This is a genomic window from Streptomyces sp. bgisy159 (genome assembly GCF_965341775.1).
In the GTDB taxonomy this organism is placed as follows: domain Bacteria; phylum Actinomycetota; class Actinomycetes; order Streptomycetales; family Streptomycetaceae; genus Streptomyces.
Genome location: NZ_CBDQZH010000056.1, coordinates 1 through 40,477, shown reverse-complemented (window position 1 = coordinate 40,477; position 40,477 = coordinate 1). Strand labels below are relative to the sequence as shown.

Below are 40,477 nucleotides of genomic sequence, written 5' to 3'. Positions count from 1 at the left end.
ATAGGTCAATTGCTTCCCAGACAATCATGTGGGGTCTGTTCGGTGCGGCAAGTTCACGGCAAAAGGTATAGAGGTCCGTGTCGCTGTCGGCGGTGGTCGAGGCCCAGAGCAGATCCTCAAGGGACATAGCGGCAAGCCCCGGTCGCTGGGGCGCAACAAGATGGCCTGCAGAGGCGACGAGGAGAAGCGGAACGATCTCCGTCCCCGCGGGAAGGGTCAAGGACCCGCCGGGCAGCGGGACACGAACCTCTTCGTCCGGATGGGCGCGGGCATGCCTGCTGATCCGCAGCGCTGCTGGTTCCTCCCGCAACTGAGCGTCTTGCAGATGAGGGCGCGCGAAGAGCTGTACCAGCAACGCCCTGGCAGGGCCGAACATCACCACCCACTGCACAACGTCGCGAGGGGAGACAGCCGGGCCGCTGCTTGTATCAGGAGGGCCGAGAATCTTGTCCGAGAACCGCCACAGAGCTCGGCGTGCACGTTCAGCTGCGAGCTGGGCAAAGCGCAGGCTGACGTTCGCTTCTGACGAGGCGGCGTGGCGAGCGAGATCAACGACGCCCTGTCCCAGGCTCTCGGGCAGAAAGCCCAACGGTAGCCAGAACCTCGCTGCGTCATCGTCGGATTGCTGATGGGAAACGGCCAAGTACCTGCCGAAAGTACTCTGCGGGGAACGGGGATCGTAAATCGGCTCCGCCTGTTGTGCGGTAGCCCAGTTGAGCGCGGCCCGCAGTGTTTCGGAGGGGGCGACCATCGCCTCCACCGGCATGCTCAGAAGGACCTCTGCCGCCGCCAGTTCCTGGTCGGTCAACTTTGCGGGACCCTCTGTCGGCACGTCCCCATCGGGCCACGATGAGGCCAATGCCCGAATGGCAAGATCGGCGTACCGCAATCCCACCTCGACGTATTCGGAGATCCCGAACCCCAGCTCGGGCACCAGTACCGAATCCGTCGCCTGAGCCACCGTCTTCCAGCGCGTGATGTCGGCCAGTGGCCTCTCCACCTGACCGGGAGCCAGCCGCAGCACCTCATCACCGAGCCGCGTGAGCACGACCTGACGGGGATCGGACGGAACGAAATCCTCCAGTCCAGCCAGCCAGGGCGCTTCCCGGCGGCATGCGTCCAGTAGCCCGCCCACGGTCACAGCCTTGGCGGAAGACCACCCGGTTGGCGGCGCAGTCAGCAACTGCTGAAGGAGGTACCCGACCGACGCCCATCTGTGCCGCGTTCCGGGACTGGCGCCCGCCGCAGTGAGCAGAGCCTGCATGCTGGCCATGTCCATACCTGCGAGTCGTCGGCCCAACCCTTGAGGAGGTGTCCGTCCCGTCTTCTTCCGGCCCTTGCCCATATTGACCCCCGTTCTCCCGAGTACGCCAGCATAGAAAGCTCGTGTCCGAAAACCCACTTCAAAATTGTCACTTGCAGGCTCATTGGACACCGAGTCCACATGCACAGCGGCACGGACCACCAGCTCGCCTAGCTGTTCTGTGAAGTCATAGCCGGACTACGCACACCCAGCGTCAGCGCCGCCGCCTCGTCCAGCATCCGGACCAACTCGGACTGGACAGCCGACTGCGTCCGGGAAAACGCTCATTGTGTTGCTAGAGGGACCAGTCGTAAGGAATAGGAGTCGAGCCGTTCGGCAGCGTGCTGAGGGACAGGGACAAGGCGGCGCTCAGGATCTCGCCGGAGGTCACCTCTTGCGCACTCGAAGCCGGCGGGGTGATCCCGAGCGCCCGATAGAGCCGGACCCGGTGGAGGGCGAAGATGTCCCCGACATGTCGGCAGTAGGCGTCCACGCCCGCGCGCAGCGCCCGGTGCGCCGCCCCGACCAACAGGACGCACACCGTGATCCAGAACAGGCGCGGCCACCAGCCGGGCAGGAGCACCGCCCAGAGTGTGGTGGCCGCCGAGCACATCAGTGCCTGCACCCGGGCGAAGACACGGGTCGCCGCTGCCGTCAGGTCATCGCGGTCGGGGGCCTCCAGTGCTTTGACGAACGGGTCCCAGCAGACGCTCAGTTCGAGACCATACTTGCGGCGCGTCTCGGCGGACACCGAGATCAGCGCGTTGCCCAGTGTCGTGGGCAACAACCGTTCCGGGTCGCGCGGCCGCGGATAGCGCGCGGATGCCGCCCGACTACGCGCGGCATGCCAGCCAGTCTGCACCTGCCAGGCGCCGAGGGCATCCCCGCTCAGCCCCGCCGGCGGCTCCGAACGTCGTGCGAATGCGGCGCGCCGGGCACGGTGCCGCGCGATGCGGCGCCGGGTGTACGCGAGCGCAGGCCGGGACGTGCCCCAGCGGCCCGCCAAGACTTCGAGCACGAAGGGAGCCGACGCCGAGGCCGCCCAGGCGGACACCACCACGAGTGCGAGTGCGGCCGCGGACAGCACGAGGGGACCCACCGGTTGCTGCGCGGCGATGCCGCAATACACGCGTGTCCATGACTCGGTGGTGCGGCATGGATGGGCGCCGTCATCGCGGCGCCACAGCACGATCAACGTGCCCGCAAGCCAGAACAGCAGCAACGGACCGCCCATCGCAGCGCTCCAGCGCTTCGCGATCGGCTCCAGGAATCCCTTGACGAGTCCGCCCACAGCAACCACCTACGCCGAGTTGACGAAGGCGCTATCGGGATGCGCAGGACAGCAATCGGCGGCGTAGGGCGAGTCATCATCGCCGATCGCCTCCTCGGCACAGTCGGTCACCGGGCAGGTCCATACGATCTCAGCCGATCCAGGCCCCGGCAGACTCGGGAAGATCGGCAGTCTGAACCCGGAGCCATCGGACGAGCCGCCGCCATCCGTGGGGTTGTCGGGGAGCTCAGCGATCGCCGACGAGGCTCCGTCAGCGGGTGGCGCCGTCGGATGCCCCCGGCCCTGATGGACGAATGCGGCCCAGAAGAAGGGGTCCTCCGCCGAAGTCCTGGCCTTGGGGCTCTGTCCTCGGGTCCGGGCGCGGGCCTCGCGCAGCAGCCGCAGCTGGGCGGTGCGCAGCGCTTCGGCAGGCGGCATTCCGTCGAGGTTGAGCAGAGTGTGGAAGTCCCGCATCAACGCGGCGGTCGTGGCATCTTCCACGTGCCACAGCGACCCCACCACGGCGGCTGCCCCCGCCGCGACGAATGCCGTCGACAGGCTCAGAGCGCCGTCGTAGTGCGCTCCCGGCACCGCCGTCGCGCAGGCGGACAGGACCACCAGGGCCTGCGTGCTCCGTGCGGCGCTGTTGCCGTGGGCCAGACCAAGAAGGCGACCGGCCCGCAGCCGCTGCCCGCCGGCCAGCATCAAGTACGAGTCCGTCGCGGGGACGCCATTGCGCGCGTGGCAGGCGAAGTGAGCCACTGGGTGGCCGCGTTCGGCCTCATGACCCTGTAGCGCGGTGAGGACAGCGGCGGGCGTGGCGGGCGCCGCGCTCTCGCCGGAGCCGCCGAGCCGCTGCCCCTTGGCATAGAACCAGCGGTAGACGTCTTCGCCCTCCTGGCGGGCATGGGGCAGATCGCCCGTGGGGTCAAAGACCACGAGCCCACTCCCCGCGAGCGGTGCCAAGGAACGGGTGGCGAACCGGGTCAACATCCCCAGCGAGGACGCGTAGCTGACGGACATGGCCTCGATTGCGAAGCGGTGCATCGAGCTGCCGTCATTCCGGCGCACCCGGTGCCGTGCCGCGTGCCAGGGCACCAGGCCCAGTGTCCCGGACGGGATCAGGACGATCCGTGGCGTTGTCTGGGACCCCGAGGCCGAGAAATGCTCGAAGAGCTGCTTGACCGCTGCTCGCCAAGCCCAGTCGCAGACCTTGCGCAGCGCCCCGCGCCACGCATCACCCGGCGCCGTGTTCGCGACTCCTCGAAGTTGCTGGTCGTGCGCGGCGGTGAAGTTGACCAGGTCCGGTGCATCGGAGCGCAGTTGCGAAAGCCGCAGCGCATGGAGTCGTCCGGTCGAGTGCAGTACGAGGGCCCATCCATGGCGACGGCCGGCCAAGAGGTACACCACGGCGTCCACGCCCAGCGTCCGGCACAGATGTGCGGGCCAGCCGTGCGCGAGCAACTCCGTGGTGCTCGACAGGGCGTCAAGCAAGGAGGCCCGCAGGGCGTCCCCCGACCGCGTCGATGCCGGGCCGGTCATGAGCTGTGGCAGCCGGGTGCCGGTCGGCCCGGTGATCTCCAGCCGTCGCGCCCTCCGCATGCGCCGGTGCTCCTCCAGCGTCGAACCGGTGACGGTGGCTGCGCCGGACGCCACCTCCTCGGCCAGGGTCCGGCCCGATTCGACCAGTTCGAGAGCGGCCTCGGCGTCCCCGGCCTCCAGACAGGCCCTGGCTAGCACGTCTGCTTCGCCCACGACCCGGCGAACCTGTTCGGCAGATCGGTCACCAAGGTGGCGGATGAGGGTGTCGACGATGCGCTCACGCAGCGCCCCCCGCATGGTGACTGGCTCCTCACGCAGGGCGTCGCGCCAGTCGCCGCTTCTGGGAAGCCGAGAGCGTCCCGACTCGACGGCCCACTCGTCAAGTGCCGCGCGCACACGCATCCAGACCGGCCGTTCCCCGCGCAGCCGGCCGGGGCCCTCGCCCAGCCTCTCCTCACGTGCGATGACCAAACTCGCCGCCGCGTTCGCCCGAGTGAGAAGATCGTAGATACGCGAGCAGTCCCCCTCGTGGTTCCGGACGACGTCCAGCGCGTCCACCAGGGCCACGACCGCATCCTCCAGAGGATCGCCCTCGTAGCCGGGCACGGCCCCGACGCCGGCGACCGGCAGCTCAAGCAGATTCAGCAGAGCGCACCCGAACTCGGCCCGCAGTGAGGCTAGACGCACCTCGGACTGATCACCCCACTGCAGGCAGTGATCCAGGAGACGCGCAGCAGCCATTGCATCCATCGGAGCGCGCAGCACCTCGGCGCGGGACAGCAGGGCCAGACCGAGCCCGGCCGCCGCCGTCACGTGCGCTCCCTCGGGGCCAGCCGTCCTGCGCACCTCTTCCGCTCCCATGCGCACGGCGTCGTCCAGCGCATGCAAGTCGCTGCTGTGCTGGTACAGGAGATGGCAGACGGTGGCTAGTGCCGAGCGGTCCTCGGCGCGCTCCAGGAGACTACGAGCGGTCCGCAAGTCGTCTGCCTCGCCCGCCAGTTCATATCTCCGCAAGAGAGTCTCACCAAGGGCACCGAGCCATGCAGCACGCTCTGGAGAGTCCGCGGGCGCATTTGCCACCACCCCCGCGAGGGTGGCGACGAGGTCTTCCAAGGCGTCACGGTCAGCGCTGTACTCGACGCGCAGACGATGCCCTGAGACGAGCACGCGGGTCCACTCAAGCCGAGCAGCGGAGTCGCGCTCCTGGAGCTCGTCGGTCTCCAGTGCGCGGGTGAGGTGTTGCACGGCGCGGTCCAGCTCGTCCGGCTCGCGGGACCGTTCGTACTCAGCAAGATGGGTGTAGCCCACGCTTGCCCATGTCTCGCGCAGCACCGTCGCATCGTGTACGAGCATCTGCGCCGTGGCGATGCGGCGGTGTTGGACCAACGCCCTTTCCAGGTAAGCGGCCTGCCGCGACAGCGCGTACTGCTGCCGTTGGATCGCCCCGGTCAGACGCAGCCATGAAACCGACGTGACATGGGTCCATCGCTGCGCGGCGACCCACAACGCGTCGGCCGAGGCTTCGAGGTCGGCGGGGTCCCCGTCGGCCTCGTGGCGCAACCAGAGCGCGGCGCCCAACACGCTATGCCACAAAGCGGGGTATCGGGCCCCCGCCCACTCTGAGACCGCAGCTCCCTGTGCCGTCCTGGCTCGGTGCAGGGCCTCGTTGAGATCATCCGCGTGCCCAGTAGCGTCGTAACGCATGAGCTGTGCCAACGCCAGATCGCCGAGCAGAACATACCCCTGCCGGACGGAATCGTCTTCGACCGACGCCGCAGCCGCCTGGAGAACGCCGATGGCCTGGTTCAATGCGTCAATATTGCGGGTGTCGGCGTACCGCATGAGGTGGGTCCGGCCCAACCGTAGGGGCACCCTCCAAGCCTCCTCCTCACTGTCGGCCCAAACCTCCGTAGGGTCGAGGGTGTCGCGCATCGCCAAGATGCTGGCCAGCAGCTCATACGCCGAGACCTCCCCCGTGTAACCGTTTGTAGCCCCCGAGGCTGCAGGCAGTGGCATGGGGGCCAGAGTCCGGCTCTCGCCGGTACGGGCGTCGACAAGGTCGAGCAGCTCACCAAGGCGGTCCGGGTCGGGTTCACGGGGGGCCGGTGACGCGACGGTCTCGTATCGGGTGATCCCCACGGGCTGTGCTGTGAAATGGCTGAGCCGTTCGTGCAGCTCCGGCGTTGCGGAGCCTAAGGCATCGGCGGCGCTGAGAGCTGCGACAGCGTCGATCAAGGCGCCGTCGTCCGCTCCCTCCTCATAGGCGTCGAGGGCTCGCTCGCCGATCAGGCGAGCCCGCAGCCCGGCAGGCAGGACTTGCTCAGTGGTGGGGAGCCAACGACCGGCGAGCCGTTCGACGACGGCTATGTACTGCTCCCGCTGCACCTCGGGCACCGCTGCCCCTCCCCGTAATATCAGGCAACCCAAGCACGATACCGGGATCAGAGTTACTGCAGTGTGCACGGGCCGGTCGACCAGCGTCGTCAGCAGTCGCTGGATCCCGTGGCAGGTGAGCGGGATCAGCTCGTCCAGGGTGGCAGGGGTCGGCGCCGAGAAGCACCGTTGATGTGACTGAGCTGTCATCGGCCTGGCTGGACCCCGGCCCGGCAGCCACCGGCTGCTGATCCGCCGCAACCGGACTCGTGTCAGGACAGCCGCTATGAGCGGGGTCGTGGCTGTAGCTGTCCGACCAGGTGGAAGACTCCGGAGCCGCATTCCCCCGCAGGCGGCTATGGGCGCCACGGGGCGGGGCACCAACGCGCCGCCCGCTGCGGGCACTCGAGGCGTTCGCAGATGCCGCAGCAGGATCGGGGAGCAGACCTGGCCGCTGAGGCACGCCGAGGTTTCCCAAGCATCTACCCGGGGGCCTCAGTGATCCGGACCAGGGACGGACCAACTCGGCTTCGCATCGGGCGATTCCATCCATTGCCGCAGGTCAGAGGCGGGTGAGGTCGTGTACCACCAGCAGACCAAGAATCTGCTGGTGAGCTACTCGCCGAAGAAGCTGGGCTTCTTCTAGGCGCGAACGAAGAGGCGCCTGCCCTGGTTCTCGGTCTCGGTGAGGCCGGCGTCGGCCTCACCGAGCGTGTCGTGAACGAGATCGCCTCCTGGCGCGCTACGGCGGCGACGGCGTCCCGGAACCGGGCTTCCCGGTGGGCGTCGGGGACAGGCGTGACCGGCTCCGACGGCGGACGATCCGCGCCTCGTCGTCGACGAGTCCCACCGCCGACTCGTCGTCCACCGGCACGCCGGGGCCGAGCCGGTGCTCCCCGCGATACCTCCGTGGCAGCCCCTGCGCCTGACGCCTTTTCAGCAGCCGATCGGCGGAATCGGCGCCGATGCACGACGAGGCGCCCTGGCGGCTGCCGGACGCGACCGGCCGCCTCGGCGACGTGCCGTCATCCGAGGGCGGTACGGAAGCGTTCGCGCAGGTCGCCGAGGCGGTCCATGGGTTCGTTGGCGAAGACCAGCCGCAGGTATCCGTCACCGCTGGGGCCCCACCCCGTCATCGGCGTCGCGGCGACGCGCCCGCGGTGGAACAGGCGTTCGGACGCTTCCCCGGGAGTCAGCCCCAGTGCGACGGTGTCGAGAAGAAGGGACCAGCCGCCGTGCGGGGGTATGAGCGGATAGCCGTCGAGCTGACGCAGCACGATGTCGCGGCGCCGCTCCCAGACGCGCGTGGCCGCGGCGACGTCCTCGTCGGCGTCGGGGCGTCGAGCGCCGCGGCGACGGCCTGTTGGGCGATCCCCACCTGGCACACGACATTGGTCATCCCCACCAGGGCGATGTCGGAGAGGATCCGGGCGGGGCCAACCGTCCAGCCCACCCGCCAGCCGATGAGACGCAGCTCCTTCGACGCCGAGCCGACCGTGAGGGTCCGCTCCGCGAGGCCGGGGTGCGCGGCCGGATGCGCCGGGCGGTTGTCGTCGAACAGGATGCGCTCCATCGCCGCGTTGTGGATCAGCCAGCAGTCATGCCGCTCCAAGGCCGGGGCGAGAGCGTTCCAGTGACTCGGGCCGAGCAGGGCGCCGGTCGGCATGGCCGGCGACATGGCCAGCACAGCAGCGGTGCCCTGCCCCACCGCTGCGGCGAGTTCGTCGGGATCGACCTGCCAGCCCGCGGGCGAGGGAGTGCACCGCACGTGCCGGGGAACGCCCCCGACCAGCCGGATCCGGTTGACCAGCCCGGCGTACACCGGATCGCAGACGACGACCTCCTGGCCGGGCTCCACCGTGGCCAGGAGCACGTTGAGCAGCGCGTTGAGCCCTCCGGCGGCGCTCACGCACTCGGTGGCCGGATCGTAGTGGACGCCGGACAGCCGGGTGACATGGGCGGCGGCGGCCTCCCGCAGTCCGCGATGCCCCTGGAACGGCAGGTAACTGTTGGCCGTGTCGTCCTCCACGGCGGACCGGGTCATCTCGAGCGCGATCCGGGGCGGACGCAGGTCGGTGTCCAGATTCTCCAGACGCAGCATGTCGGGGTCCATGGCGGCATCCGCCGCGTCACCGATCACGTTCACGCCGATGCCGGGAATGTGCCGCAGACGTGAAACCCTCATGGTCCCCTCCTTGCCGGTGGTCGACGCGCGGACAGCCCGGCGTCGAGGTGTACCGCAGTACCGCACGTACCGCATGCCCGGTGCGCCTTCCGGCGACCCGAGACACCGCGGGCGGGTCTCGGGTCGCCGGTACGCCGACAGGCCGGTCAGGCGTGCGTCCCGGTGGTGGACGCCTGGGTGATGGCGTCCACCAGGCGCTCCCCGGTGTAGGCGTGGCCTCCCATCCCCCAGCCTCCGTCCGGGGCGTTGACGACGTTGATCCGGATGTCGCCGCGGTCGTGACCGGGTGACATGAGCTCGTACGCGATGTCGGTGGCCCTCTCGATGAAGGCCGCACGGGCCGCCACGGACGGCAGGCCGATGTCGGGCAGCTTGAGTTCGACCAGTACGAGGGATCGGTTGGTTCCGCCCGCGTACACGTGCTGGGGGTCGAGCAGGTGCAGCACGCCGGCGACCATGGGAGTGAAGAAGGTGTTGCCGGTCAGTCCGCTCACGTCGATGAGAGCGTCACTGAGTCGCGGAATGATCTCCCGCTCGCCGGCCGGGGTGAGGGCGCCGGCGGCGGCGATGACGGCGATGGGCATGGGTGTGCTCCTCAAGTCGGTTGACAGATCGGGTTGGTGACAGACGACTAGTACGGACGTACTAGCGAGGGCAACTCTGGAGTAGGATGGGCGTACTAGTCAAGCGGGAGACGAACGGAGGGCCGGAACACGATGGCCAAGGAGACCCGGGGCCGGATGGTGGATGCCGCGGTCGACGCGTTGCGGGAACGCGGCTTGCAGGGAATGTCGTTCACCGATGTGCTCGCGCGCAGCGGGGCGGCCCGTGGCGCCATCTACCATCACTTCCCCGGCGGCAAGAACCAGCTGGTCGCAGAGGCGACCACCCGGCACGGACACGAGGTGCGCGCCCGGCTCGCGGAGCTTCGCGCGGCCGACCCGAGGGCTGTCGCAACGGCCTTCGTGGCGTTCGCGCGGCCGGTCGCCCAGGCCGCCGCCCGAGGTGCGGGATGCGCCGTGGCCGCCGTGACCGTCCCCGCGGACGAGGAGAACGGCGAGCTGTGCCAGGCCGCCGCCGCGACCTTCACCTCGTGGACCGAACAGCTCACCCGGAATCTGCGGGAGGCGGGAATCCCGGCCACCGAGGCCGAGGAGAAGGCCACCTTGCTGGTCGCCCTCCTCGAGGGCGCACAGGTGCTGTGCCGGGCGAGCGGAGGCACCGAGCCCTTCGAACGAGCCGCCAGGGCGGCGATGACGCTCTTCCCGGAGTCCTGACCCGCGCTCGACACACAGGGGCCGCCGCCGGACTCGTCCCGCAGGTCGCACCCGGCACTCTCGGACTCCACGGCCGGCGACCCGGCCAGCCTGCTACCTTAATCACGGATTTGACAAGCAAATCCGTGATTAAGAGGCGGGGGAGTTCTGATCTCATGCATCTCGAACGACTGAGCAACGAGACGCACGTGTCGCTACGCATCTCGTCGGCACCGACGCCCGAGTTCGCCGCGTCACTCCAGCTCGCCATGATCACCGCGGGCGAGTTCAACGACGCCGCGCTGGCGCACCCGATCGTCTTCGCCGAGAAGGACGGAGAGCCGGCCCCCTGCGTCGTTCTGGGCTTGGAGGAGGGCCGCAACCAGAACATCGGCCCGGACGGGCTCTGGCGCCCCCACACCTACATCCCGGGGGTGATCCGGGCCTATCCGTTCGTGCCGGTGGACCTGGGGAACGAGGAGGTCGGCATCTGCATCGACACCGAGTTCACGGGGTGGAGCACGACGGAGGGCAAGCGCCTCTTCTTCGACGACGGCTCCCGCACGCCCTTCCTGGACGAGTCCGTCACCATGGTGCTCCAGGGGGTACGGGACACCCTGCGGACCAGGGAGTTCACCAGCGAGCTGCTCCGCCTCGGCCTGCTACGGCGGGAGCTGATGACGGCGAGCCACCGCGACGGCAGGTCCGTCAGCTTCACCGACTTCATGGCAGTGGACGACGAGGAACTGCACCGCCTCCCCGGCAGCGACCTCATCCGGCTCCGCGACAGCGGCTACCTGAGATGGATCCACGCCCACCTCATCTCCCTGAACCACATGAAGCGGCTCATCGGCGAACTCGTCGACGGCTGACGGATTCGGGCCGCGACTCGCCGGGGAGGCGCCGGGACGGTCAGCCGCCCCGGCGGGCGGAGCGCGCCCTGTTGCCGCAGCCGATCGAACACCACGCCTGGTCCCGTCTGCGCGCGAGGAAGAACATCCCGCAACTGGGGGCGGGGCAGCGGCGCAGCCTGGTCTGCTCCGGCCCTGCGGCCAGCGCGAGCGCCCGCCGGGCCACCGCACCGGCGGCCGGGCCGCCGGCCTCGCGCTCCGCCAGGCGGCCGGAATCGTCGACGTGGAAGGTCACCGGTGCGCGCGCGGCCAGGGCGTTGAGGCGCTCGCGCACCGTGGCGGGCAGAGGGGCCTGACGTGCCGCGGCGTCCAGCACCATACGCACCGGATCGCGCAGTTCCGTCAGCTCGTCCAGCGGGAGGTCCGCCGACGCCCGGTCCGCGGCCTTGGCCCGCCAGGCGGTCACGAGCTCCGGATCGCGCAGGAGGTCGACGTCCTCGCCCGCGGGTCCGGCTCCGACGAGGACGGTGTTGGCCAGATCCAGCACGGGATGCTCACCGATCCACGGCATGTCGCGCAGGCTTCTGAGGGTCATCACCCCAACTTACCGGACCCACGGATTCGACTCACTGAATGCGTGATAGCGTCGATCACGGATCTCCACCAGTGAATCCGTGACATGACGATCGAGAGGAACACCCCGTTGGATGCGACCATCGAGTACGTCCGCTTCGAGACCACCGACCCGGCGAAGCTGACCGCGCAGCGCGACCGGCTGATCTCCCTCCTGCGCGAGCGATACGGAAACGACTTCCTCGGCGCACACCTCGCCCACTGCGAGGACGGCTCGCTCCTCGACCTCATCCTGTGGGCCTCGCCCGAGGCCGCCGCGCGCGCGGCGCGCGAGATGCCCGCAGAGCCCGGCGTCGCCGGTTTCTTCAGCTTGATCGGCGAGGTCCACGAGATGCGGCACGCCCGGGTTCTGCACAGCACCCAGCCGTAGCCGAACCGGTACCGGCGGCACGCCCGACCACACCCTGGGCGCGCCGCCGGTACCGGCCCCGATGAGAAGGGACAGCCGTGCCCACGGCCGACGAACTGATCAACCCTCGCACCACGGACCTGCTGGCCTCGGTCATGGCGGCAGCGGGCGCCGCACCGGCCACCGCCCTCCACGGAGTCGGCGCCCTGCTGGAGGACCTGACATTCAGCCGGCGCGTCACCGCGGTCAAGGAAGCGGTCCTCACCGACCTTCCGGACGACTACCCGGCCTTCGCCCACGTCGTGCGAGCCGCCCTGCGCCGGCCCGACTTCACCGGCTGGATGACTTTCCCCGTCAACGCGGCAGTTGCCGAACGCGCCCTGGACAGCGCCGTGTTCGAGCCCGCTTTGGACCTGCTCGCCGAACTCACTCCGCTGCTGACCGCGGAGATGGCCGTACGCCCCTTCCTCCGCCACGACCTCCCCCGGGCGCTGCGGCCGGTCATGGGGTGGACCCGCCACCCGGACGAGCACGTGCGCCGGCTGGCGAGTGAGGGCACGCGGCCCCGGCTGCCGTGGGCGCCGCGGCTGACCGGCCTGGTCACCGACCCGACCCCGGCCCTGCCCATCCTGGACGCCCTGTACCGCGACCCGAGCGCGTACGTCAGGCGTTCGGTGGCCAACCACCTCAACGACATCAGCAAGGACCACCCGAGTACGGCCGTCGCCACGGCCGCCCGCTGGCTCGCCGCCCCGGCGTCCACCACTCCCGCCGTTGCCCGGCACGGCATGCGCACCCTCGTCAAGAACGGCCACGCCGACGCCCTGGCGCTCCTCGGCCACGACCCCGACGTCACCGTTCGGGTCGTCGGACCCGAGATCCGCACACCCGAGGTGCGCATCGGGGAGCATCTCGTGTTCGGCTACGAGGTCATCAACACCGGTACCCGCACCACCGCCCTCGTCATCGACTACGTCGTCCACCACCGCAAGGCGAACGGCACTCTCAGCCCGAAGGTCTTCAAGCTGACCTCCCGCAGCCTCGCCCCCGGCGAACGCTGGTCGGCCGTCCGCCGTCACTCCTTCCGGGAACTCAGCACGCGTCGCTACCACCCCGGCCTCCACAGCGTGCAACTCCAGATCAACGGGCGGCCTCACGAGGCGGCCGAGTTCACCCTCGGCGCCGGACGGGACGCGGCCCCGGCGCGGTGAACTTCATGGAGGTGCCGCGGCGGCCCCGTTCCGCGCCTCCGCCCTTGCACGTGGTCCCGTTCCCCACACTCGGGGCACGGCGGGCAAGCGCACCGGCCCGGCGAGCCTGGGGAGTCATCGGCGTGCTCGGCCCGGCCGCGATCGCCGTGCTCCCGGTACTCCTCTTCGACGACACCATGGCCGCCCGCGGGGCCTGCAAGGCGGCGGGTCCCGGACCGGCCACCGCCGAGCCCGCGGCCACCGGACCCTTGGGTACGGTGACGCACGTCGGTCCGTACCGGGCCCCGGGAGAACGTCGAGCCGGGCCACCCGGTGGTACAGGCGGCCCAGCGCTCCCGTAGCGCTACGCCGACCCGGTGGTACAGGCGGCCCGGCGCTCCCGTGCGGCTACGCCGCCTCCGCCACGGCGGACGGAGCCGTGGCGGGCTTCCTCAGCCGGCCGGCGAAGACACCCGCCAGCAGACCCATGAGCAGCAGGATCGGCAACGCCTCCAGCCCCGCCAACTCGGGACGGGCCACACCGGCGGCGGTGACCAGCACGAACGCGCCCGCCGCCACGATCGCCGCGCGCAGCAGCCGGTCCCGCGCGGGAAGCGCCAGGGCGAGGAAGGCGATACCGGTGGCCGCGGCGGTCGACTTGAGCTGCGCGATCACGTACAAGGTCATCATCGGCGCCGCGGGGGCCGGGTCCATCACGGACGCCTGCGCCGCGTGGACGGCGAGCACGGCGTTCTCCGCCATGTCCAGGACACCCGCTGTGATCATCGCGGCGAGGCTGAGGGTACCGAGCAGGCGGGAGACGGTCAGAGCCCTGGCCGCGACGAAGGTGGTCAGGTAGGCGACGACGAAGACCGTGTCGAAGGCCATCCACACGAGCACGGCGTCCGGCTCGTCGTCGAGGGGCCGCAGGAAGGCGTCGGGGGACAGCGGCACGTCAGTGGGCTGAAGGTGCACCCCCGGGTGCGCGGCGGAAAGGACCTGGAAAACGACCGCGCAGGCGAAGGTCACCAGAGCCCCGATCAGGCCGGCACGGTGGAGCGCGCGGGCCGGGGCCGTCAGAAGGGTGCTCATCGGCCGCTCTCCGTCGCTGATACCGGAATCACGGTCTCCGCGGTGAAATCCCCGTCCCGATGGGACTCCATCCTCTCGACGACTTCGACGAGCCGGTCCCTCAGGCCGGTGAGCTCCTCCATCTGTCGCTCCACGGCCGCGATGCGACCGCGCAACACCTCGACGGCGTGGGTCACCGGGCAGTCCGGGACCTGCTCGCAGGCATCCGCCAGGTCCTTGATCTCCTCCAGCCTCAGGCCCAGGCGCCGGCCGACCCGGATGAAGTCGAGCCGATCGAGCGCCTCGGGCGGGTAGCGGCGGTGGTCGCCTCTGGTCCTCTCCGCGGCCGGGAGAAGTCCCTGCCGCTCGTAGAAGCGGATGGCGTCCACCGAGACGCCGCCGGCGCGCGCCAGTGCTCCGATGGTGAACCGGGACGCGCCCGGCAGGATGGCTGTGGTCATGCACCCGACGCTAGATCCTGGACACGACTCCAGGTTCAACCTTCTTCGTCGTGACCTCCGCCACACGGCAGCAGGGACGCGTCTCACTCGGATCACGTCCGCCGGAGCGCCCTGCGGGCGGAGCTCGGGCGGAGGACCGGCCGTTCCGCCCGTGCGAGAGCTGTCGTGTGCGCGATGGTCCTGGCTGCCGGCCGGGCCGCCGGGGCGGGGTCCTGCGCGTGTCCGCAGGGCACAGGCCGTACCCTGCGGGCATGACCGACACCGACACCCAGTCCCCGACGCCCTCTGAGGCTTTCGAGATGCTGCTTGCCGGCAACCGGCGGTTCGTCGCCGGTTCGGTGGAGCACCCGAACCAGGACGCCGCCCGCCGTACCGAGGTCGCGCTGGCGCAGAATCCGTTCGCCGTGCTGTTCGGCTGCTCCGACTCGCGTCTGGCTGCCGAAATCATCTTCGACCGGGGGCTGGGCGACCTGTTCGTCGTCCGCACCGCCGGGCATGTGATGGGCCCGGAGGTGCTGGGCAGCATCGAGTACGCGGTCAGTGTGCTCGGCGCGCCGCTGGTCGTCGTGCTCGGGCACGATGCCTGTGGCGCGGTCGCTGCCACCCGAGCCGCAATCCAGGACGGCACGGCCTCTCCGGGCTACGTCCGTGACGTGGTCGAGCGTGTGACGCCCAGTGTGCTGGCCGCTCACGCGGCCGGGCACACCGAGGACGCGGACTTCATCGCCGGGCACGTCCGGCACACCGTGGATCTGCTGCTGGACCGCTCCCGCACCCTGACGCAGGCGATCGAGGAGGGCCGGGCCGGCGTGGTGGGCCTGTCCTACCGGCTGGCCGACGGGACCGCCCATGTGGTCACCGCGCGCGGCGTGGACGTGCCGGAGGGGGTCGTGGCCTGACGGGTGGCGGTTCGGCGTTCCCGCTGGTACGGCACGACTTCGCGGGGCCGGCCCGCCCCCACGGCGTCACCGTGGACGGCCACGCGTCGCCGAGCGTCGGCTGGTGGTGCACGCGCCCGAGCCCACGGGCGCGCCGGATCGGCGATCACGTCCCTTCCACCCGGGGCCCGAGTCGAGGCGACATCGGCCCCCGGACCGTCGGCGTGGCCCCGCGACGTCAGGCGCCGGACCTCCGGGCGGGGCGGCCGTCCGGTGGGCACGCGCCGAGTTCAAGGAGCGGCGACGACGACGGCGTGGCTGCCGGCGCCCAGCAGCCGGTCGCCGTCGATGTCCTGGTCGGCGGTGATCAGGCGTCGAATGTGTCCGCTGGCTTCGTCGAACTCGATGTCCTCGACCGGGCCGAGGTCGTGTCCGGTCTCGGTCAGGACGCGCCGGCCCAGGGGGTCGTGGTGTTTGTCGGCCCGGACCGGGACGTCGGCCTCGGCCTGGACGTCTTCGGCCGAGCGCACGGTCACCGCGTCGGGTCCGAAGGCCTGCACATGTTGCCACGTGATGACGGTGCCGTGGCCTTTGGCTTTGACCCGGAGAGCGGCGATGCGCGCGGGGTGGGCCGCGAGGGCGAGTCCGGTGACGGTGGCGAGGGTCTCGGCGGTGGTCAGGCCGACGACGCTGCGGCCCTTGGCTTGGCTGAACAGCAGCATCGTCATGTCTCCCGTTCCAGGCGGCCGCGCAGCCCACGGGCCGCTTCGGGGAACCCGGTCAGGTCGCCGGCGGTGAACTCGCTGGTGGCGTCGGGGACGAGGACCATCTCCCCGGAAACGGCCACGGGCTTGATCACGGGCAGCAGCACGCGGTGGTGGCCCTGGGCCGCGGTTTCGATCTCGTAACCGGCCACGGCCGGTCGGCGGCCCCCGGAGATGACGACATCGACGATCTTGCCGAGGTCGGTGCCGCCTTCCGTCATCACCCGGGCTCCGATGACGTTCCCGCCCCCGGAGGCCGTGAGGTCCTTGGAGGTCTGGTTGTCCTCGGCGAGCGCGTTCTCGTCCCGGATCATCACCGCGTCCGGCCCCAGGGCGTGCACCTTGTTCCATGGCAGGTCCCGCTTCAGGGGACCCGCGAGCAGCCCGCGTCCGCTCAGCGTGAAGCAGCGGACGCTGCCGCGGGCGGCGTCGAAGACGATGTCCTTGATCTGGCCGACGTCCTCGCCCTCGAGCGTCACGACCGGCAGCCTGGCCAGCTCGCCGGCCCGCACGAACTCGGTCACGGCCGTGACCCCCTTCCGCCTCTCGGAGGGCGTTGGCCCGCGATGACTCCGCCGCTGCGCCGCCGCGCCTGGACGGCGAGGGCCGACACCGCACCGAGCACGACGACCGCCAGGGCGATCACCACCCATATCCACCAGTCCACGTCCAGCACCTCCCCGTCCCCCGAGGACGCCTCATGTACTTCAGTGTGCGACCGACGGGGACGGCTGTCGACGCCGGGGCGAGCGGGCCCGGCGGAGGACCCTCCGGGAAGGCGGGAGTGCCGCGCTGGAGCCGACCCGACGGGGGCGAGAACGACGTGGTGGTTCCACGCCGGCTCCGGGCCGCACTCACGCGAGGGTGCCCACGTCTTGCGGCGAGCGGGGCGGGGCTGTCCGACCTCGTGGGGGCCGGTCGTGCCATCCGTCAGGGGACGGGCCCGGAGAGTCGTACGGCCGCGGCGGGCGACCCGCGCGGACCCGCTGATCAGCCGACACGTCTCACCTGTTCGAAGCAGTCGCACCTGGTTGGGCGGAGCCGGTTCGCGGACATCCGGATACGGTGATCGCGGATCACGAGCAGCGCTCTTCCAGGTTGGCGCCCGGCGGCCGCCAGTCCGCCCGCGCACTGCCCGGTACCGGCCGGGACAGGCCCATCCAGGACGGAGAGAAGGTGCCGGCATGCCGGTCAACGTCACCTATCCAGGTGTGTACATCGATGAGGTCAGAAGTTCCGTCAGGACGATCACGGGCGTGCCCACGTCGGTCGCCGCATTCGTCGGGTACGCCCCGCGGGGACCGGCCGACCGGCCGGTCCATCTCACCGGCTGGGCCGACTACGAAGCCTTCTTCGGCGGCCTGCAGCCCGACTGCCCGCTGAGCTACGCGGTCTACCAGTTCTACCAGAACGGCGGGAGCGAGGCCGAGGTCGTGCGGGTGGTCGGGCCGCACGTGGAGACCCTCACACTGCCGCTCGGCGTCAGCTCGTCGTCCGGCCGGGACAACGCCCGGTCGTCGCCCGCAGCCCCCACGCCGAAGGACGACGCGGCAAGCCCGGACACCGACGGCGAGGACACCTCCGGGCAGGAGAAGCAGAACCCACCCGGCGGGGGACGGAAGGCCACGGGCTCCGCCGGGGAGGGCGCGGGAAGCGTCCTCACCCTCCGCGCCGCCTCCCCCGGCCGCTGGGCCCGGCATCTGCGCGCGCGTGTCGACCACGAGACCTCGGAGGAGCCGGGTCCGCACGAGCGACGGACCCTCTTCAACCTGACGGTCCGTGATATGCGGACGGGGGCCGAGGAGCGCTACCTCAACGTCAGCATCGAACCGGACAGCCCGCGCAACCTCGCACACCTGCTGGAGTCCTCGCAGCTCGTACGGGCGTCCGAGGCGCGGGTCATGGAGGTACCGCCGACCAACCCGACACCGGAGGACGGCGATCCGTTCGCGGACCGGGCCCAGGGCAGCCCGCCCGGCGGGATCCCGCCCTACTACGCTCCGTCCGCGGCCCCTGACGAAGGAGCGGGCAAGTACGACGAGCGCCCTCGCGACACCTCGGCCTACACGGACGGCCGGGCGGACAAGCAGGGGCTGTACCAACTGTTGAAGACGGACATCTTCAACGTCCTGTGTCTGCCCGACCTGCACTGGCTCAGCGACCTGGTGCCGGTGAAGCCGCTGGTGACCGACGCGCTCAACCTGTGTGTCGAGCGGCGCGCCGTGCTCCTGGTCGATCCGCCCGCGTCATGGACCGGTGAGCCGACCGGCGGCTCGCCCGCCGGGGTGGTGGGCACCCTCCTCGACCGGCTGGCGGACGTGGAGCTGGGCGAGGCCGGCCGGAACGCCGCCGTCTACTACCCCCGCGTCCTCGCCCCCGACCCGCTCCGCAGTGGTGCCGTACGCGCCTTTCCACCTTCCGGGGTGATGGCAGGCGTCCTCGCCCGTACGGACGTCCAGCGGGGGGTCTGGAAGGCCCCGGCCGGCACGGACGCCTCGCTCAGCGGCGTCACCGACCTCGAAGTTGCGCTGACCGACCGGGAGATCGGACGGCTGAACCCGGTCGGGGTCAACTGCCTGCGGCGGCTGCCCGCCGCCGGGCCCGTCGCCTGGGGGGCTCGCACCCTGCGCGGGGCCGACCGCCTCGCCGACGAGTGGAAGTACCTCCCGGTGCGGCGGCTGGCGCTCTTCATCGAGGAGAGCCTGTTCCGCGGCACGCAGTGGGTGGTGTTCGAGCCGAACGACGAACCGTTGTGGGCCTCGATCCGGTTGAACGTCGGCGCCTTCATGAACTCGCTGTTCCGTGCGGGGGCGTTCCAGGGACGCACGCCTCAGGAGGCGTACCTGGTCAAGTGCGACAAGGACACCAACCCGCAGAACGACATCGACCGGGGGATCGTCAACGTCCAGGTGGGCTTCGCTCCGCTCAAGCCCGCCGAGTTCGTGATCGTGCACATCCAGCAACTCGCCGGGCAGATCCAGGTCTAGGAGGACGACCGATGCCGGAAGTCACGCGCCGGGACCCCTTCAAGAACTTCCGGTTCCGGGTGAAGTTCAGTGGGGAGACCGCCTACATCGCGGGAATCAGCAAGGTCAGCGGGCTCAGGCGGACGACCGAGGTCATCCGGCACCGAGACGGCGGGGACCCGGGCACCAGCCGCAAGCTCCCGGGCCGCACCGAGTACGAGGCCATCACCCTGGAACGCGGCTGCACCACCGACACGGCCTTCGAGGAGTGGGCCAACCGGGTGTGGAGCCTGAAGAACTCTGCGGGCGGTCTGGAGACCTCCCTCAAGGACTTCCGCCGCGACCTGATCATCGACGTCTTCGACGAGGGCGGACAACAGGTGCTGTCCTACTCCGTCCACGACTGCTGGGTGTCGGAGTACCAGGGGCTTCCCGAACTCGACGCCGGTTCGAACGGCGTCGCCTTCGAGCACATCAAGGTGGAGCATCACGGCTGGGTGCGGGAGCACACCAACCCACCGCAGGAGCCGCAGTTCACCGATACAGCCGGGTGAGCGGCGTGCCGTGCCGGCTGACGGAAGCGGTCGTGCTGGACCTGTGGGAGCGCGGACTCGCCGAGGTGCCTGCGGCTCGCCGGCTGCTCCTCGCGGCGGCTGCGGCGCCGACCGGGCAGGGCGCCGCGGACCTGCCCCTGGGCACCCTCAACAGCCTGCTGCTGGAGTTGCGGTGCGCTGCCTTCGGCGACGCCCTGCCGTGCGCGGCCGACTGCCCGGCGTGCGGGGAGAGCCTCGACGTCACCGTCACCGCCGCCGAACTGCTGCCACCCCCCAGCGGCGGTGCGGATGACACGGACGCGGCGGCCGAGCCCACCACGGGGTCCCTGACGGCGCTCGGTGCGACCGTGACCTTCCGGGCCATCACCGCCCGGGACGCGGCGGCCGTCGATCCCGCCTCTCCCGGTGCCCGTCAGACGCTGCTGCGGCGTTGCGTCGTCGACGTCAGCCCGCCCGCTGACCTGCCGGACGAGGTACTGGAGGAGGTGGCACGACGGCTGGCGGACCTCGACCCCGGCGCGGACCCCCTGCTCCCTCTCGACTGCCCCTTCTGCCACCACCGTTGGACGGCGTCGCTGGACGTCGCCGAACACCTGTGGACCGACGTGTCCGGCTGCGCCCGCAGGATCCTGCACGAGGTCCACGCCCTGGCCCGCGCCTACGGCTGGTCGGAGGCCGACGTGCTGTCGGTGAGCCCGGTCCGCCGCCGGTTCTACCTGGAGGTGAGCGCCGGATGACCGATTTCGTGGACCGGCTCCTGGGCGCACCCGGACCGTGGCTGCGGCCGCTCGCGCCCCAGGTGTTCGACCCGTCCGCACCGCACCTGCCGGGCGGTGACGACGCCCCGCGGGAGTCGGCGGTCCGGCACCAGGCACCCGCGCCACCGTATGCCGAGGGTACGGCGGCGGACGAGGAGACACCGCCCGCCGTGGGGGCTGACCCGGCGCCGCCCGGCCTGCTCCCCTTCGACGTGCAGGCCTCCGAGAAGGGTGACGACGGCGAGCGGTGCGACCGCCGGGACGGCCTCGGCCACCGCGACGCCCTGGACCAGCGCTACTCTCCAGGCCGCGGGGACGGGAGCCAGGAAGAGCACGGTCCGGAGCGGATCGCCGAGTCGGCCGACGTGGAAAGGCAGGCGGCCGGGGGCGACGGCCCGCGCGTGCCCCGTACCGTCCACCAGGACCGGCGGGAGCCTCCGCCCGGCTCGACTCCCCGTGTCCCCTTCGGGCCGCAGGTCGGCCCGGCGCCGGCAAGTCCTTGCCTTCGCGTAGGCGATCCGCCCGGCCACCGTGGACCCGAACAGTCGGCACCGGATGCCGCCGGGCAGGGGTCCGTCCCCGTCCCCGCGAACGGCCGGCAGGACGCGAGCCCGACTCCGCCGCGGCGCGGGATGCGGTCGCGGCGGAGGCCTTCCGGCGGTCCGGCGTCGGGCGGCGCCCACTCCCACGCCCACGCCCACGAGGTGGACGTGCCGACGCCCGTGGTGGCGGCCGGCGGACGGGCCGGTGACGCTTCCGGTGCGGACCTGTCCGCCGGGAACCTCGCCGCTCGGCCCATGGGCGCGGCGGCCCAGCCGGCTCCAGGCGGCCCGCCGCCGTCCCCTGACCGGGGGACGCGACCGCCTTCCGCCGAGCCACCGCCCTCCACCGGAACCGGTTCCGCAGCGCGCTCCCCGCATCGACTTCCTACCGCGCCGCTCTCCCCGGCCCACCCGCACTGCGCGGGAGATCCGTCCTTCCCTCCCCCGCCCGGCACGTCGCCGACGTGCGCCCCCCAGAACGAGCCCGGCCTCGCGCCCTCGATCGACGCGGGCCCACACTCCGTCCGGCCCGACCGCCACGCCCCCGAGTCCCCCACTCCCCCCTCAGCCGCCGTCACACCGCCTCCGTCAGAGCCGTCCCCTCACACCTCCCGTGCCGCCCAGACAGCAACCGCCACGCATGGGCCCGGCGCGGGGCCCACCCGCCAGACCCTCGACACTTCCACCGCCGCACCGGCACCGGACCGACCCCGGACCGGGCCGACTCGCCACACCCCGAGCACCTCCACCACCACACCACCCCCGCCCATCGTGTCAGCGCCGACCCCCAGCACTCCCACCCCCACTCCCCCCACCGTCCGGCCAGTCACCGCGGCGAACCGGTCCGGCCCCCGGCCCGCCCCCCGCGCCGCGCAGGAGCCCACCCCCGCGACATCCCCCGTCTCCCTGACGCCCCTGCCCACTCCCCCGGCCCCCTCCGCCCGCTCCTCATACCACGCGCGCCCCCGCACCACGGACAGCGCCCGCCCCCGCACTCCCGAGAGCGCGCGGTCGCCGGCAGGCGGGGTCGTCACCCCTGTGAGCGCCCGGGGCGTGCTCTCCTCGGGCCCCGCTTCCCGGCCCGCTCGTGGAGCCGGCCCGGCCCGGGCGCGTTCCGCCGCGGAGCCGACCGGGGAGGCCGCGGCGTCCGCGGTGACTCGAGCGGGCACCGTCGTACGCGTCACCATCGACCGGTTGGTGGTCCGCACGGCCGTGGCATCGGCCGCCGGTCAGGGCGGAGCCCCCCGGCGGCGGCCGAGGCTGAGCCTGGAGGAGTACCTCAGGAGGCGGTCATGAGCGACGCGCTGGCCGTCGCCGCGGTGACGGAGACCCTGCGGGCGGTTCTGCGGGACGGGGTGGAGCGCGCGGTGCCGGGCGCGGTGGTGACGGTGCGTCATCCGGGCGAGGCGGTCACACCGGCCGAGGCCGGCACGCCGGGGAGTCTGAACGTCTTCCTGTACCGGACCTCCGTCGACACCGCCTGGCGGAACACCGATCCGGTGGGAACCCGCCCCGGGGAGTCCCGCCGGCCGGCGCTCCCGCTCGTCCTGCACTACCTCTTCACCGGGCACGCGCCGGCCGGGGCGGACTCCGCGGTCCCCGAGCGGCTGATCGGAGCGGTGATGTCGGCACTGCACGACCGGCCGGAGCTGCGCGCCGCCGATCTCCGGCGCGCCGCGGGCTTCAGCGATCTCCACCTGCAGCAGGAGCCGGTGAGACTCACACCCGCCGCGCCGACCGCCGAGGAACTGTGCCGGCTGTGGACGGCCCTGGGCCACGCCTACCGCCTGTCGGTGGCCTACGAGGCCCGGATCGTGCTCATCGACAGCTCCCTGCCCGGTCGGGCCCCGCTACCGGTCCTCCGGACGGGCCCGACCGGCGCCGGGCCCCAGGCGATGCCATCGGCCGCCGGGGCCTGGCCCGTGCTGCGCGCCGTGGTGCCCGCACACGCCGCCCCCGGCACCGATGTGGTGTTCACCGGCGGCGGACTGCGGGCGGGAACCCCGACGGTGCGACTGACGCACCCGGTCCTCCCGCCGGTAGTGCTGCCGGGCCGGGCCGAGGGCAGCGCCGGCTTGCGGGCCACCCTGGGCGCGGACCAGGGAGCGGGCCGGTGGTCCGCCACCGTCGTTCTCACCGCCCCGGACGGTGTTGAGCGCACCACCGGGCCGCTGACCGTGACGGTCGCCCCGCGGATCAAGGGCACGCTCCCCCTGACCGTCCGGCGGGACGATCGAGGGGTGGCCGTGCTGAACGTCGACTGCGTGCCCACGGTCCACCCCGGGCAGCGGGCCGAACTCCTGGTGGCGGACCGGCCGGTGCCCGCCGAGCCGTTCGCGCGGGCGACCCGCACCCTGTGCTTCCGGCTGGTCGCGCGCGGGCCGGGACGCCACCCGCTGCGGCTGCGGGTCGACGGGGTGGACAGTCGGCTCGCCGACGGGCACGCCGAGGGGTTCGACACCGACCTCGCCGTGGTGATCACGTGACGGCGCCCCGGCTGGAGGTGCGGATCCGGCACCTGGTGCTGGACGGTGTTCCGGCGCCGTCGCCGGAGGAGCTGTGTACGGCCATCGAGGCGGAACTCGCCGCGCTGCTCGGCCTCGCCACCGCCACCGAACGCCCCGGAACCGGTAGGAAGGGGCGGGACCGCCCCGGCGACGGGGCGGTCGGACCGGCGCGCGGCCGGGACGCCCGGCTCGGCCGGACCATCGCCCTTGCCGTGCACCGGGCGCTGTGCCGGGCAACGTCCCCTGGGGACACGACCGAAGGCAGGTGACGGTACGTCATGAGTACTCCGGGCCCGCGCCGGGGCGGCTTCGTCTTCCTCGACCCCGAGCAGGGCAGCGTCCAGCGCGTCGTGCCCTTCCAGTACAACCCCGACGGCGTCACCCGCTCCCTGCTGCCGCAGAGCGCGGCCGACGACACCGGGGACCGGCAGGACCCGCTGCGGCTGCGTGGACCGGCGCGGGAGACCCTCCGGATCGACGCGGAGTTCGACGCCGCCGACCAACTGGCGTCAGCGGTCGGGGTGGCCCAGCCGGCCGGGGGTGGACTGCTCGGCGTGCTCTCCGCGCTGGAAACAGCCGTGACACCCACGGCGGCGCAACTGAACCGGCAGAGCGACCTGGCCGCCCGGGGCATCCTGGAGATCGCTCCCGCGCAGGCCCCGCTGTCCGTCCTGGTGCTCGGGCCGCACCGGGTGCTGCCGGTGCGGATGGTGGACGTCGAGGTCCTGGAAGAGGCGCATGACGGCGAGTTGAACCCGATCAGGGCGCGTGTGACGCTCACACTGCGGATCATCACCGTCGACGACGTCGGCTTCGGCCACCAGGCCGGCGGCCTCTACCTGCAGTACCAGCAGAGCAGGGAGCGCTTCGCCGCCCTCGTCGGATACGGCCCCGGCACCGTCGGATACGTGGGCGGTTGAGCCGTGCACCACCAGGTTGGAGGAGGTCGGGCGGTGTTCGAGCCGCACAGCAGGTACTACACGGTCCCCACCACGACGCACACCACGGCGGACGGCCGCTCCGTGGCCTGCCTGCGGCGGCGCTTCCTGCCCCGGCCCGAGGAGCTGACCGTGGTGGGCGAGCACGTCGTCGCCGCCGGCGACCGGCTCGACCGTATCGCGGCCCGGTACTACGGCGACCCCGGGCAGTCGTGGCGGATCGCCGACGCCAACCGGGCGATGGACCCGGACGAGTTGACCGCCGTGCCCGGCCGGCGCCTGCGGATCACGCTGCCCGCGGAGGCGTCGGCGGCCGTCGGCGACGGCGTGGCGCCGTGACGCCCCCCGGTCTCCAGCTCCTGCTGCAGGTCGGCGAGGTGGTGCCGCGGCCGGCTCCAGCCGAGCTGGTCGACGCCCTGCACAGAGTGCGGATCACCTCCGCCGCCGGTACGACCGGTGGTTTCCAGCTCACCTTCGCCCTCGCTCCCTACTCCCGTCCGGCCGACGCCGTGCTGCCCGGCGGCCCCCTCCATCCGCAGCAGCGGATCGTGGTCGCCGTCGTCCTGTCGGGCCGCTGCCATGTACTCATGGACGGGGTGGTCACCCACCAGGAGACACACGCCGGCCGGACGCCCGGCGCGCCGTACCTCGTGGTCACCGGCGAGGACCTGACCGCTCTGATGGACCTCCGGCACGTCCGGCGTGCCTTCCCGGGGTTGGCGCCGCACCTGCGGGCGACCGCGGTGTGCGCCGGGTACGCGCAGTACGGCATCACGCCCCAGGCCGTGGCTCCGGTGCTCACCGACCAGCCGGACCCGGTGCTGGACGTGCCGGTCCAGTCGGCGACGGATCTCGCCTATCTGCGGGCGATGGCCGAGGACGTGGGTCACGTGTTCCACCTCGTGCCCGGCCCGGCCCCCGGCGTCAGTACCGCCTACTGGGGGCCGCAGTACCGCGGCGGCGCGCCGCAACCCGCCCTCACCACCGGCTGTGGTCCCGCAGACAACGTCGAGGAACTCTCCTTCGCGTACGACGGCCTGGCCACTTCCGGGTACACCACGCACCGCCTGGAGCCGCCGGCCACCGTCTCCGAGGTCATGGCGCCCGGAACCCGTCTGCTGCGTGACGGCCTCGCGGCGCACCCCGCCCCGGCCCTGCGGACCGGTCCGCTCCCGGGGCACACGGCCCGCTCCCTGACCCGGACGCTGCTGGCCGGGCTGGGCCGGGAGGTCGCCGCGCACGCGGTCACCGGCCGCGGAACCGTCGACGTCCTGCGCTACGGCCATGTGCTCAGCGCGCACGGCCTCGTGGGCGTGCGGGGTGCGGGCCGGGCCCACGACGGGCGCTACCTGGTGGCCGCCGTGACCCACGAACTCTCCCGGCACAGTTACAGGCAGCACTTCACGCTGGTCCGCGACGGGCTCGGCACCGACACTCAGGGAGTCACGGTATGACGACAGCTCAGGTGAGGCAGTGGCACGGCCTGTACGAGGGGGTCGTCGTCTCGGCCGTGGACCCCGGCGGTGCGGGCAGGCTGCTGGTCCGCGTTCCGGAGGTGCTGGGCGACGAGGCCCCGGTGTGGGCCGCGCCGCTGACCCCGCTGGCCGGCCGGGACTGCGGCATGTACGTGGTGCCGCCGCCGGACGCGGGTGTCTGGGTGCGGTTCCTCGACGGGGACCCGGAACGGGCGGTGTGGGTGGGCTTCAGGCGCGGTGGGTCCGGGGACGTGCCCCCTGCGGCCAGGTCGGCGTCGGCCGGCGTCCCGCAGATCGTGCTGGCCACCCCTTCCGGAAACGCGTTCGTCATCAGTGACGAGCCGGGGCCCCGCGGCGGGATCAAGCTCCAGTTGCACGGGGACAAGGGACCCTTCATCAAGATCGACGAAACGGCGATCGAGATCTCCTGCGGCCCCAAGCTCGCCACCCTCCGACTCGCCGGTCCTGAGGTCACCGTCAACGGCGGTGCCCTGACGGTGCTGTGAGGACGCCGTGCCCGGACTGCTGATGCACCACGGCGCCCTGATGATGTGCGCCCACCCGCCCGGCCTGGTGACGATCCCCGCACCGGTCCAGCAGCGTGTGCTGGTCGGCCCTCACCCGGTCGCCACCACCGCGGACACGTTCCTAGTGGCGGGCTGCGGGTTCCCCGCCATGACGCTCGGGGCGCCACCGTGTACGGGCGTCACCTGGCTGCACACCTCCGCCCGAGTGTTCGTTGGCGGCCTGCCGGTGCTGCTCCAGCCCGCTCCCCCCGTCGGCCCGGCGCCCGCGGTCGGCATCGGCACACCGCCGCCGAACCCGCCCCTCGTCCAGACCATGCAGCTCCGGGTGCGAGGGATGTGAGGACGATGAACGTCGACTTCCCCTACCGGGTCGACCCGCGGGGCCGCACCTCCACGGCCGGCCATGCCGACCATGTGCGGCACATGGTGGAACTGGTCCTCTTCACCAGCCCCGGGGAGCGCGTCAACCGGCCCGACTTCGGCTGCGGTCTGCTGGACATGGTCTTCACCGGGAACAGCCCCGAACTCGCGGCGGCCCTGGAGACGAACGCCCGGGCGGCTCTGCAGCGCTGGCTCGGTGACCTGCTCACGGTGGACTCCCTCACCGTGACCGCTGAGGAAGCCACGCTGCTGGTGCACGTCACCTACGTGCTGGCGGCGACCGGGGAGACCCGCGCCGTCACGGTGAGCGGAGGAAGCCCGTCATGACCGTGCTTGATGACCGGGACGAGGGCCTCGGGGGACGGGATCCGGCGGCTGTCGAGGACGTGCTGGCCCATCCGGACGGGCGCACGCTCACCGTCAGTTTCTCAGGCGTGCTGCCGGAACCCCTGGACCGCACCCGTTTCGTGATCGAGGGCGGACGACGGGTCGTCGGCATCCGCGTCCTCAGGGTCGTCAGGGAAGCCCCGGCCGAAGGCGAGGGCGGCAGGCACCGGGTGCGGCTGCTCCTGGACCGGCCGGGCGACGAGTCCACGTACCGGCTCCGGGCGCTGGGGCGCGGGTTCCACGCCGCGCGCAACCGGGCGGACTTCGGTTTCGGTGCCACCGTCCGCACGAGCGCGCCGGACGGCCCGCTCCCCCCGCCGACGCCCCCGCCCCTCCGCCCGGCTCCGGCCATCGACTACCTGGCCAAGGACTACGCCAGTTTCCGCAGGCTGCTGCTGGAGCGGCTGTCGCTGACCCTGCCCCAGTGGACCGAGCGGCATGCTCCGGACCTGTGGCTCACCCTGGTGGAGCTGCTGGCGCACGTCGGGGACCGGCTCAGCTACCAGCAGGACGCCGTCGCCACGGAGGCCTATCTCGGCACCGCCCGGCTACGCACCTCGGTGCGGCGCCACGCACGGCTGGTCGGCTACCCGATGCACGACGGCTGCGCCGCCCGCACCGTCGTGTGCGTGGAGACCTCCGCGTCGATGACGCTGGACCTGGCGGAGGTCGCGTTCGGCGTGCAGCCCGAGGAGGAGCCTCCACGGTCCGGGGGGCCGGTGGTGCCCGCCGACGTCCTCGCCAAGGGCGCGCATCCCGTCTACCGCCCCTTGGAGCGGCGAGCGGTACGGCTGATGCCGGAGCACAACGGCATCCCTGTGTGGGGCTGGGGCGGGAACGCGTTCGAGCTGCCGGCCGGCACCACCGGCGCCGCGCTCCTGGACGGTGACGGCGTCCGCCGGGGCCTGCGGCTCAAGCCGGGTGACCTGCTCGTCCTGGAGGAGGTACGGGGGCCCGGCGGGGGGCCGCCGGACCCCGGCCACCGGCAGGCCGTGCGGCTCACCCGGGTCACCCGGGACCGCGACGCGTACACCGGCACGGAGGTGCTGAAGATCGCCTGGGCCGACGAGGACGCCCTCACCTTCCCACTGTCCGCGAGCGTCAGCCGGGAGCCCGACGGGCGGCCGCGGGCCACCGTCCTGGCGCGCGGCAATGCCCTGCTCGTCGAGCACGGAGTGGAGCCGGGGTGGCCCGGTGGCGACGCCGACGAGCTGATCGAGGTGCCGCAGGCTGGTGACGGAACGGCTCCCGCGGTGCCCGCTCGCCGTTTCCGGGCCGTGCTGCGCGGCGCTCCCGTCACCTGGTCCCCGCCGTACCCCCGACCGTCCGATGTGGCGGCGGCGCAGGCCCGGCAGCTCCTCGACCTGGCGGCCCGGGCCCGGGACCTGCTGCGCGAGGTGCACCACGGGGTGGCCGAACTCGACGACGCCGAGCGCGAACTCCTCTCGGCCCTGTTCGGTCCGTCCGTCCTGGACGACCTGGCGCGGGCCGCCACTCGCCGGCAGGTCGCGACCCGTCTGCTGTCGCGCCTGGACACGCTGCTGGAGCCACGGCTGCGCCGCCTCACGACGCTCGCCCGCCGCGCCCGGTCCGGCTACGTCCTCGACGCCGCCGACACCGGCTGGGAACTGGGGCAGACCTGGGGCCCTCGGGCCGCCCGCGCGCTCGACCCCGCCGATCCGGCGCTGCACGGCCCGGCGCGCTCCGCCCTGGACCCCGACCCCCGGGAGGCGCTGCCCGCGCTGGACCTGGTGGAGGCGACCGAGCCGCGGGCCCGGTGGACCGCCCGGCGGGATCTGCTGGCCAGTGGCCCCGGGGACCGCCATGTGGTGGGCGAGTGCGACGACCAGGGCATCCTCACCCTGCGCTTCGGCGACGGCCACTGCGGGCGGGCGGCGCCCCCGGGGACCCGGTTGCGGGCCGTGTACCGCGTCGGCAACGGAAGGGCGGGCAACGCGGGCAGCGAAGCCGTCAACCGGATCGCCTCGCTCAGCGGCGGCCTGGGGGCGGTCACCCGGGTGCGCAATCCGCTGCCGGTGCGCGGGGGCACCGACCCCGAGCCGGTGGCCCGGGTGCGCACGGCCGCCCCGCAGGCGCCGTTCCGCACCCCGCTGCGGGCCGTCACCGCGGAGGACTACGCCGTCCTCGCCGCCGACGGCCACACGGTGCAGCAGGCCGCCGCGACCCTGCGCTGGACCGGCAGCTGGTACGAGGCCGACGTCGCCGTGGACCCGAGCGGCCCCGCCGTACCGGCGCCGGCGTTGCTGGAGGAGGTGCGCACCGCGCTGCACCGCTTCAGGCGCATCGGCCACGACGTCGTCACCCGCCCCGCCCTCCTCGTGCCGCTCGACGTCGCCGTCGACGTGCTCGTCGACCCGCACCACGTCACCGCCCGCGTCCGCGAGGCCCTCCAGCGGCGGCTCCTGCCGGGACGGGCTCCGGACGGCACCGTGGGCTTCTTCGACCCGGCGGTGCTGACCTTCGGCACCCCGGTACGCGTCAGCGCCCTGGTCGCCGCGTGCATGAGCGTTCCCGGAGTGCGGCACGCCGAGGTCACCTCACTGCGCCGGCTGCACGCTCCGGGACCGGAGCAACGGGTCCCGCGGGTACCGGCGTCCGGTGAGCTCGTCGTGCGGCCGCTCGAGATCGCGCGGCTGGACGGCGAGGTCACCCGCCCGCAGGACGGGCGTCTGACGCTGCGGCTGAGGGGTGGACGATGACGGAGCCCGCGCAGAACGCGGCCGGCCTCGCCCCGGTGTGGAACCGGCCGGGGCTGCCTGCGCTGGCCTACCGCCTGGGCAGGCACCCGCAGTTCCTCGACGCCATGCTGGCCGCGCTGAGCGGGCCCGGCGGCGACGAGGCCCTGGCGGGGCTGACGACCCGGGAGCCGGACGACCCGTCGATGGCGCTGCTGGACGCGTGGGCCGTCGTCGCCGATGTCCTGACGTTCTATCAGGAGCGCATCGCCGACGAGGGTTTCCTGCGCACGGCCCAGGAGAACGAGTCCCTGGTCCAGCTCGGGCGGCTGGTCGGGCACCGGCCGCGTCCCGCCCTGGCGGCCGCCGCCCACCTCGCCTACACACTGGACGTCGGCACGTCCTGCGTCGTCCCGGCCGGCTCGCAGGTCAGGAGCGAACCGGAACCCGGGGCTCTGCCGCTGACCTTCGAGACCGCGAACGCGCTCACGGCCCGCGCCGAGTGGAACCGGCTGCCGGTGCGCACCACCCGCCGTGGCGACCTGACGGCCGACGTGGCGATCCGTGCGCGGTCCATCGACGTCGAGGGAGTGCAGCACGCCCTGCGCCCCGGTGACCGCCTGTTGTTCGCCTACGCCGACGCCCGGCTCGACCTGACCCGCGTCGTGGAGGCGGTGCGGCCCGACCCGGAGCATGGACGGACCGGCCTGCGGCTTCAGGTGCCGGATCCGCCGCGGCAGCTGGCCCACGCCGTCGACGCGCTGCGGGAGGACCTGGAGGACGCCGCGCGCCGGGCACCGTCCAGGGGCCCCTTCGAGGACCTGCTCTCTCTGCTGCGGGAGGTCCGCCGGCACGTCGACGATCTGCACGACCCGGACACGGTCGCGGCCCGCCTCGACCGCGGACTGCGCGGGCTGCGCGAACGGCTGTCGTCCGTGGGCGACGCGCTCGACGCCGGCGCCCTCGCCGAGCGGGCCTCGGTCCGGCTCGCCACCGTCCAGGACGCCGTGCGGCGTCTCGGGGAGGCACCGGCGGTCGGCGTGCCCCGGGACACCGACGCGCTGCGCCGCGATCTGCGCAGGCCCGGCCGCACGGTCCTCGACGCCGTCGACCCGTTGCTGACCGCTCTCAGTCAGGGCGCACCGCCGCCCCCCACCGCGCCGACCGTCCGGGACCTGCTGGGCGCCGGTTCCGACGCCCTGCCCCGCTTGCTGGCCGGCAACCGGCCCGGTCTGACCGCCTCGCTGTACGAGGCGCTGTCCGCCGTTTCAATGCCGGGTGCGACCGCGCCGGACGTGCTGCGATTCCGGGTCGTCTGCGCCCCGTTGGGAGCGTCCGTCCCGGACGACGCCCGGGTCAGGCGGCTCCTGCGCGCTGCGGCGCCCTTCCGGGCGCAGGAGGACCCGCTCGCGAGCGACGTCCTGCTGCTGGACGGCGTGCACGAGGAGATCCTGCCGGGCGGCTTCGTCGCCGTGCAGGTGGCGGGCCGGCCGCAGACGCGGGTCCTGCGGGTCCTGGACGCCGGGCAGCTCTCCGTGGCCGGCGGCCAGGACGCGCTGCGGGTGACGCGGCTGCGGCTGGCCGGGCCGTGGATCGACGACTGCGAGGACATGGCCGTACGGCGGGCCGTCACGGTGTGGGCCGCGGCCGAGCCGCTGGTCCCGGCCGCCTCGCCCGATCCGGAGGACGTCGCCGGACGGGAGATCGACCTGGAGGGCACCTTCGAGGGGCTGGCGCCCGGCAGGCTGCTCGTCGTCTCCGGGAAACGCACCGACGTGCTCCCCTCGGCCGGCGCGTGCGACGGTCCCGGCGTGCCCGGCTGCGAGCTCGCCGTCCTCGCGGGCGTGCGCCACGGCTTCGACGGCTCCTCGCCGGACGGCCGGGTACGGACGACCCTGGTGCTGACCGCTCCCCTCGCCCACCGGTACCGCCGGGACAGCGTGGTCGTCCACGGCAACGTCGTCGAGGCGACCGCGGGCGAGACGGTCACCGAGATCCTGGGCAGCGGGGACGCCTCCCGGGCCGGCCAGGCCTTCCCCCTGCGGCAGGCCCCCCTGGTCTGGCTGCCCTCGGCGACCGCCGAGGGCAGCGAGGAGGCCCTCACCGTGCGCGTCGGCGACGTGGCGTGGCGGCGCACCGACGACCCGGGCGGGGAGGACGGGGCAGCGGAGGTCTTCCACCTGCTGGCGGACCGGGACGGGCGGGCGACCGTGCGGTTCGGGGACGGCCGGCACGGTGCCCGCCTGCCCTCCGGTACGGAGAACGTCACCGCCCGCTACCGCTTCGGGGGCGGGCGCGCGGGGAACGTCGGGGCCGGCCGGATCAGCCAGGTCGTCAGCCGGCCGCGGGGCGTCAGTGGGGTCACGAACCCGTTGCCCGCCACCGGCGGAGCCGACGCCGACGGTCCGGCCGAGCTGCGCGAGGCCATCCCCCTGCGCCTGGCCGCGCTGGGGAGGCTCGTGTCGGTGGGCGACTACGAGGCCTTCGCTCGTGCCTACGCGGGCGTCGGCAAGGCCGTGGCGGCGCGGTGCGCGGACGGTGGCCGCCCCGTGCTGCACGTCACGGTCGCCGCGGCGGGCGACGTCTCGCTGGACGCCGCCTCCCCGCTGGTGCTGTCACTGCGCGCGGCCCTGCTCCGGTACGGCGACTTCGCGCTGCCGGTGCGGGTGGAACCCTGCGAACGGGTGCGGCTCGTCCTCCGGCTGGGCGTCCGTACGGCGCCAGGTCATCCGCCGGACCTGGTCGAGCGGCGGGTGCGCGAGGCACTGGCCGCCCGGCTCGGTTTCGCGCCGGCGCGGCTGGCCCAGCCGGTCTACCTGAGTACGGTCCTGGCCGTCGCGCACACGGTGCCCGGGGTCGACCTCGTTGATGTCGACGCCTTCGGAGGCGTCCCGGAGGGCGATGAGGCGGCCGCCGCGGTCCGGTTCGCCGAAGACCCGTCAGTCGCCGCGTGGGTGCCCGCCCTGCCCGCCGGCCGGCGCGCGGCCCGGACCGGCACCGCACCGGCGCCCGCGGAGACCGTCGTGCTGCGTCCGGCCCAGCTGGTCCTGCTCGACCCGGCCGTACCGGAAACGCTCACCGTGCGGAGGATCCCATGAGTCCCGACGAGTTGTACGCGCTGCTGCCCGCCGTGCACCGCAGACGGGACGCGGAGCAGGGTGGCCCGCTGCGGGCGCTGCTGACGGTCGTCGCCGACTCCGCCGCGGCCGTGCGGCAGGACATCGAGCGGCTCTACGACAACTGGTTCGTCGAGACCTGCGAGGACTGGGTGGTGCCCTACATCGGCGACCTCGTCGGCTACGAGGTGCTGCCCTGGATCGCCACCGCCCTGTCCGAGGACACCGTCCGGGCGGGCGGTCTGCCGGCCGCCGCGGTTCCCCGGCGGGACGTCGCCGACACCGTCGACCACCGGCGCCGCAAGGGCACCCTCGCCCTGCTGGAGGACCTGGCGTCCGGGGTGGCCGGGTGGCCGGCCCGGGTTGTCGAGTACCGGCACCTGCTCTGCCTCACCCAGCCGGTGCGCCGCTTCACCTCGGACGGTGCCACGGCCCGCCGCAGGACGGCGCACGGGGGCCTGGTGGACGTACGGGGGGCGAGCGCGCTGGACCGGTTGGGCGGTCCCTTCGACGGTGCCGCCCGCACGGTGGAGGTGGCGCGCCCCGACTCCCCGCGGCGCGCGGGGAGGTACGGCGTCCAGTCCGTGGGCGTGTACGTGTGGCGGCTGCGCGCGTACTCCGTGACCCGGGCCCCGGCGTACTGCCTGGACCGTGACCGGGCCTGCTACGCCTTCAACGTACTCGCCGTCGACACCCCGCTGTACACGGCACCGGTGCCCGAGCCGTCGCGCTGCCACGTGGCGGACGAGACGAACGTGCCGGAGCCCATCAGCCGCCGCGCCCTGTCCGAGCGGCTCTACGACCTCTACGGGCCGGGCAGGAGCCTGTGCGTGTGGACCGGGCCCGACTCGGTGGCCGACGTGGTCCCGCTCGCCCGGGTCGTCGCCGCCGATCTGACCGACTGGAGTTACCGGCCGGCTCCCGGTCAGGTCGCCGTCGACCCGGTGCTCGGCCGGCTCGTGCTGGGGCCGGGCACGGGCCCCGCCTCGGAGGTGCGCGTGAGCTATCATCACGCCTTCTCGGGCGACCTGGGCGGGGGTGAGTACCCGCGCCCCGCCCCGGAACAGCCCGATCGGGGCGCCCTCTACCGGGTCGGCCCCGGTGAGAGGCACCGCAGCGTCGCCGACGCGCTCGACCACTGGCAGGCGGCGAAGCGGGGCGGCCCGGCCGGGGCGGAGGCCGTCGTGGAGATCATCTCCAACGAAGTGTACGAGGAACCGGCGGAGATCCGTCTCGATCCCGGCGACCGCCTTACGCTGCGCGCGGCGCAGGGCGTCCGCCCGGTCCTCAGGCTGCCCCGGGGCCGCCATGGCGACCGTCCGCAGGGGCTGGTGATCAACGGCACGGGCAGCGGGCGCCCCGGCGAGGCCCCGACCGTGTGCGTCCTCGACGGTCTGCTGGTCGCCGGGGGCGGGATCCGGGTGCGGGGCGAGGTGGGCCGGCTCGTCCTGCGGCACTGCACCCTGGTGCCCGGCTGGGTGCTCCAGGCGCAGGGCAGGCCGCTGGCGCCGGGGGCGCCCAGCCTGGACATCGCGGGGAGCCCGGTGAGCGTCGAGGTGCGCTCCAGCATTCTCGGGGCTGTGTCGGTGGATCCGGCCGGTGAGGCGAACGTGCTGGACGTGTGCGACAGCGTGGTGGACGCGACCGACCTCGAAGCGACGGCGCTCGGCGCGCCGGACGGCGGTTCTGCCGGGGTGGTGCTGACCGCCCGGCGCAGCACCGTCCTCGGTCAGGTGCGCGTGCGGGGAGTGGAACTGCTGGAGAACTGCCTGCTGGCGGGGGAGGTCCGGGTCGACCGGCGCGACCGGGGGTCCCTGCGGTTCTGCTGGCTTCCCGAGGGCTCTGCCACGCCGACCCGCTTCCACTGCGAGCCGGACCACTCCGGGTCACGCGCGGCCGACCTGCGGTTCTCCGCGACCCGGTACGGCGCGCCCGCCTACGTACGCCTCAGCGACCGGTGTGCCGCGGAGATCCGCCGGGGCGGCGCCAACGGGTCGGAGCCCGGCGCGCTGCACCAGCTGTTCCAGCCGCAGCGGGAGGACAACCTCCGTATCCGGCTGGCCGAGTACACGCCCGCCGGATGCGACACGGGGCTCCACTTCGTGACGTGAACGGCGGGACGCTCTGCCTGTTTCGCCGACCCCTTGCCCCCAAAACAGCGGCTCCCCGACGTCCATGTCCGCCCGCCCCCCTCTTTCGAGGGCCCCTTCGATCCCAGGCAGGAAGCACACCGCATGCACGGCGACTTCTCCCGCGTCACCTTCGATCCGGCCCGCCGCTTCTCGGCCGTTCTGTCCCAGCAGGGAAGGGTGCAGCTCGATGCAGAGATCAACGAACAGACGGCGGTCCTGCTGCACTATCTGCGCACGCTGGCCACCGACCTCCTGGGCCCCGCCGCGTACGCGCCGGACGACGAGGGCGTCGGCGGATTCGGGGTCGAGGGATACGACGGAGAGACGTTCGGCGTGGCCCCGGGGCGGATGTACGTCGACGGCATCCTCTGCGAATGCGACGGCACCGACTACTGGGAGCAGCCCGACGGCCACCTCGACCGCGCGCGGCCGGAGGACCGGCTGCCGTCCGGACCGTTCCTGGTGTACCTGCGGGTCTGGGAGCGGCTGGTCACCTCGGTGGAGGCGCCCTGGATCCGTGAGGTCGCCCTGGGCCTGAACGGTCCCGACACCACGGCGCGCACCCGTGTCGTCTGGCAGGTCTGCGTGCTGCCTCTGGTGGACGGCTCCTTCGTCCCGGACAGCGACAGCGCCCCGGGCTTCCTGCGGGACCGGATCCGGCGTGAGTTCCAGCCGCACGCGCTGCTCGCGGCTCGCACCCGGCGCCCCGGGGAGGACCCGGCGGCCACCGACCTCCCCCCGACGTCCGGATACCGCGGCCCCGAGAACCAGCTGTACCGGGTGGAGGTGCATCAGGGGGGCCGGGCCCACGCGGCGAGGTTCAAGTGGTCCCGGGAGAACGGCTCCGTGACTCTGCCGATCAGGGCGATCTCGGGAGCGTCGGTCGAGGTGGAGACGCTGGGACGGGACGACAAGCTCGGGGTGGACACGGGTGACGTCGTGGAGATCGTCCACGACGCGGTGGTGTGCCGGGTGGCATCGGACCGGCCCGACGACCCGGCTGACCGGCTGTACACCGTCAAGGAGATCGACTACGCGGAGCACCGGGTCGTGCTCGACGCGGCCCCGGACACGGACGGCTCGCTCCCGACGGCGGGCCGGGTGGCGGCTCGCCACCCGTTCCTGCGGCGCTGGGACCACGGGCGGTACGGCGCGGGCGACGCGACCGGCCTCCCGGTACGCGAGGGAGAGTGGCTGGCCTTGGAGGACGGCGTGGAGATCCGGTTCGAGCCCAGCTCGGAGTCGCCGCGCGTCTACCGGCGCGGCGATCACTGGCTCATCCCGGCCAGGGTGCTGACGGGGGACGTCGAGTGGCCTCGCGGACGTCACGGCCAGCCGCTGCGGCGCGGCCCGCACGGTGTCGCCTACCACTACGCTCCCCTGGCCTATGTCGAGCCGCGGGCCGGGGGCGAGTCCCGGTTGGTGGACCTGCGCGTGCCCTTCCCGCACCGGCGGTAGGACGGGCCGCTCCCAGGGCCGGGACCGGGTCACCAGATCAGGATCATGAACACGACCCAGGCGGCGACCAGCAGGATCGCCAGGACGATCCCGGCCGTGGAGGTGCCTGTCCTGACCTCCGCACCGGTCGTCAGGTTGTGCAATCGCTTGACCCGTAGCGTCCCGCGTCTGGCCTTGCCCTCCGCGCGCACCAGGTCCCCGTCGCTGAGGCTGCCCTCGAAGGAGCGGCCTCGTATCTCCACCGGCACGACCCAGACCGGGGTGCCGGCCCGGTTGCGCACCTCCACGCGGAACGTGCACACGACGACGGTGCTGGTGCCGTTGGAGTTCCCCTGGACCTCGGTCCGCATCTGCACCTGTCGTGCGACGCCCGTGATGGTGCCGCGCCCCTGCAGCGTGCGGACCGGAGGGAGGGGCGGCGGCTGGGGCGGTTCCTGCCGCTCCTCTTTCGGCGGGGCCGCGGGGGGCGGGGGTGTCGGTGGCGGGGGCGGCCGTTGTGTCAGCTCGGCGGTCCAGTCGTGCCGGCGCCGCCAGTACCAGGGCTGTCCCGAACCCGCCTCTCCGTCGCCGTAGAGCGACAGGTAGGCACCGCAGTTGCGGCAGCGCTGGGCGGACTGCGGCACCTCGGCACCACAGTTGTCACACGACCAGGCGCCGTCCATGGGTCAGTCCACCTGGTAGGTGACGTAGTAGGCGGAACCTTCGGTGTCGTTCCTGGCGAGCTTGGCGATGGGGCCCGCTCCGCGCTCGCCCTCGTCGATGCGGATGGAACCCAGCAGGTCGTCCCGGGAGACGGAGTCGTAGTCCCACAGGGACAGGTTCTGCACACGGTTCACCGGCACGGCCACGCCCAGTGGCTGGGTCTGCCCGCTGCGCACCGTGCCCGTCGAGCCGTTGCCCGGCCAGATCGCCCGGTCGAGGCCGCCCGCCGTGTCCGTGGTGAGGTAGAGATCGTCCGGGTCGCCACGGGCCGTGTCGATCGCCGCCGCCGCCTGCGGGATCGACTTGACGAAGTCGGCCACGGAGCCGCCGATGGAACTCAGTCGGACGACCTCGTTGCCCGCCAGGGCGGACAGTGCTTCGTTCACCGCGGTGTCGGTGCCGGTCGCCGCGTGAACGCAGAAGACGTCGAAGATGGTCGCGGTCGCGGTCATGGGGACACTCCTGTCAGGTCGGGTCGTTTCGATCGGTCAGTGCGGTCGGTCAGTGTGTGGCGTGCGGACCGCGTTCGGGGGGCGCTACGACCCCGTGAGCCGGAGCCAGGTCTTGTTGCCGACGATGCCGTCCGCGGTGAGGCCGTGGGTGCTCTGGAACCAGCGCACCGCTTCATCGGTGTGCGGGCCGAAGGCGCCGTCGACAGTGAGGGCGGGCTGGAAGCCCATGTCGTTCAGCCGCTGCTGGATGTTCCGCACGCCGGGCGCCACGGTGCCACGCCGGGCGAACGGCTGGTCCGCCGCCTCGCGTTCGGCGCGGCTCGGGTGATCCGCCAGCCACCCGGCGACGTCCGCGGGCAGGCCGCCGGGCCCGCACTCCTGACCGGGCCGCCATCCCTCCACCTGCCGGACGGCGGTGGCGAACGTGGTGAGTCGGCCGTCGTCCATACCGGCCAGAGGGGTGTCGGAGCTCACTCCCAGGGCGGCGGCGACCTGCTGGGCATAGCGCTGCGGATCGTTGGCGCCGTGCCCGGCCGGCGCATATGCCTTCATCACCTCGAAAACCGTCTTGTCACGGCGGTTGTCCAGGTAGCGGCGAATGGCCTCGAAGCCGACGTCGTCGCTGGGGAAGACGGCGAAGTTGTGGTTCTGTTTGCCGGGAAAGGCGCCGTACCGGGTGGCTTCGTCCGAGCGCACGATGTTCCCGGGATTGCGGTTGTTCCAGGACAGGCTGCCACCCGTCCGCATGACGTCCCCGCAGAAGACGTGGTCGACGCCGAGGATGCTGATCACATCGCCGGATTCGAGATCGGGTGCGTCCGGCCAGGGCATGACGGCCTCCTAGGGCGATAACCTCGGGGCGGAGCTTCGAGAGCGGGCCTCAGGGGCGGGATTTCCCTTCCCGGCTCGCGGCGTCGGATTGGATGACCCCGACGCGCTCGCGTAGGCGAATATCAGGGAGGGGGCGCCAAGAAGCCGGGTGTTGTCGACATTTCCCTCCGGCGGAGGCCTCACCTGGCGCGAAGGAGGAGGTGACGGCCTGCGAAGGCGATTTCAGTATAGGTCTCACGGGGCACGCCCTCCACCGCAGAATTTGTTTCTCCTTCCACAACACCGGCCACCGCGAAGGTGATTGCAGCCGCCACGAACCACCTTCTTCGGGATGATGGAGCAGGGGTTCCCACACCAAGGAGCACGGCGGTGTCCGCATTCACCATCGACATGTCGAACCCTTTCTTCAGCGGGTTCACACACGGTCTCGGCGGCCCCGGAGAGGGCGGCCACCAGTCCCCCGACTGGTACATCCAGTACGGCATGGATCTCGGCGCCGGCGCGGGCATCCCGGTGCACGCCGCCTTCGACGCCCACATCACCAAGTACCACCCGCACAACCCGGCGGCAGACACCGGCAAGGTGTACGGCGCGCAGTTGTTCATGCGGGCCCCCAACGATCAGATGGGCGGTTTCTACACCCACCTGGCCGACGTGCCGGCCGAGCTGTCCGTCGGCGCGCGGGTGTCCCGCGGTGACGTGCTCGGCCGGATCCACCAAGTGGCCGGTACGGCGTCGCACCTGCACCTGGCGCTGGTGGAGATCATCGGTGGCGCGCCCGGTGGCCGGTATCAGGGGGTGAACCTGTACCGGCTCTTCCTGGACACCGCGAACTCCGAGGCGGTGACGCCGGTCACCTTCAACCAGGACGGTTCGCCGCCCGCGTCGGGATGAGGGGCCGGCCCGCGCGATCCCGAATCGCGCGGGGCTCCGCTCAGCGGTCCGCGGCGCCGCCCCGCACGACGCACGACGCGGAGCCCTCCCAGCCCCACCCGTCCCCGTCGGGGTCGGACGCAGCACCGTGCACGCAGTACGGGTAACCGTTGGGCGCGGTCCCGCCGCCGGTCGAGCCTCCGCCTCCGTAGACCGTGGCTGTCTCGGACGTGGCGGCGATGCCGTTGGCGCCCTGGAAGAGTCGAGTCCCCCAGCCGGTGAGGGAGTCGGCGTCGAAGTCGTTCACGAGGTCGAGGTACTCGATTCCTCCCCCGTTGCCGCTCCAGGACCACCCGAGGTAGCCCGCACCGAGTGACTGCGCGGTGGCCACGACGGCGTCCTCGTCGGGATCGCCGTCACTGTGCTGGTGACCGAACTCCCCGACGACGATGGGGAGGTGCCGGTCGACGAAGTGGTTCAGGTAGGACTGGACCTCGGCGGCGGTGTCGTACACGCCGTACATGTGGACGGAGAAGACGGTGTTGCGGTCCGGGTCGGCGGCGAAGACCGACGCGGCGTTGTCGCGCATGGTGTGCGACCAGTCCTGGCCCCAGTTGGGGGCGTCCACCATGAGGGCGGTGCGGATGCCGGCACCGCGGAGCCGGCCGATCGCGCCCTTCGTGGCGCCGGTCCGCGAGTGCGTAGGCATCGCGGGCAGGCCCGTCGGACCGCGGTGCGGTGCGGTGCGCCGCGACATCTATGACAACGTTGTCCTACCTCGGGCGGCAGGCCGACACGTCCCGGCGGTCCGACAGCAGGCGGAACGCCGGGCCTGGACCTTGGAGTCACGCAACCGCCGCCCCATATAAGAGCACTCGACATTTCCGCCGTGTCAATAGACGCGTCGATTGGAAATCCCTTCGGTGTGCAGCGAGACACCCCGGCGCAACTGAACTTCCACTAAACGGCTTCTACTCGCGCCCACACTGTTGCCGAAAGCCGTGATCTCCTCTAGCTTGCCGCTTCGGCGGGCCCCTCAGGCTGGACAGTTGCCTA

General features: G+C 72.5%; 34 protein-coding genes and 2 pseudogenes. 21 read left to right on the top strand and 15 right to left on the bottom strand.

Going from position 1 to position 40,477, the window contains the following annotated elements; all coding sequences use genetic code 11:
- The 5 genes and pseudogenes from ACSLTV_RS32785 to ACSLTV_RS32765 all read right to left on the bottom strand — a co-directional run.
- Positions 1–1,273, bottom strand: a pseudogene (locus ACSLTV_RS32785) (hypothetical protein); the annotation flags it as partial.
- A 325-nt stretch (positions 1,274–1,598) separates the two neighbouring features.
- Entirely contained in the window at positions 1,599–2,594 is a 996-nt protein-coding gene (locus ACSLTV_RS32780; RefSeq protein WP_435613431.1) for a hypothetical protein, read from the bottom strand.
- Between the two features lie 9 nt (positions 2,595–2,603).
- Positions 2,604–6,509 (bottom strand): CHAT domain-containing protein, encoded by a 3,906-nt coding sequence (locus ACSLTV_RS32775; protein ID WP_435613430.1) that lies wholly within the window; start codon positions 6,507–6,509, stop codon positions 2,604–2,606.
- 1,171 nt (positions 6,510–7,680) lie between these two features.
- Positions 7,681–8,673 (bottom strand): pyridoxal phosphate-dependent aminotransferase, encoded by a 993-nt coding sequence (locus ACSLTV_RS32770; RefSeq protein WP_435613429.1) that lies wholly within the window; start codon positions 8,671–8,673, stop codon positions 7,681–7,683.
- 146 nt (positions 8,674–8,819) lie between these two features.
- Complete coding sequence (locus ACSLTV_RS32765) at positions 8,820–9,257, bottom strand: hypothetical protein (RefSeq protein WP_432157440.1); 438 nt, start codon at positions 9,255–9,257, stop codon at positions 8,820–8,822.
- A gap of 132 nt (positions 9,258–9,389) precedes the next feature.
- Here ACSLTV_RS32765 and ACSLTV_RS32760 point away from each other — a divergent pair, with 132 nt between their 5' ends.
- The gene (locus tag ACSLTV_RS32760) at positions 9,390–9,950 is read left to right on the top strand and encodes a TetR/AcrR family transcriptional regulator (RefSeq protein WP_432136091.1); all 561 of its coding nucleotides are present in this window, start codon (positions 9,390–9,392) and stop codon (positions 9,948–9,950) included.
- 155 nt (positions 9,951–10,105) lie between these two features.
- The gene (locus ACSLTV_RS32755) at positions 10,106–10,801 is read left to right on the top strand and encodes a SapC family protein (RefSeq protein WP_432136090.1); all 696 of its coding nucleotides are present in this window, start codon (positions 10,106–10,108) and stop codon (positions 10,799–10,801) included.
- Positions 10,802–10,841: 40 nt separating this feature from the next.
- Here the strand turns inward: ACSLTV_RS32755 and ACSLTV_RS32750 are convergent, their stop codons facing one another.
- Positions 10,842–11,375, bottom strand: a complete 534-nt coding sequence (locus tag ACSLTV_RS32750; RefSeq protein WP_432136089.1) for an ABATE domain-containing protein — start codon at positions 11,373–11,375, stop codon at positions 10,842–10,844.
- 84 nt (positions 11,376–11,459) lie between these two features.
- Here ACSLTV_RS32750 and ACSLTV_RS32745 point away from each other — a divergent pair, with 84 nt between their 5' ends.
- Positions 11,460–11,783, top strand: a complete 324-nt coding sequence (locus ACSLTV_RS32745) for a hypothetical protein (protein ID WP_432136088.1) — start codon at positions 11,460–11,462, stop codon at positions 11,781–11,783.
- Positions 11,784–11,860: 77 nt separating this feature from the next.
- Positions 11,861–12,973 (top strand): DNA alkylation repair protein, encoded by a 1,113-nt coding sequence (locus ACSLTV_RS32740; protein ID WP_432157442.1) that lies wholly within the window; start codon positions 11,861–11,863, stop codon positions 12,971–12,973.
- 387 nt (positions 12,974–13,360) lie between these two features.
- Here ACSLTV_RS32740 and ACSLTV_RS32735 read toward each other — a convergent pair whose 3' ends face one another.
- Together ACSLTV_RS32735 and ACSLTV_RS32730 are read right to left on the bottom strand one after the other, a co-directional pair.
- Positions 13,361–14,044: a hypothetical protein gene (locus ACSLTV_RS32735; protein ID WP_432158136.1), complete on the bottom strand. Its 684-nt coding sequence runs from the start codon at positions 14,042–14,044 to the stop codon at positions 13,361–13,363.
- Positions 14,041–14,484, bottom strand: a complete 444-nt coding sequence (locus ACSLTV_RS32730; RefSeq protein ID WP_432158135.1) for a MerR family transcriptional regulator — start codon at positions 14,482–14,484, stop codon at positions 14,041–14,043. Before ACSLTV_RS32730 ends, ACSLTV_RS32735 begins: the two co-directional genes overlap by 4 nt.
- A 251-nt stretch (positions 14,485–14,735) precedes the next feature.
- Between ACSLTV_RS32730 and ACSLTV_RS32725 the strand changes: the two genes are divergently transcribed.
- On the top strand, positions 14,736–15,383 hold the full coding sequence (locus tag ACSLTV_RS32725) for a carbonic anhydrase (protein WP_432139848.1): 648 nt from the start codon (positions 14,736–14,738) through the stop codon (positions 15,381–15,383).
- Between the two features lie 269 nt (positions 15,384–15,652).
- Here ACSLTV_RS32725 and ACSLTV_RS32720 read toward each other — a convergent pair whose 3' ends face one another.
- Positions 15,653–16,090 carry a PRC-barrel domain-containing protein gene (locus tag ACSLTV_RS32720; protein WP_432139847.1) on the bottom strand — a complete coding sequence of 146 codons (438 nt, stop codon included), beginning with the start codon at positions 16,088–16,090 and terminating at the stop codon, positions 15,653–15,655.
- A complete protein-coding gene (locus ACSLTV_RS32715) occupies positions 16,087–16,650 on the bottom strand; it encodes a PRC-barrel domain-containing protein (RefSeq protein WP_432139846.1) in 564 nt (187 codons plus the stop codon). The genes ACSLTV_RS32720 and ACSLTV_RS32715 overlap by 4 nt, the downstream gene beginning before the upstream one ends.
- Before the next feature lie 660 nt (positions 16,651–17,310).
- On the opposite strand from ACSLTV_RS32715, the gene ACSLTV_RS32710 reads away from it, so the two are divergent.
- The 3 genes from ACSLTV_RS32710 to ACSLTV_RS32700 are packed head-to-tail and all read left to right on the top strand — an operon-like array spanning position 17,311 to position 20,383.
- Positions 17,311–19,113, top strand: a complete 1,803-nt coding sequence (locus ACSLTV_RS32710; protein ID WP_432158134.1) for a phage tail sheath C-terminal domain-containing protein — start codon at positions 17,311–17,313, stop codon at positions 19,111–19,113.
- 11 nt (positions 19,114–19,124) lie between these two features.
- Positions 19,125–19,646 (top strand): phage tail protein, encoded by a 522-nt coding sequence (locus ACSLTV_RS32705; protein WP_432139844.1) that lies wholly within the window; start codon positions 19,125–19,127, stop codon positions 19,644–19,646.
- Positions 19,643–20,383 (top strand): hypothetical protein, encoded by a 741-nt coding sequence (locus ACSLTV_RS32700; protein ID WP_435613428.1) that lies wholly within the window; start codon positions 19,643–19,645, stop codon positions 20,381–20,383. Before ACSLTV_RS32705 ends, ACSLTV_RS32700 begins: the two co-directional genes overlap by 4 nt.
- Here the strand turns inward: ACSLTV_RS32700 and ACSLTV_RS32695 are convergent.
- Positions 20,359–20,739 (bottom strand): hypothetical protein, encoded by a 381-nt coding sequence (locus ACSLTV_RS32695; RefSeq protein WP_435613427.1) that lies wholly within the window; start codon positions 20,737–20,739, stop codon positions 20,359–20,361. The genes ACSLTV_RS32700 and ACSLTV_RS32695 overlap by 25 nt on opposite strands.
- A gap of 1,499 nt (positions 20,740–22,238) precedes the next feature.
- Here ACSLTV_RS32695 and ACSLTV_RS32690 point away from each other — a divergent pair.
- The 12 genes from ACSLTV_RS32690 to ACSLTV_RS32635 all read left to right on the top strand — a co-directional run bounded on the left by ACSLTV_RS32690 (position 22,239) and on the right by ACSLTV_RS32635 (position 36,563).
- Positions 22,239–23,432 (top strand): DUF4255 domain-containing protein, encoded by a 1,194-nt coding sequence (locus ACSLTV_RS32690; protein ID WP_432139842.1) that lies wholly within the window; start codon positions 22,239–22,241, stop codon positions 23,430–23,432.
- Positions 23,429–23,722: a hypothetical protein gene (locus ACSLTV_RS32685; RefSeq protein ID WP_432139841.1), complete on the top strand. Its 294-nt coding sequence runs from the start codon at positions 23,429–23,431 to the stop codon at positions 23,720–23,722. The genes ACSLTV_RS32690 and ACSLTV_RS32685 overlap by 4 nt, the downstream gene beginning before the upstream one ends.
- Positions 23,723–23,731: 9 nt before the next feature.
- Positions 23,732–24,373, top strand: a complete 642-nt coding sequence (locus ACSLTV_RS32680; protein ID WP_432139840.1) for a hypothetical protein — start codon at positions 23,732–23,734, stop codon at positions 24,371–24,373.
- Positions 24,374–24,406: 33 nt separating this feature from the next.
- On the top strand, positions 24,407–24,730 hold the full coding sequence (locus ACSLTV_RS32675; protein WP_432139839.1) for a LysM peptidoglycan-binding domain-containing protein: 324 nt from the start codon (positions 24,407–24,409) through the stop codon (positions 24,728–24,730).
- Positions 24,727–25,845: a hypothetical protein gene (locus ACSLTV_RS32670; protein ID WP_432158131.1), complete on the top strand. Its 1,119-nt coding sequence runs from the start codon at positions 24,727–24,729 to the stop codon at positions 25,843–25,845. The genes ACSLTV_RS32675 and ACSLTV_RS32670 overlap by 4 nt, the downstream gene beginning before the upstream one ends.
- Entirely contained in the window at positions 25,842–26,372 is a 531-nt protein-coding gene (locus ACSLTV_RS32665; protein WP_432139837.1) for a phage baseplate assembly protein V, read from the top strand. Before ACSLTV_RS32670 ends, ACSLTV_RS32665 begins: the two co-directional genes overlap by 4 nt.
- Before the next feature lie 7 nt (positions 26,373–26,379).
- A complete protein-coding gene (locus tag ACSLTV_RS32660) occupies positions 26,380–26,733 on the top strand; it encodes a hypothetical protein (RefSeq protein ID WP_432139836.1) in 354 nt (117 codons plus the stop codon).
- A gap of 5 nt (positions 26,734–26,738) precedes the next feature.
- On the top strand, positions 26,739–27,101 hold the full coding sequence (locus tag ACSLTV_RS32655; protein WP_432139835.1) for a GPW/gp25 family protein: 363 nt from the start codon (positions 26,739–26,741) through the stop codon (positions 27,099–27,101).
- Positions 27,098–29,881 (top strand): putative baseplate assembly protein, encoded by a 2,784-nt coding sequence (locus tag ACSLTV_RS32650; RefSeq protein WP_435613426.1) that lies wholly within the window; start codon positions 27,098–27,100, stop codon positions 29,879–29,881. Before ACSLTV_RS32655 ends, ACSLTV_RS32650 begins: the two co-directional genes overlap by 4 nt.
- The gene (locus ACSLTV_RS32645) at positions 29,878–32,955 is read left to right on the top strand and encodes a putative baseplate assembly protein (protein ID WP_435613425.1); all 3,078 of its coding nucleotides are present in this window, start codon (positions 29,878–29,880) and stop codon (positions 32,953–32,955) included. The genes ACSLTV_RS32650 and ACSLTV_RS32645 overlap by 4 nt, the downstream gene beginning before the upstream one ends.
- Positions 32,952–35,084 carry a hypothetical protein gene (locus ACSLTV_RS32640; protein ID WP_435613424.1) on the top strand — a complete coding sequence of 711 codons (2,133 nt, stop codon included), beginning with the start codon at positions 32,952–32,954 and terminating at the stop codon, positions 35,082–35,084. Before ACSLTV_RS32645 ends, ACSLTV_RS32640 begins: the two co-directional genes overlap by 4 nt.
- 123 nt (positions 35,085–35,207) lie before the next feature.
- Positions 35,208–36,563 (top strand): DUF6519 domain-containing protein, encoded by a 1,356-nt coding sequence (locus ACSLTV_RS32635; RefSeq protein WP_432139831.1) that lies wholly within the window; start codon positions 35,208–35,210, stop codon positions 36,561–36,563.
- Between the two features lie 29 nt (positions 36,564–36,592).
- Here the strand turns inward: ACSLTV_RS32635 and ACSLTV_RS32630 are convergent, their stop codons facing one another.
- From ACSLTV_RS32630 to ACSLTV_RS32620, 3 genes are all read right to left on the bottom strand, one after another.
- Positions 36,593–37,225 carry a zinc ribbon domain-containing protein gene (locus ACSLTV_RS32630; RefSeq protein ID WP_432139830.1) on the bottom strand — a complete coding sequence of 211 codons (633 nt, stop codon included), beginning with the start codon at positions 37,223–37,225 and terminating at the stop codon, positions 36,593–36,595.
- A 3-nt stretch (positions 37,226–37,228) separates the two neighbouring features.
- Positions 37,229–37,717, bottom strand: a complete 489-nt coding sequence (locus ACSLTV_RS32625) for a hypothetical protein (protein WP_432139829.1) — start codon at positions 37,715–37,717, stop codon at positions 37,229–37,231.
- Positions 37,718–37,801: 84 nt separating this feature from the next.
- On the bottom strand, positions 37,802–38,548 hold the full coding sequence (locus ACSLTV_RS32620) for a peptidoglycan-binding protein (RefSeq protein WP_435613423.1): 747 nt from the start codon (positions 38,546–38,548) through the stop codon (positions 37,802–37,804).
- A gap of 369 nt (positions 38,549–38,917) precedes the next feature.
- On the opposite strand from ACSLTV_RS32620, the gene ACSLTV_RS32615 reads away from it, so the two are divergent.
- The gene (locus tag ACSLTV_RS32615) at positions 38,918–39,442 is read left to right on the top strand and encodes a peptidoglycan DD-metalloendopeptidase family protein (RefSeq protein WP_432139827.1); all 525 of its coding nucleotides are present in this window, start codon (positions 38,918–38,920) and stop codon (positions 39,440–39,442) included.
- A 40-nt stretch (positions 39,443–39,482) separates the two neighbouring features.
- Here the strand turns inward: ACSLTV_RS32615 and ACSLTV_RS32610 are convergent.
- Positions 39,483–40,112: pseudogene (locus ACSLTV_RS32610) on the bottom strand (cellulase family glycosylhydrolase); the annotation flags it as partial.
- Between the last annotated feature and the right edge of the window lie 365 nt (positions 40,113–40,477).

What these genes read in the sequence shown, in the direction of transcription:
- ACSLTV_RS32770 (WP_435613429.1), bottom strand. Translation starts at nt 8,673, where the DNA reads ATGAGGGTTTCACGTCTGCGGCACATTCCCGGCATCGGCGTGAACGTG.
- ACSLTV_RS32765 (WP_432157440.1), bottom strand. Translation starts at nt 9,257, where the DNA reads ATGCCCATCGCCGTCATCGCCGCCGCCGGCGCCCTCACCCCGGCCGGC.
- ACSLTV_RS32760 (WP_432136091.1), top strand. Translation starts at nt 9,390, where the DNA reads ATGGCCAAGGAGACCCGGGGCCGGATGGTGGATGCCGCGGTCGACGCG.
- ACSLTV_RS32755 (WP_432136090.1), top strand. Translation starts at nt 10,106, where the DNA reads ATGCATCTCGAACGACTGAGCAACGAGACGCACGTGTCGCTACGCATC.
- ACSLTV_RS32750 (WP_432136089.1), bottom strand. Translation starts at nt 11,375, where the DNA reads ATGACCCTCAGAAGCCTGCGCGACATGCCGTGGATCGGTGAGCATCCC.
- ACSLTV_RS32745 (WP_432136088.1), top strand. Translation starts at nt 11,460, where the DNA reads ATGACGATCGAGAGGAACACCCCGTTGGATGCGACCATCGAGTACGTC.
- ACSLTV_RS32735 (WP_432158136.1), bottom strand. Translation starts at nt 14,044, where the DNA reads ATGAGCACCCTTCTGACGGCCCCGGCCCGCGCGCTCCACCGTGCCGGC.
- ACSLTV_RS32730 (WP_432158135.1), bottom strand. Translation starts at nt 14,484, where the DNA reads ATGACCACAGCCATCCTGCCGGGCGCGTCCCGGTTCACCATCGGAGCA.
- ACSLTV_RS32725 (WP_432139848.1), top strand. Translation starts at nt 14,736, where the DNA reads ATGACCGACACCGACACCCAGTCCCCGACGCCCTCTGAGGCTTTCGAG.
- ACSLTV_RS32720 (WP_432139847.1), bottom strand. Translation starts at nt 16,090, where the DNA reads ATGACGATGCTGCTGTTCAGCCAAGCCAAGGGCCGCAGCGTCGTCGGC.
- ACSLTV_RS32710 (WP_432158134.1), top strand. Translation starts at nt 17,311, where the DNA reads ATGCCGGTCAACGTCACCTATCCAGGTGTGTACATCGATGAGGTCAGA.
- ACSLTV_RS32705 (WP_432139844.1), top strand. Translation starts at nt 19,125, where the DNA reads ATGCCGGAAGTCACGCGCCGGGACCCCTTCAAGAACTTCCGGTTCCGG.
- ACSLTV_RS32690 (WP_432139842.1), top strand. Translation starts at nt 22,239, where the DNA reads ATGAGCGACGCGCTGGCCGTCGCCGCGGTGACGGAGACCCTGCGGGCG.
- ACSLTV_RS32680 (WP_432139840.1), top strand. Translation starts at nt 23,732, where the DNA reads ATGAGTACTCCGGGCCCGCGCCGGGGCGGCTTCGTCTTCCTCGACCCC.
- ACSLTV_RS32665 (WP_432139837.1), top strand. Translation starts at nt 25,842, where the DNA reads ATGACGACAGCTCAGGTGAGGCAGTGGCACGGCCTGTACGAGGGGGTC.
- ACSLTV_RS32655 (WP_432139835.1), top strand. Translation starts at nt 26,739, where the DNA reads ATGAACGTCGACTTCCCCTACCGGGTCGACCCGCGGGGCCGCACCTCC.
- ACSLTV_RS32650 (WP_435613426.1), top strand. Translation starts at nt 27,098, where the DNA reads ATGACCGTGCTTGATGACCGGGACGAGGGCCTCGGGGGACGGGATCCG.
- ACSLTV_RS32645 (WP_435613425.1), top strand. Translation starts at nt 29,878, where the DNA reads ATGACGGAGCCCGCGCAGAACGCGGCCGGCCTCGCCCCGGTGTGGAAC.
- ACSLTV_RS32640 (WP_435613424.1), top strand. Translation starts at nt 32,952, where the DNA reads ATGAGTCCCGACGAGTTGTACGCGCTGCTGCCCGCCGTGCACCGCAGA.
- ACSLTV_RS32635 (WP_432139831.1), top strand. Translation starts at nt 35,208, where the DNA reads ATGCACGGCGACTTCTCCCGCGTCACCTTCGATCCGGCCCGCCGCTTC.
- ACSLTV_RS32630 (WP_432139830.1), bottom strand. Translation starts at nt 37,225, where the DNA reads ATGGACGGCGCCTGGTCGTGTGACAACTGTGGTGCCGAGGTGCCGCAG.
- ACSLTV_RS32625 (WP_432139829.1), bottom strand. Translation starts at nt 37,717, where the DNA reads ATGACCGCGACCGCGACCATCTTCGACGTCTTCTGCGTTCACGCGGCG.
- ACSLTV_RS32620 (WP_435613423.1), bottom strand. Translation starts at nt 38,548, where the DNA reads ATGCCCTGGCCGGACGCACCCGATCTCGAATCCGGCGATGTGATCAGC.